The organism is Pseudomonas sp. MF5691, from assembly GCF_016405645.1.
In the GTDB taxonomy this organism is placed as follows: Bacteria; Pseudomonadota; Gammaproteobacteria; order Pseudomonadales; family Pseudomonadaceae; genus Aquipseudomonas; species Aquipseudomonas shahriarae.
In genome coordinates this window covers 55,312-112,982 of sequence record NZ_JAEKDC010000005.1, presented here as the reverse complement: position 1 = coordinate 112,982, position 57,671 = coordinate 55,312, and the positions used below count along the sequence as shown (strand labels likewise).

Below are 57,671 nucleotides of genomic sequence, written 5' to 3'. Positions count from 1 at the left end.
TTGATAAAGAACTCGGCAAACCGCGGGATCACCCCGCCCACGATATACACCCCACCCCGGGCGCCGGTGGTCAGCACGTTATTGCCGGCCACGCGGCCCAGCCAGATGCTGAACTGGTCGAGGACCTCCATCGCCACCGGATCGCCAGCCAACCCTGCCGCAGTAATCGCCTCCGGGGTTTCCAATACCGCCGGATGGCCGTCCACCGCGCAGATCGCCCGGTACAGGCGTGGCAGACCGCTACCGCTCAGGGCGGTCTCGGCGCTGACATGCCCGATCTCGTTGTAGATGTGTTGCCACAACTGGGTTTCCCGTGGGCTGCTCAGGGGCAGGTCGACATGCCCGCCCTCGCCCGGCAACGCGGCCCAGCGGCCGGCGCCCAGGTCCAGCAAGGTGCCCACGCCCAGCCCTGTGCCTGGGCCGATCACCACGGCCGGGCGCCACGGCTCCGGGGTGCCGGCGCAGACCACGCGGTACTCATCGGGTTGCAGGAGGGTCATGCCCAGGGCCATGGCCGAGAAGTCATTGACCAGCAGCAGCTCGTCCACTTGCAGGGCCTTGCAGAACGCGGTCTTGCTCAGGCGCCAATGGTTGTTGGTGAACTTGAACTCATCACCACTTACCGGCCCGGCCACCGACAGGCACACCGCGCCGATGGAACCCGGCGCCAGGCCTTCCTCGGCGAGGTAGACCTTGATCGCCTCTTCAGGGCTGGCGTGATCCGCCGTGGCCAGCACCCGGATCGAATGCAGTGCCTGGTCCCGCCATAACGCAAACCGGGCGTTGGTACCGCCGATGTCACCAACCAGCGCAAGTTTCACTTAAGTGTCTCCAGGGCAGAGGTAAAGGCGCTGGCGCCCTGCTCTGCGGAGCTTGCGGCCAGGCGCATAAATGCAAACAGCTCGCGACCGGCCCCCACGTTATTGCCCAACAGGCCCGTGGCAGGCGCGCGCGCTGCAAATTCTTCGGCGTCCACCTTAAGCTCGAGGGTGCCTTTGACGCCATCGACGCGAATGATATCGCCATCCTTGACCCGCGCCAGCGCCCCACCGCACTGGGCTTCGGGGCTGACGTGAATCGCGGCGGGAATCTTACCCGAGGCGCCGGACATGCGCCCGTCTGTCACCAATGCGACTTTGAAACCCCGGTCCTGCAACACACCAAGGAACGGCGTCATCTTGTGCAATTCCGGCATGCCATTGGAGCGCGGCCCCTGGAAGCGCATCACCGCGACAAAATCCTTCTCCAACTGGCCGGCCTTGAACGCGTCCGCCAGGTCCTGCTGGTCCTGGAACACCACGGCCGGCGCTTCGACGATTTGATGCTCGAGGGCCACGGCCGAGACTTTCATCACCCCACGGCCGAGGTTGCCTTCCATCACTCGCAAGCCACCCTCCGGGGAGAAGGCACGGGCCACCGGGCGCAGGATGCTTTCGTCGAGGCTTTCGATCGGGCCTTCACGCCAGACCAGTTCGCCATCCACCAGGAATGGCTCCTGGGTGTAGCGGCTCAGGCCATGGCCGGCCACGGTGTTGACGTCTTCGTGGAGCAGGCCGGCTTCCAGCAACTCGCGGATCAGGAACGACATGCCGCCCGCCGCCTGGAAGTGGTTGATGTCAGCTTTACCGTTCGGGTAGACGTGGGACAGGGTCGGCACCACTTCCGAGAGGTCGGCCATGTCCTGCCAGGTGAGGATGATGCCCGCGGCCATGGCGATGGCCGGCATATGCAGGGTGTGGTTGGTCGAGCCGCCGGTGGCGTTGAGAGCGACGATGGAGTTGACCAGGGATTTTTCGTCGACGATCTCGCCGATCGGTGTGAAGTTGCCATTGGCCTTGGTCAGGCGCGTGACCTGGTGCGCAGCCTCGCGGGTCAGTGCATCGCGCAGCGGTGTGTACGGGTTGACGAACGAAGCGCCCGGCAAGTGCAGGCCCATCACTTCCATCAGCAACTGGTTGGTGTTGGCGGTGCCGTAGAAGGTGCAGGTGCCGGGGCTGTGGTAGGACTTCATCTCCGATTCCAGCAGCTCTTCGCGGCTGGCCTTGCCTTCGGCATAGCGCTGGCGCACATCGGCCTTCTGTTTGTTGGAGATCCCCGAGGGCATCGGCCCGCCGGGCACGAAGATCATCGGCAGATGGCCATAACGCAGGGCGCCCATCATCAGGCCCGGGACGATCTTGTCGCAGATCCCCAGCATCAGCGCGGCGTCGAACATGTTGTGGGACAGCGCTACCGCCGTGGACATGGCAATCACTTCGCGGCTGAGCAGGCTCAGCTCCATGCCCGGCTCGCCCTGGGTCACACCGTCGCACATGGCCGGGGTGCCGCCGGCGAACTGGCCGACCGAGCCGACTTCGCGCAGGGCTTTTTTGATCTGTTCCGGGAAATGTTCGTACGGCTGGTGCGCCGAGAGCATGTCGTTATATGACGAAACAATTGCCACGTTGGCGGCATTCATCATCCGCAGGCTGTTTTTATCTTCAGTGCCGCACCCGGCCACGCCGTGGGCAAAGTTGGCGCATTGCAGCTTGCCGCGCATCGGCCCGTCGCTGGCCGCGCCGCGAATCAGCGCAAGGTACGCCTCACGGGTTGCCCGGCTGCGGGCGATAAGGCGTTCGGTGACCTCAAGTACGCGGGGATGCATGTGTAGAACTCCAGGCTAACGGATGTGGCGACCTGAGTGTCTATGCTGATCAAACGCCCACCGCTCATGGGATGGCAGGGAGTCGTTTGGATCATCGGACCAGTTGATTCAGGTCACTCGTTGTAGATTGAACAAAATATTGCCACTAAAAAGGCTTGTTTTCTATTTTTATGCGAATAATCTTGTAATTCTTACAACAAATCGACGACAGGCGCTTTCAAATGACTCTTCGGATTGCAATCAATGGTTTTGGCCGTATTGGCCGCAACGTCCTGCGTGCACTTTATACCCAAGGTTACCGCCAGGATTTGCAGATCGTCGCCATCAATGATCTGGGCGACAGTTCGATCAATGCCCACCTGCTCAAATACGACACCGTCCATGGCACTTTCGATGCAGAGGTTGCTCACGATCAGGAAAGCCTGACCGTCAATGGCGACCGGATCGCCGTGAGTGCCATTCGCAACCCCGCCGACCTGCCGTGGGCTGCGCACAAGATCGACGTGGTGTTCGAATGCACCGGTCTGTTCACCGACCGTGACAAGGCTGCTGCCCATATTAGCGCCGGCGCGCGCAAGGTCATCATCTCGGCCCCGGCCAAGGGCGCGGATGCCACCGTGGTCTACGGGGTCAACCATGACATCTTGCGTCAATCCCACCAGATCATCTCCAACGCCTCCTGCACCACCAACTGCCTGGCGCCGGTGGCCCAGGTGCTGCACCGCGAATTGGGTATCGAAAGCGGCCTGATGACCACCATCCACGCTTACACCAACGACCAGAACCTGACCGACGTCTACCACACCGACCCGTACCGCGCCCGCTCGGCCACGCAGAACATGATCCCGAGCAAGACCGGTGCAGCCGAAGCGGTGGGCCTGGTCCTGCCGGAACTGGCGGGTAAGCTGACGGGCATGGCGGTGCGCGTGCCGGTGATCAACGTGTCGCTGGTGGACCTGACCGTGCAACTGAAAAAAGAAGCCACGGCCGATGAGGTCAACGCGCTGCTCAAAGAAGCCAGCCAACACTCGAAAATCCTCGGCTACAACACCCTGCCGCTGGTTTCCAGTGACTTCAACCATAACCCGCTGTCGTCGATCTTCGACGCCAACCACACCAAGTCCAGTGGCAAGCTGCTCAAGGTACTGGCGTGGTACGACAACGAATGGGGCTTCTCCAACCGTATGCTGGATAACTGCCTGGCGCTGTGTAACGCCGAATAACCCCCCCTGTGGGAGCGGGCTTGCTCGCGAATGCGGTGGGTCAGTAATGAATGTATTGACTGACCCACCGCATTCGCGAGCAAGCCCGCTCCCACATTTGTCTTGCGTGGGTTCAGAGAAATAGCCACTTGCCATTTGCGTTGATGATAAGCATTATCATTAACTGCCAATTGGTCCGGTATCACTGTGAGCCTATCTCGCTTCAATCAAGTCTTCCTCACCCAACGGGTGGTGCTACTGCGCACCTTGCAGCGGATGGTGAATAACCACAGCACCGCCGAGGACCTGTTGCAGGAAACCTACCTGCGCGTCACCCGGGCGCTCAGCGAGCGACCGATTGATCACCTCGAACCTTTCGTGTTCCAGACCGCACGCAACCTGGCCCTCGACCATCTGCGCGCGCGTCGGATCCAGTCCCGCACCTTGCAGGAAGATGTCCCATTGGATGTCCTGCAAAGCGTCGCCTCCCCGGTCACGACGCCCGAAGATGCCGCCCACGCCGAGCAATTGCTGGAGCACCTGAGTGTCAGCCTCGGACAGTTGAGCGCCCGCCAGCAGCAGATTTTTATCCTCAGCCGCCTGCACGGCTGCAGCTATCAGGAGATTGCCGACCAGTTGCAGGTGTCCTTGAGCACCGTGCAAAAGGAACTGAAATTGATCATGGCCATCTGCATAGGTGTGGCCGAACGACTCGATCACCCTTAAGCTTTGTCGGGACAAGCCGACAGAAATGTCGCAAAAATACGCAAGACACTGAATAAAACGTGGCGAAGACCCGAGGAACACCGTGACGGACCCGAACAAACTGCGCCCCCATGAGCTGGCTCATGAGGTGTTGCAACATGCGGCCATGGACCAAGCCCTCGACTGGCTGATCGCTTTGCAATGCCCGCAGCCAGGCCAGCAGGCCGAGTTCCAGGCCTGGCTCACCGCCGACCCGAGTCACGCCCAAGCCTTTGCCAAAGCCCAGGCCGCCTGGGGCGGTGCGCCGGTACACAGCGCCGCCGTGGCCCTCAATGCACCGCGCAAGCCCAGCGCCTGGCGGCGCATCAAGCCGCACTGGAAGCCCTTGGCCACGGCGGCGGTGTTGCTGCTCGGGCTGTTCAGCTTCAGCAACCTGCCGGTGCGCCTGCAGGCCGACCATTTGACCGTGGTCGGCGAGCGCCAGCGCCTGCAGCTGGATGACGGCTCCAAGGTGCTGCTCAATACCAATTCGGCGTTTTCCAGCACCATCGACGAACATCAGCGCATCGCCCGCCTGTACCAGGGCGAGGCGTTTTTCGAAGTCGCGGCCAACCGTGGCCTGCCCCTGCAAATCGACGCCGGCCCAGTGCGCGCCAGTGTCAGCGATACGGCATTCGCTGTGCGTTATCTCAACGGTGAGGCCCAGGTTCAGGTGCAACGCGGAGACGTTGACCTGAGTACCCCCTTCGGCAACAACCGGGTGCGCCTGAGTGCCGGCGAAAGCATCCGCGTCGGCCCCGAGGGCTTCGGCCAACCCTCCAAACTCGATGCGACCAAGGAGCTGGCGTGGGTCCAGGGCCGACTGGTCTTTGAAAACTGCCCGATGAGTGAAGTGCTGGCAGAGCTGCGGCGCTATTACCCGGGCTGGATCGTCAACACCAACGAGCAACTGGCCAGCGTCGCGGTGACCGGTAATTACCGCCTGGACCAGCCCCTGGACGTGGTGCGCTCCCTGGCGCATATCACCTCGGCCAGGCTCTCGGAGTTCCCCGCGCTAGTCATTCTCAATTGAGAATAATTATTTTTACTCGATAACCTCTGCTGGTACGTCTCGTCTTAGCCAATGCAACTGATTCCTATTTGATTCAGGCTCGCAACTATAAGACTCGTACCTCGGAGCGCTCTCGATGTCCTCTCGTTTCAACCGCCGGTCCTCTTCGCCCACGCTTTGCCTGCTGGCCGCCGCGATCCTGTTGGCAGGCAGCCCGGTCCTGACGGCCGCTGCCGCCGAACCCGCTGCGCGCAGCCACGCCAATTACACCTTCAGCATCGAGCAGCAATCCCTGGTGTCGGCGCTCAACGCCTTTACCGCCGTCACCGGCTGGCAGATCGGCCTGCCCGCCGAACTGGGCCAAGGGGTTTCATCCCCCGGTGCACGGGGCTCACTGACACCGGAAAAGGCCCTGGATCGGCTGTTGGTGGGGACCAACCTGAACTACCGCAAACTGGGTAACAACAACATCGTCCTGGAAAAGCGCACGGCGGGCAGTGCTATCACCCTGCAGCAAATGACCATCAGCGCCACCCGTCAGGAACAAGCGGTAGACAGCGTGCCCAGCACCGTCACCGTGCATGAGCGCGAGGAGCTGGACCGCCAGAACGTCAACACCATCCGCGAACTGGTGCGCTACGAACCGGGCGTCTCGGTCGGTGGCGCGGGCACCCGCTCCGGTAACTCCGGCTACAACATTCGCGGGATCGACGGCGACCGCATCCTCACCCAGGTCGACGGTGTAGAGGTGCCGGACAACTTCTTCAACGGCCCGTACGCCAAGACCCGACGCAACTATGTCGACCCAGAAATCGTCAAGCGCGTGGAAATCATCCGTGGCCCGGCCTCGGCCCTGTACGGCAGCAGCGCCATCGGCGGCGCCGTCAGCTACTTCACCCTCGATCCGGATGACATCATCAAGCCCGGCCAGGATGTGGGCGCGCGCCTGAAGACCGGCTACAGCTCGGCGGACGAAAGCTGGCTGACCTCCGGCACCGTCGCCGGCCGGGTGCAGGACTTCGACGGTTTGCTGCACCTGAGCCAGCGCAACGGCCACGAGATGGAGTCTCATAACGGCAACAACGCCACCGGCCTGGCCCGCACCGGCGCCAACCCGGAAGACGTGCGCACTACCAACGTGCTGGCCAAGCTGGGCTGGAACTACGGCGAAGACAACCGCCTGGGCCTGACCTACGAGAAGTACAAGGACGACCGCGACATCAACCAGAAAAGTGCGGTGGGCGGGATCTTCCTCGAGGGCCAGGGCACGAACATGTACCGTGACCGCCGCGGTAACGACACCATCACCCGCGAACGCTTTGGCCTGGAGAACAAGTTTTCACTCGACTCGCCGATTGCCGATCACATCAAGACCAGCCTCAACTACCAGATCGCCAAGACCGACCAGGCCACCAGCGAAATCTATCAGGCCGGCCGCCGCGTGCTGCGTACCCGCGACACCCTCTACGAAGAAAAGCAGTGGGTGTTCGACGCGCAGTTGGACAAGGCCTTCGTCATCGGCGATACCGATCACCTGCTGACCTACGGCACCACGATCAAGCAGCAGAAAGTCACCGGTTCGCGCGAAGGTGCGGCGACCTGCCTGGCTGTAGGCGCGGGCTGCACTGCCATCGGCGCACCGAGCCCAACCCCTGCCGACAGCGTGAAAAAAGCCAGCGATTTCCCCGATCCGACCATCAACAGCTACGCGCTGTTTGCCCAGGATCAGATCAGCTGGAATGACTGGACCTTCCTGCCCAGCCTGCGCTACGACTACATCCAGCTCAAACCCAAACTGACCGAAGCGTTCCTCAATACCACCGACCCGGACCGCAAGTACCCCCACGACGACTCGAACAAAACCTGGCATCGCTTCTCGCCAAAACTGGGCGTGACCTACGCACTGACCGAGCAGTACACCTGGTTTGGCCAGTACGCCGAAGGTTTCCGCACGCCATCAGCCAAAGCGCTGTATGGCCGTTTTGAAAACCTGGAAGAAAACTATGTCGTCGAGCCCAACTCGAACCTCAAGCCGGAAACCAGCAAAAGCTACGAAACCGGAATCCGTGGCAACTTCGACTCAGGCAATTTCGACGTCGCGGTGTTCTATAACAAGTACCGTGACTTCATTGACGAGGACAACGCCGCGCTGAGCCCAACCGGTACCATCTTCCAGCCCGGCAACATCAAGCGCGCCACCATCAAGGGCATGGAGGTCAAAGGGCGTTTGAACCTGGACGCCTTCGGCGCACCGCAAGGCCTGTACAGCAAAGGCGCGATTGCCTACGCCCATGGCCGCAACGACGAAACCGGCCAGCCGCTGAACAGCGTCAACCCGCTCAAGGGTGTATTCGGCCTGGGCTACGACCAGGACACCTACGGTGCGCTGGTCAGTTGGACCCTGGTCAAGAAACAGAACCGGGTGGACAGCGCCACGTTCTTTACCCCGACCGGCATCAAGGCCAACGGCCCGTTCAAGACCCCGGGCTTTGGCATCGTCGACCTGACCGGCTTCTACAAAGTCACCGACGAGCTGACCGTCAACGGCGGCCTGTACAACCTGACCGACAAGAAATACTGGAACTGGGATGACGTACGCAGCTACGACGGCGTGGGCGAAGCCGGCGTGACCTCGCCGGCCAGCCTGGACCGCCTGACCCAGCCAGGGCGTAACTTTGCGATCAACCTGATCTGGGATATCTGACCCACGCAACCCCGCCTCGCCGGTTTTATCGCCGGCCGGGGTGAGGATTTTTTACTGTGACGCGTCTTCTTGTTCGTCTAGTAATAACAGCCTGGCAACAAGGCGCTTTTCCTTCTCAAGGACATCCAATGACCGCTTCCACCACCACAGAACGCGCAAGCCTGCGCTCCCAGCGCCTGAACCAGATCACCCACGAGCCACACACCAAGCTCGACGCCCTGGTCAAGGCTCACGCCCCGTTTGAAACCCAGGCCAACTTCGCCCGTTTCGTGGTCGCGCAGTACCTGTTCCAGTCGGAACTGGTGGCGCTGTACAACGATCCCGAGCTGATCAAGCTGGTGCCCGACCTGGCCGAGCGCTGCCGCGCCGACGCCGCCAAGCTGGACCTGGCCGACCTGGAAACCGAAGTGCCTGCCCCCGTGGCCGGTGCCGTGCAGAACCCGAGCAAGGCCGAGGCCCTGGGCTGGCTGTTCGTCTCCGAAGGCTCCAAGCTGGGCGCGGCATTCCTGATCAAACGTGCCGTTGGCCTGGGCCTGAGCGAAACCTTCGGGGCCCGCCACCTTGGCGAGCCGGCCGGTGGCCGTGCCGAAGGTTGGAAGCGCTTCACCCGCACCCTCGATAGCCTGGAACTGAGCACCGAAGAAGAAGCGGCGGCGGAAAAAGGTGCAGTGGATGCCTTTGTACGCTTCACCGTGTTGCTGGAACAGGCGTACGCTAGCGCCCCAGAACTGGCCTGACCCGCTGCTGGCATGCAATGAATGTGGGAGCTGGCTTGCCTGCGATAGCATCGCCTCGGTCTAACTGATACACCGAAGCGTCTGCATCGCAGGCAAGCCAGCCCCCACATGTTGATCGCGCTCCATTTGCAGATTTTTCGAAACCCAGACAAATCGTACCTATGACAGCCCCCGCCCCCTCCTCCTCCAAGCTCGCCCGAATCCTGTTCGGCCTGCTGGCCTATGTCAGCCTGGGGATCGGCTTGATCGCGATTGTCATACCGGGCCTGCCCACCACCGAATTCATCCTGCTGGCCGCCTGGGCTGCCACCAAGAGCTCGCCGCGCCTGAGCGCGTGGCTGGAAAACCACCGGCTGTTCGGGCCGATCCTGTTCAACTGGCGCAACGGCAAGATCATCGCGCGCCGGGCCAAGGTCAGCGCCACCGTGAGCATGCTGCTGTGTGCCGGCCTGATGCTGGTGATGCTCGATCACGGGTGGCCGATCTACCTGGCGATCGCCGGCATGAGCCTGGGCAACCTGTGGATCTGGTCACGCCCCGAACGCCTGGCGCGAACCCCCGCCTGAGCGCCCTACCGCTCATCGCCTGTTCCTCATGAATTACCCGTCGGTGCCGATGTTCCGGGCATAGCGCCGAATGGACTTGGCCGTTGCCCTGCTTGCACACCAACAAGTCCAATCGCGAGTAAGCCCATGTTCGACACCCTCTCCATCCGCTTGAAAATCGTGCTGCTCTCCGGCCTCTGCCTGTTGGGGGTGATTGCGCTGATCGTCAGCCTGAACATCTACCAGACCAACCAGAACGACCAGTTGGTCAGCGCCTCAAGTTCGCAGATGCTCACCACCAGCGTGGAAAACCTGCTCCAGGCCAAGGCCGCCGAGCAGGCGGTGCAAGTACAGAAAGCCTTCGGCGAGAGCCTGTTGGTGGTCACCGCCCTCGCCGATCAGGTCAAGGACTTGCGCAACATGGCCGCCAAGCGTTCGCTGGAAGCAGGGGCCGTGCGCGAGGAGCTCAATCAGCAGATCAAGACCGCCTTCGAGCGCAACACCAAGGTGCTGGGGATCTGGTTGTCGTTTGAACCCAACGGCCTGGATGGCAAGGACAGCGAATTTATCGACGACAAGCTGCGCGCCTCCAACGAAGCCGGGCGTTTTTCCAGCTATTGGAGCCGGGCCGGCGGTGAAGGCCTGAACACGATCATGGTGGAAGCGGACCTGACCAAGACCACCCTCAATCTCAGCGGCACGCCCTACAACATCTGGTACACCTGCCCACGGGATACCCGCAGCGTTTGCCTGCTGGACCCGTACGCCGACGAAGTGGCCGGCAAGTCGATGCTGATGACCACCATCTCCCTGCCGCTGCTGGCCGACGGCAAGGTGATTGGGGTGATCGGCATCGACATTGCCTTGGACGCCCTGCAAGCGGCGGCCAATACTGCGCAAAAAGAGCTGTTCGACGGCGCCGGAATCATGGAAATCCTCTCCAGCAGTGGCCTGATCGCCGGCTACAGTGGCGAGCCGGACAAGGTCGGCAAGAGCATCGTCGATATGCTTGGCGGCGAAGGCAAAGAGATCGTGCAACTGCTGGCCAGTGAAACGCGCAAGGTCCGCGAGCAGGACGACACGATCCGCGCGGTATATCCGCTCAAGCCGATTGCCGGTGCCAAGCCCTGGGGCGTGTTGATCAAGCTGCCCAAGGACGTGCTGCTGGCCGATTCGGTCAAGTTGCAAGGCGTGCTCGACGACGCCCAAGCCCGCGGCACACTCCAGGCGTTGCTGGTGGGCGCCGTGGCTGGCCTGCTGGGCCTGCTGCTGATATGGCTGACCGCGACGGGGGTGACTCGCCCGATCAACAGCGTGGCGGCGATGCTCAAGGATATTGCCAGCGGCGACGGCGACCTGACCCAGCGCCTGACTTACACGAAAAAAGACGAACTGGGGGAGCTGGTCAGTTGGTTCAATCGCTTCCTCGACAAGCTGCAGCCGACCATCGCCCAGATCAAGCAGAGCATCACTGAAGCCCGTGGCACCGCGGATCAGTCCTCGGAAATCGCGCGCCAGACCAGCGAAGGCATGCAGGTGCAATTTCGCGAGATCGACCAGGTGGCCACCGCCTCCAACGAGATGAGCGCCACCGCCCATGAGGTGGCCAACAGCGCCTCAAATGCGGCCAGTGCAGCACGCGGCGCCGATCAATCGGCCCGTGAAGGCATGGCGATTATCGAGCGCAGTACCCGCGATATCACCACCCTCGCCGAAGAAGTCAGCAAGGCGGTGACCGAGGTCGAAGCCCTGGCGGTCAACAGTGAGCAGATCGGCTCGGTGCTGGAGGTGATCCGCAGCATTGCCGAGCAGACCAACCTGCTGGCGCTCAACGCGGCGATTGAAGCGGCACGCGCCGGGGAAAGCGGACGGGGTTTTGCGGTAGTGGCAGACGAAGTGCGCAACCTGGCGCGACGCACCCAGGACTCAGTGGAAGAAATCCGCCTGGTCATAGAACGTATCCAGAGCGCTACCCGTGGGGTAGTGACCACCATGCATTCGAGCCAGAGCCAGGCGCAGAACAACGCCGGGCAGATCCAGCAGGCGGTCCAGGCCCTGGGCAAGATCAGCGATGCGGTGACGGTGATCAGCGACATGAACCTGCAAATCGCCAGCGCTGCCGAAGAACAGAGCGCCGTGGCCGAAGAGGTCAACCGCAACGTTTCGGCGATCCGTACCGTGACCGAGACCTTGACCGGTCAGGCCACTGAATCGGCGGCGATCAGCAGCCAGTTGAATGCATTGGCCAACCAGCAGATGAAACTGATGGATCAGTTCCGGGTGTAGACCCAGGTCCGGAAAACGATGAAATACCCCATGTGGGAGCGGGCTTGCTCGCGATAGCGGTGGACCCGTCAATAAATCCGGCGACTGACACTGCGCTATCGCGGGCAAGCCCGCTCCCACATACAGCACCAGCAGATTTGCAGTGAGTCAAACACCGGTCCAGGCGCTGACAAACGCCGTGATGTCTTCTTTCGCCGCCGTCCGCGGCGGGTTTTGCGCAGTGCCCAAATAAAGGAAGCCAATCACTTCCTCACCCGCACTCAGCCCCAACCCCTTGGCCACATGCGCCGAATACGACAAATCCCCGGTCCGCCACACCGCACCAATGCCCTGGGCATACGCCGCCAGCAAAATACCGTGGGCCGCACAGGCCGCCGCCAGCAATTGCTCGGACTTGGGCACCTTGAAGTGCTCCTGCAGACGGGCAATCACCACCACCACCAACGGCGCACGCAACGGGCCATTCTGCGCCTTGTCGATCACCGCTTGCGGGGCCTCGGGGTCTTGCAGGCGGGCCGCTTCGGCCAGCAGGGTGCCCATTTGCTCGCGGGCTGCGCCTTCCACGGTGAGGAAGCGCCACGGCCGCAGTTGGCCGTGGTCCGGCGCACGCATGGCTGCCGCGAACAGCACTTCGCGCTGCTCGGCAGTAGGGGCCGGTTCCAGCAGGCGCGGTACGGAAACACGGTTGAGCAAAGCGTCGAGAGCCTGCATTGGCCACCTCCAAAAAAAATGTGCGGTCATTCTAGCGGGAATGCATCAGATTGGAGCAAACGATAATTGCTCTTATTCAATCCGCCCCGCCCTGTTAGACTTTGCCCCTGAATTTCATCCACCCTCGCCCGTCTTCCAGGATTCTTGATGCCCCGTTTGCTTCTTCGCCTGTCTGCACTCTTGATGGCCGTGAGTCTGAGTGCCTGCGATGACGCCCCGCCGCCGACGTTTACCCAGGCCGAGCCCGGTGAAGCCCGTTCGGGGGGCAGCACCACGGTGCGCAAGACCGACCAGAATGCCTTTTCGCTGCCGTCGGCCAACCTGGCACCAACCCGCCGCCTGGACTTCAGCGTCGGCAACAGTTTTTTCCGCAATCCATGGGTGATCGCCCCGGCCACCACCACCGCCCGCGACGGGCTGGGGCCGCTGTTCAACACCAATGCTTGCCAGAACTGCCATATCAAGGACGGGCGCGGCCATCCGCCCGCGCCTGAGGCCAACAATGCGGTGTCGATGCTGGTACGCCTGTCGATCCCGGATTCGCCGCCCTATGCCAAGGTCATCGAACAGTTGGGGATCGTGCCCGAGCCGGTGTATGGCGGGCAGTTGCAGGACATGGCCGTGCCCGGTGTCGTCCCGGAAGGCAAGGTGCGGGTCGACTACACACCGGTCAACGTCACGTTCAATGACGGTACGGTGGTGGAGTTGCGCAAGCCGAGCCTGCAGATCACCCAGCTCGGCTACGGGCCGATGCACCCGGATACGCGGTTTTCCGCCCGTGTAGCACCGCCGATGATCGGCCTGGGCCTGCTCGAAGCCATCAGCGACGCGGACATCCTGCAAAACGCCAGCAAACGCCCGGACAAAAACGGCGTGCTCGGCCGCCCGAACTGGGTCTGGGACGATGCCCAGCAAAAAACCGTGCTCGGGCGCTTTGGCTGGAAAGCCGGGCAGCCGAACCTCAATCAACAAAATGTTCACGCGTTCTCTGGTGATATGGGCCTGACCACCAGCCTGCGGCCCATGGACGACTGCACCGACGCACAGGTTGCCTGTAAGCAGGCGCCCAACGGCAACGGCGAAAATGGCGAGCAGGAAGTCAGCGATAACATCCTGCGCCTGGTGCTGTTCTACACCCGGAACCTGGCCGTGCCCGCCCGACGCGACGTCAACGCGCAACAAGTGCTGGACGGCAAGAACCTGTTCTTCCAGGCCGGTTGCCAGGCATGCCACACACCGAAGTTCACCACCGCCAGCAATGCCGCCGAACCGGAGCTGGCCAACCAGGTCATCCGACCGTACAGCGATTTGCTGCTGCACGACATGGGCGAGGGCCTGGCCGATAACCGCAGCGAGTTCAAGGCCGGTGGCCGCGACTGGCGCACGCCGCCGTTGTGGGGCATTGGCCTGACGCAAAACGTCAGTGGCCACACCCAGTTCCTGCATGACGGCCGTGCCCGCAACCTGCTCGAAGCCGTGCTGTGGCACGGCGGTGAGGCCCAGGCGGCGCAGCAACAGGTGTTGTCTTTTAATGCGCAGCAGCGAGCAGCATTGCTCGCGTTCCTGAATTCTCTATAAGCTTTGCCCCAATTATTGAAGGGAGCTCGACATGTTCCGTCCCAAGTTATTGTTCACCAGCCTGGCCGCCCTGGCCCTTGGCGCCTGCTCGCCGCAGGATCCGCAAGCGGTCACCTCGGCAGCCATCGCCAAGCAAGTGATCCTGCCGACCTACAGCCGCTGGGTCGAAGCTGACCGGCAGTTGGCCGTCAGCGCCCTGGCTTACTGCCAAGGCAAGGAATCCCTGGAGACCGCCCGCGCCGACTTCCTCCACGCGCAAAAAGCCTGGGCCGAGTTGCAACCGCTGCTGATCGGCCCGCTGGCTGAAGGCAATCGCGCCTGGCAGGTGCAGTTCTGGCCCGACAAGAAAAACCTCGTCGGCCGCCAGGTCGAGCAACTGGCCACCGCCCAGCCACAGATCGACGCCGCCGCCCTGGCCAAGTCCAGCGTGGTAGTGCAAGGCCTGTCGGCCTACGAATACATCCTGTATGACGCCAAGACCGACATCGCCAACGACGCCCAGAAAGCCCGCTACTGCCCGCTGCTGATGGCCATCGGCGAGCGCCAGAAGCAATTGGCCGAAGAGATTCTGGCCAGTTGGAACAGCACCGACGGCATGCTCGCGCAGATGACCAAGTTTCCTAACCAGCGCTACGCCGATTCCCACGAAGCCATCGCCGAACTGCTGCGCGTGCAGGTCACGGCCCTGGATACCCTGAAGAAAAAGCTCGGCACACCGATGGGTCGCCTGTCCAAGGGCATCCCGCAGCCATTCCAGGCCGATGCGTGGCGCAGCCAGTCGTCCCTGCAAGGCTTGCGAGCCAGCCTCGCGGCGGCCCAGACCGTGTGGGTCGGGGTCGACAACAAAGGCCTGCGCGGCCTGCTGCCTGCCGACCAGAAACCTCTGGCCGAAAAGATCGACGCCGCCTACGCCGCCGCCCTGAAGCTGTTCGACAGCAACCAGCGTTCGCTCAATGAACTGCTGGCCGACGACGCCGGGCGCGAGCAACTCAACGCTATCTACGACAGCCTCAACGTGGTCCACCGCCTGCATGAAGGCGAACTGGCCAAGGCGCTGGGCATCCAACTGGGCTTCAATGCCAACGACGGTGACTGATGATGCTCAGGCGACAGGCTTTGGCCATCGGCAGCGTGCTGCTCAGTGCAATCACCCTGGGCGGCTGGACGCTGTTCAAGCGCAAGGGCGACAGCCCGCTGTTGCTGTCGGCCCGGGATGATGCCGACGGCAAGCACTACGCCGTGGGCTATCGCCTGGACGGCAGCCAGGTGTTCGCCACCCAGGTTGGCCAGCGTTGCCACGACATCATCAACCACCCGAGCCTGCCCATCGCCTTGTTCGTGGCGCGCCGCCCCGGCACCGAGAGCTACCTGGTGGACCTGCGCGACGGCACGCTGCTGCAAACCGTGACGTCCCAGGCCAACCGGCACTTTTATGGGCATGCGGTCATTCACAAGAGCGGCGACTGGCTATACGCCACGGAAAACGACACCACCGACCCCGGTCGCGGCCTACTGGGCGTGTACAGGTTCGAAGGTGAGCGCCTGGTACACAGCGGGGAGATGTCCACCCACGGCATCGGCCCGCACCAGGTGTCGTGGATGCCCGATGGCGAGACTCTGATCGTGGCCAATGGTGGCATTCGCACCGAGGCCGAAAGCCGGGTCGAGATGAACCTCAACGCCATGGAGCCGAGCCTGGTGCTGATGCAGCGCGACGGCACCCTGCTGAGCAAGGAAACCCTGAGCCAGCCAATGAACAGCGTGCGCCATATGGGGATCGCCAGCGATGGCACGATCCTCACCGGGCAACAGTTTATGGGGCCTTCCCAGGAGCGTTCCGAACTGTTGGCGATCAAGCGTCCAGGGCAACCGTTCGTGGCGTTCCCGGTGGCCGATGAGCAATTGCAGGCCATGGGGCACTACACCGCCAGCGTGGCCGTACACAGCGAGTTGCGTCTGGTGGCACTGACCGCGCCACGGGGCAATCGCTTCTTTATCTGGGACATGGACAGTGGCGAACTGCGCCTGGACGGGCCGTTGCCTGACTGCGCCGGCGTCGGCGCAGTGGCCGACGGGTTTGTCGTGACCTCTGGCCAGGGTCGTTGCCGTTTCTACGATTGCCGGCAGCCCCAACTGGTGGCCAAGCCACTGGATCTGCCAGCTGGGTTCTGGGATAACCACCTGCATCTGATCTAAAGCCACTGTCGCGCTCCCGGGCCCACACCTGGGAGCCGACTCACCAGAAAAACCCTACGCAACCTGTGAAAAAACCCCGCCACGGGGACTACTCATCTCACAGACACGTCCGACTTTCCGCCTTATAGCACTCGCCTTTCTGATGAAGACTGCCTGGCTCATCGTGCCAGCGAGCGCCCCTGCGCGCGCCCTCCGCACCCTGTCACCTTCACAAGGAAGCAACTATGCCGGGCCGCCGGATGATTACCATGCTCAGCATCGTACTGCTGGTCGTGCTGATGCTCGCCAGCTATAAAGCGTTCTGGGTTTACCAACAGCTGCAGCTGCTGCATGCGCCAAAGCCGCCCGTCAGCGTGGCGGTGGCAACCGCCCTCGAACAACCCTGGCAGCGCCAGTTGCCCGCCGCTGGCACCCTCAAGGCATTGCAGGGCATCAACCTGAGTATCGAGGTGCCCGGCGTCGTCACCCAGTTGCACTTCGACTCCGGGCAAGTGGTCAAGCAAGGGCAAACCCTGCTGCAACTTGAGAATCAGGCCGAGCAGGCCGCGCTGGACGTCGCCCTGGCGGACCGCAGCCTGGCCCGGCAGAACTTCCAGCGCGGCCGCGAACTGGTGGCGATCAACGCCATCTCCCAAGAGGAGTTCGACCGACTGTCCGCCGAGTTCAACCGCAACAATGCCGTCGTTGCACAACGCCGCACGGCGCTGGACAAAAAACGCATCGTCGCCCCGTTCAACGGCACCCTTGGCATCCGCCAAGTCAACATCGGTGACTACCTGCAAAGCGCCACCGTGATCGCCAGCCTGCAGGACGCCAATAGCCTTTACGTCGATTTCCACATCCCCGAGCACGCCGTTCAACTGATCAAGATCGGCCAGTCCGTGCGCATTGAAGTCTCGGCACGCCCAGGACTTTCCAGTCTCGCCACCATTAGCGCCATCGACCCCATCGTCGACACCCACACGCGAAATGTGTTGGTACGCGCCACCCTGACTCATCCGCCCGCCGACCTGTTGCCGGGAATGTTCGCCCACTTGCAGGTGCTGCTGGCGAACCCGGGTTTGCATATCGTGATCGAGGAGAGCGCAATCGCCTACAGCCCCTATGGCCAGTATGTGTACGTCGTAGCCCCGCGCAAAAACAGCGAAGGCCGTGACGAGCTGGATGCCGAGGGCAAGCCGCTGCTGATCGCCGAACAACGCCTGGTCGAAACGGGCGAGCGACGCGACGGCACCATCGTAATTGCCAAAGGGCTGGCCAAGGGCGAACAGGTCGTTACTGCCGGCCAGATCAAATTGCAAAACGGTACCTCAGTGCGCATCAGCATCCACCGGAACCAAACTGATGAGCGTCCACTGGCGGCCCAACGGGAGAACGAAAAATGACGTTCACCGACCTGTTTATCCGCCGCCCCGTACTGGCCCTGGTGGTCAGCCTGTTGATCGTGTTGCTGGGCTGGCAGGCGTTTGGGCAATTACCATTGCGCCAATTCCCGCAGATGGAAAGTGCGCTGGTCACGGTGACCACGGTCTCTCCAGGCGCCAGTGCCGAGACCGTGCAGAGCTACATCACACAACCTCTGCAGAAAAGCCTGGCAAGCGCGCAAGGCATCGACTACATGCGCTCCACCAGCCGGCAGAATGTGTCGATTATTTCCATCTACGGGCGGGTCGGGGCCGACAGCGACCGGTTGTTCACCGAGCTGTTGGCCAAGACCAATGAAGTAAGGAACCAACTGCCCCGGGACATAGAGGATCCGGTGCTGAACAAGGTCGCGGCGGATAACACCGCGCTGATGTACCTGGGTTTTTCCAGCGACACCATGAACAATGCGCAAATCACCGACGTCCTGCTGCGTGTGATCCAGCCTCGCCTGGTGACTCTGCCGGGCATGGCCGAGGCCCAGATCATCGGCAACCAAAGCTTTGCCATGCGTATCTGGCTTGATCCGCTGAAACTCGCAGGCTTTGGTTTGAGCGCCAGCGATGTGACCCAGGCCATCAAGCGCTACAACGTACAGTCCATTGCCGGCGACGCCACAGGTGAATTAGTCGTTACCAGTGTCACGGCCAATACCGAACTGCAGTCGGTTGAAGGCTTCCGGACCATCACCTTGAAAACCAACGGCGACAGCCAGGTCCGCCTCGGGGATGTGGCGCGGGTGGAGCTGGGTGCGCAGAACTACGACAGCTTCAGTTCATTCAATGGCCTGCCCGCGACCTACATCAGCATCAAGCCGACCCCCGACGCCAACCCGCTGGAGCTGGGCAAGCGCGTACGCGAACTGATGCCCCTGCTGCAGGCGCAGTTACCGCCTCATCTGCAAGCCGATATCGCCTACGACTCGACGTTGTATATCAACGCCTCTATCGACCATGTGCTGTCGAGCCTGCTGGAAGCCATCCTGATTGTGGTGCTGGTGGTGTTCCTGTTTCTGGGCTCTTTGCGCGCCGTGGTGATTCCCGTCATCACCATTCCCCTGTCGCTGGTCGGCACGCTGTTCTTCATGCAACTGATGGGCTACTCGATCAACGTCCTGACGCTGCTGGCCATGGTCCTTGCCATTGGCCTGGTGGTGGATGACGCCATTGTGATGATGGAGAACATTCATCGGCATATCGAACGAGGCAAGTCGCCCCTTGAGGCCGCGATCAAAGGCGCGCGGGAGGTGTGCGTGCCGGTGATTTCGATGACCATTACCCTGGCCGCGGTGTATGCGCCCATCGGTTTCCTGCAGGGGTTGACCGGGGCGCTGTTCAAGGAGTTTGCCCTGACCCTGGCCGGGGCCGTGGTGATTTCCGGTATCGTTGCGCTGACCCTGTCACCGATGATGTGCGCCCTGTTATTGCGCCCTGAAGAACAGCCACGGGGCCTGTCCCTGGTCCTGGACCGGCTGTTCAACCATCTGAAGCAGCGTTACCAGCGCCGCCTGCATCAGATCATGGAGGCGCAGTCGGTGGTCATCGTGTTCGCCCTGCTGATCCTCGGCCTGATTCCCGCCATGCTCACCTTCACCCTCTCCGAGCTGGCCCCCGATGAGGACCAGGGCCTGATCTTTATCCTCGCCAGCGCACCGCAGCCGAGCAACCTGGCCTACCTCAACCGTTACACCCAGGACTTCATCGCGCTGTTCAAGACCCTGCCCGAGTACCAGGCCTCGTTCCAGATCAATGGCCTCGATGGCGTGCATTCGGGGGTGGGCGGTTTCCAACTGCGCCCGTGGGACCAGCGCGAGCGCACGCAGATGGAGGTGCTGGCGCCGCTGCGCAAAAAGCTCGACAGCATCCCCGGCCTGCAAGTATTTGCCTTTAACCTGCCGTCCTTGCCGGGTACGGGCGAAGGCCTGCCTTTTGGTTTTGTCATCAGTTCCCAGCAGGACCACAAGTCGATGCTGGCGGTGGCCGAGCGCGTCAAACAGCGGGCCATCGACTCCGGGAAGTTTGCCTACGTGGATATCGACCTGGCCTTCGACCGGCCCGAAGTAGTGATCGACATTGACCGGGCCAAGGCCGCGCAAATGGGCGTGTCCATGCAGGACCTGAGCCTTACCCTGGCGACCCTGCTGGCTGAAACGGAAATCAACCGCTTCAGGATTGATGGCAATCTGTACAAGGTCATTGCCCAGGTCGAGCGCACCTACCGCGACAACCCGGACTGGCTGAGTCACTACAACGTCAAAAATGCCAAGGGCCAATTACTGCCCCTGTCGACGTTGATCACCGTCTCCAGCCAACAGGTACGCCCGCGACAGTTGAACCAGTTCCAGCAGCTCAATTCGGTGCTGGTCTCGGCTTACCCGATTGTCGGTATGAGCAACGCCCTGGAGACCGTACAAGCCATCGCCCAGGAAGAGGCTCCGGCGGGCTACACCTTCGACTACAGCAACGCCACGCGCCAGTTTGTGCAGGAGGGCAATGCGCTGTGGGGTACGTTCGGCCTGGCGTTGGCGATCATCGGCCTGGTGCTGGCGGCCCAGTTTGAAAGCCTGCGTGACCCGCTGGTGATCCTGGTGACGGTGCCGCTGTCGATCTGCGGGGCATTGATTGCGCTGTTCCTCGGCTGGTCGACCCTGAACATTTACACACAAATCGGCCTGGTCACGCTGATCGGCCTGATCAGCAAGCACGGCATCCTGATCGTCGAGTTCGCCAACCAGTTGCGCAAGGAGCAGGGGCTGTCGGCGCGTGCCGCCATCGAAGAAGCCGCCGCGATCCGCTTGCGGCCGGTGCTGATGACCACCATCGCTACCGTGCTGGGGGTGATCCCGCTGGTGTTTTCCAGCGGTGCCGGCGCGGTCAGCCGGTTTGATATCGGCATGGTGATCGCCACCGGGATGTCGATCGGGACCTTGTTCACTTTGTTCGTCCTGCCGTCGGTGTATACGGCGCTGGCCAAGCGTGACATGCCCGCCCCCTGACCTCATATGGGAAAGGCCTGACACCCCTTTCCCTATTCCCCTACGCCTCAAAACCATTGCGCTTGAGCCTGCCCGCGAACGCTGAAATTTACCAGTTGGAATCCCCCCGAAACTCGGAGTAATGTGCCGAATCGTTCGTCTTCGTCTGCCTCAGTTTTTTCCAAGGAACCGGAATATGCTGCGTCGTCGCATGCTGATCATGTTGGCCGTTGTGCTGCTCATCGTCCTGCTGCTGGGGGGCTATAAAGCCTTTTCCATCTATCAGCAGATCCAGGTCTTTTCCGCGCCCAAACCGCCGATCAGCGTGGCGGTGGCCACCGCGGTCGAACAACCGTGGCAACAGCGCCTGCCGGCGGTGGGTACGCTCAAGGCCTTGCAGGGGGTGAACCTCGCCCTGGAGATTGCAGGCACGGTCAAGGACGTGCAGTTCGAGTCGGGGCAGAAGGTCAAGGCCGGGCAGCCGCTGGTGCAACTCGACAGTGCGGTGGAAGACGCCCTGCTGCAAACCGCCCAGGCCGACCTGGGTCTGGCCCAGCTCGATTACGGGCGCGGCAGCCAACTGGTGGGCAGCCAGGCGATCTCCAAGGGCGAGTTCGACCGGCTCTCGGCGCAACTGCAAAAAAACAAGGCCACGGTCAACCAGCTCAAAGCGTCCCTGGCCAAGAAACACATCGTCGCGCCGTTCAGCGGCACTATCGGCATTCGTCAGGTCGATGTGGGCGACTATCTGGCCAGCGGCACGGTGATTGCCACCTTGCAGGACCTGAGCAGCCTCTATGTGGACTTTTATGTGCCCGAGCAGTCGGTGCCCAAGCTGGCCGTGGGCCAGGGGGTACAGGTGCAAGTCTCGGCCTACCCGAAACTGACCTTCCCCGGCACCCTCAGTGCGATCAACCCGAAAGTCGAGAGCAGCACCCGTAACGTGCTGGTTCGAGCGACCCTGGCCAACCCGGACAATAAACTGCTACCGGGCATGTTCAGCAGCCTGCAAGTGCTGTTGCCCGACCCGCAAGCGCAGGTGGTGATACCGGAAAGTGCCATTACTTACACCCTCTACGGCAACTCAGCCTACGTGGTAACACAGAAAAAGACCGAGGACGGCAGCCTCGAAAAAGATGCCAACGGTCAACCGATCCTGATCGCCGAACGGCGCTTTATCGAAACCGGCGAACGGCGCGATGGCCTGGTGCTGATCACCAAAGGCCTGAGCAGTGGCGAGCAAGTGGTCAGCGCCGGGCAGATCAAGCTCGACACCGGTGCGCATATCGCCATCACTGCGGATAAAAACCTGCCGGCCGCCCCTGGCCAACCTCCGCGCAACGACGGTTCAAGGAACTGAGCCATGGCGTTTACCGACACGTTTATCCGCCGCCCGGTGCTGGCCATGGTGGTCAGCCTGCTGATCGTGCTCCTGGGTTTCCAGGCCTACAGCAAACTGCCACTGCGCCAATACCCATCCATGGAAAATGCCCTGATCACGGTGACTACCGCTTACCCCGGGGCCAATGCCGAGACGATCCAGGGCTACATCACCCAGCCGTTGCAGCAAAGCCTGGCAAGTGCCGAAGGTATCGACTACATGACCTCGGTCAGTCGCCAGAACTTCTCGGTGATTTCCATCTATGCGCGGATCGGCGCCAACAGCGACCGGCTGTTCACCGAGCTGCTGGCCAAGGCCAACGAGGTCAAGAACAAACTGCCCCAGGACGCCGAAGACCCGGTGTTGAGCAAGGAGGCCGCAGATGCCTCGGCGCTGATGTACATCAGCTTCTCCAGCCAGCAACTGAGCAACCCGCAGATCACCGACTACCTGTCGCGGGTGATCCAGCCCAAGCTGGCGACCCTGCCCGGCATGGCCGAAGCCGAGATCCTCGGCAACCAGGTATTTGCCATGCGCCTGTGGCTGGACCCGGTCAAGCTCGCGGGCTTTGGCCTGAGCGCCAGTGACGTCACCGACGCCGTGCGCCACTACAACTTCCTCTCCGCCGCCGGCGAAGTGAAGGGTGAGTATGTGGTCACCAGCATCAACGCCAACACCGATTTGAAGACCGCCGAGGCCTTCGCCGCCATCACCGTGAAGACCGATGGCGACAGCCGGGTGCTGCTGGGCGACGTGGCCCGGGTGGAAATGGGCGCGGAAAACTACAACGCCATCAGTTCCTTTGGCGGTACGCCTTCGGTGTACATCGGCATCAAGGCCACGCCCAGTGCCAACCCGCTGGATGTGATCAAAGAAGTACGCAAGCTGATGCCGGAGCTGGAATCCCAGTTGCCGCCCAATCTCAAGGCAGAAATCGCCTACGACGCCACGCTGTTTATCCAGGCGTCCATCAACGAAGTGGTCAAGACCCTGTTTGAAGCGGTGCTGATCGTGATCGTCGTGGTGTTCCTGTTTCTCGGGGCGCTGCGCTCGGTGGTGATCCCGGTGGTGACCATCCCGCTGTCGATGATTGGCGTGCTGTTTTTCATGCAACTGATGGGCTACTCCATCAACCTGCTGACACTGCTGGCGATGGTGCTGGCCATCGGCCTGGTGGTGGATGATGCCATTGTGGTGGTGGAGAACATCCACCGCCATATTGAAGAAGGCAAGACGCCACTGGACGCTGCGCTGGAAGGCGCGCGGGAGATTGCCGTGCCGGTGGTGTCGATGACCATCACCCTGGCGGCGGTGTATGCGCCCATCGGTTTCCTCGAGGGGCTGACCGGGGCGTTGTTCAAGGAGTTCGCCCTGACCCTGGCCGGTGCGGTGGTGATTTCCGGCATCGTCGCCCTGACCCTGTCACCGATGATGTGCGCCCTGCTGTTGCGCCACGACGAAAACCCCACGGGCCTGGCCCATCGCCTGGACCGCATCTTCGAAGGCCTCAAGCGCCGCTACCAGACAATGCTGCACGGCACATTGAACACCCGGCCGGTGGTGATCGTGTTTGCCCTGATCGTGCTGTGCCTGATCCCGGTTTTCCTCAAATTCACCCAGTCGCAACTGGCCCCGGATGAAGACCAGGGCATCATCTTTATGATGGCCAGCGCACCACAGCCGACCAACCTGGACTACCTGAACACCTACACCGACGAGTTCATCACGATCTTCAAGGACTTCCCGGAGTACTACTCCTCGTTCCAGATCAATGGGTTCAACGGGGTGCAATCGGGCATCGGCGGCTTCCTGCTCAAACCGTGGAACGAGCGCGACCGCACGCAGATGCAGATCCTGCCTGAGGTGCAGAAACGCCTGGAGCAGATCCCCGGCTTGCAGGTATTCGGCTTCAACCTGCCATCACTGCCCGGTACCGGCGAAGGCCTGCCCTTCGGTTTTGTGATCAACACACCCAATGACTATGAGTCGTTGCTGCAAGTGGCCGACCGCGTGAAGAAACGGGCCATGGAGTCGGGCAAGTTCGCCTTTGTCGATATCGACCTGGCATTCGACAAACCCGAGGTGGTGGTGGACATCGACCGCGCCAAGGCGGCGCAGATGGGGGTGTCGATGCAGGATCTGGGCAGCACACTGGCGACCTTGCTGGCGGAGGCGGAAATCAACCGGTTCACCATTGATGGGCGCAGCTACAAGGTCATCGCCCAGGTCGAGCGGGCCTACCGGGACAACCCCGAGTGGCTGAACAGTTACTACGTGAAAAACACCCAGGGCGAGTTGTTGCCGCTGTCGACCCTGATCAGCATCAGTGACCGCGCGCGCCCGCGCCAACTGAACCAGTTCCAGCAACTCAACTCGGCGCTGATCTCGGGCTTCCCGATTGTCAGCATGGGCGAGGCCATCGACACCGTGCGTCAGATCGCCATCGAAGAAACCCCGGCCGGCTACGCCTTCGACTACAGCGGCGCCTCACGCCAGTTCATCCAGGAAGGCAGCGCGCTGTGGGTCACCTTTGGCCTGGCGTTGGCCATCATCTTCCTGGTGCTGGCGGCACAGTTCGAAAGCTTCCGTGACCCGCTGGTGATCCTGGTGACGGTGCCGCTGTCGATCTGCGGCGCGTTGATCCCCTTGTTCCTGGGTTGGTCGAGCATGAACATCTACACCCAGGTGGGGTTGGTGACGTTGATCGGGCTGATCAGCAAGCACGGGATCCTGATCGTCGAGTTTGCCAACCAGTTGCGCAAGGACAAGGGCCTGACGCCCCGTGAAGCAGTGGAAGAAGCGGCGGCGATTCGCCTGCGCCCGGTGTTGATGACCACGGCAGCGATGGTGTTTGGCATGGTGCCGTTGATCTTTGCCACAGGGGCCGGGGCGGTCAGTCGGTTTGATATCGGGATGGTGATTGCTACGGGGATGTCTGTGGGTACGTTGTTTACGCTGTTTGTGTTGCCGTGTGTTTATACGTTGTTGGCTAAGCGTGAGGTCTTGGCGGCGGTGGATTGATTGAGTACCTATCCGTTTCTGCGGCCCCTGTGGGAGCTGTCTCGCCCTGCGAGGCTGCGATAGCGGTGTGTCAGACAACATAAAGGCTAGCAGTGCCGGCGCCATCGCTGGCAAGCCAGCTCCCACACCCACCAGGGAAAGCGGCTTCGCGCTCCGGTTCTACTGTGGCTCTGCTTTTGATCTTGATCTGAGGCGCCCCGCCAGGGCTGAGCGTATAGCCGCCATCCCAGACCAAGAACGCAGCAACACGCAAAAAACAAAAGGCCCCGCACTGCGGGGCCTTTTACAGGGGCGTCAATCTCTTCAACTCGCAGGCCTCATCCCTTGGGACATCCCAAACATAAACAGCAAAAGCTGATGATCAGGCTGCGTAACCCCCGTGGTCTTGGCGATCCGCGGCACCGGGCATTGCCCGCCGTTGTGCGCCGCGCTGAGGACTTCTGTGCGGGGCTGCTCCCAGGCAGCCAGGGCCAGGGAGGCGATGCCCAAGGCCCCCAACAGAAACAAACCTCGTGCTATTTCTAGCTTCATTAGGTTAAACCCTTGATAGCGCTGCCAAACGCCGCTTCGTAAAAGTAGCTGAGTTTTTGCCAGTCGGCGGCATTCCACGACGAATGGCGCCGCAACTGCTGCATGTCATGGTCAGCGGCCCGGCGGGCGGTCAAGCGTTGGCGACTCTTCTCGAGATCCAGCAGCGCCACTTCGACCGTCGCGCCCTCTGCCGCCCCGCTGACCCGCACAAAAATATGCTTGCTGTACAGGCAGCCATGCTGCCAGCGCCCCTTGTGCATGCGCGCCAGGGTTTGCGCCAACTCAGCTAGCAGGCGCTCATGCACCAGTTCCCCACATTGCGCACGGCCACCGGCGGCGTACCAGCTGTCGATATCCACAAAGCCATCCAAAGCCGCCGTCACCAGCAAAGCCTTCCACTGTTGGTCCGGATCACGACGGGCGCCACAGAACACCAGTTCCGGAACCCCCACATCGAGCAAGCGCAGGCCCCTGAGCGCATCGCGCTCGCGCAACACCGTGGGCCGCCCAAAAGGATGCAGCCAGCTGCGATAAGTGTGACCTGTCTGGCGCTTGCTGTAGAGCAAGCGCCCATTGGTGCCGATTACCCGCTGTACACCGCTTTCGCCCCCTCGACGCCGATTGGGCTCCTCGACCCACTCGCCCTGCTGCCGCCAGAAGTAATCGAAGCGCTCTTCGGGAGCTACGTGACTGCCTGCTACGTACTCAACTGCCATCCTGCTACCTCTTGCGCAATACATACACTCGCCACATGGCGTACAGCGGTATGAAGTCCAAATACTCCTGGACGCGGAAACCAGCTTGCTCAAACTCAGCTTCAACAGTAGCAGCCGGTAACACAAAACGATTTCGGTAACTCTCCTGCTCACTTTTGTTGCGGCGCTGCATTTCCAGGCGCTTGCGTTTCCAGGCCTTGAAGTTGCCATCCACCCACAACGAAATGATCACGCTATCGCGGGTAACCCTTTGAAATTCTTTCAATAACGCCAGCCGATGCGCCGGGTCGCCGATGTGGTGCAGCAGACGCATGCAGAAAATGCTGTCCACTGCGTTGTCTGGCAGGTCGATATCAAACGCTGATGTCTGCAAGGGCCGTACCCGCTTGAGCACATCCGCCGGTTGCGACGCAGTGGCGATGCTTAACATGGCCTCGGAATTGTCCGCGCCGATAATCACCCGGTTGGGCTTTTCTGCCAGCAGTGGCCAGAAGCGCCCGGCACCGCATGGCAAATCCAACACCAGACCAGGCTCACCGGCCATCGCCAGCGCACCGCGGGCCAATTGCTCATCCCGTTTGTGCGACAGCCGCCGCGCCAACTTGCCCTGATGTTTAAGCAGATATTGTTGAGCGTGCCGGTCGTCGTACTTGGCGGAAAATTCAAGTTTGATAGGGGTAGCCATCCACGGATCTCCTAGACTGATGCCTGCAACCTTAAGCAGTCGCACGTCATCCGCAGGTCAACCCTTTGTGAAAAAAACGTCCCGTCTAACCCTAAAGAATTACAAGGTTTTACAGGGAAAAAGCATGGCATGAAGCCATCTTCGCCGAACAGGCGGGAATCTGCCCCTTGGGAAGGGGCAGGAAAGGGCTCAGGATTTGACCTGGTTCAATTCAACATGGAAGCGACAACCACTGGGCTCCATGGTACTGAGGCTGACCACCCAGCCCTGGCTCTCGCAGATGCGCTGGACCAGTGACAAACCCAGGCCCAGGCCGTCACCGCGTTTTTCGTTACCGCGTACAAACGGCTCGAACATAGCCTCGCGCTTGTCTTCGGGAATCCCCACCCCGCTGTCTTCCACTACAAAGCCAGTAGGCTCCAGGGTCAGGCGGATAAACCCGTGTTCGGTGTAGTGCAGGGCGTTGCGCAGCAGGTTGCCCATGACCGCATGCAGGAAGGTGGCGTTGTAGCGGGTGTCGAGAGGGTTGCCCGGCAGGTAGAACAACTCGATGCCCTTGCGCTCGATAGGTTCGCGCCAGATCCCCAGCAAGCCCTCCGCAACCTCGGAGAGGCTGACCTGGGGCGACATCGTGGTGTCGTCATGCTGGGCTCTGGCCAGCATCAGGAAGGTCTGCACCAGCTCGCGCATTTCCTCGCAGGCCCGGGCGATACGCTCGACCTGTTTACGCCCCCGTGAATCAATCGCCGGGTTTTCCAGCAGCAGTTCGCAGGAACTGGCCAGCACCATCAAGGGCGTGCGCAGTTCATGGCTGACATCGCTGGTGAACAGGCGCTCACGGGTCAGGGCCTGGCGCAGACGGCCAAGGGTGGCGTCGAAGGCCACTGCCAGTTCGCCCACTTCGTCGGCCGCATAGTCCGGCGCCAGCGGCGGCGCCAGCCCCAGTAATTGGTCACGATGCCGCACCTGGCGCGCCAGGCGCACCACCGGTGCCATCACCTTACGGGCAAGGACCCAGCCGAGGAATACCGCCAGTGCCAGGCTGAGTACAAACCCTACCAGCACCACTGCAAACAACACGCGCTCGCGCTCTTCGAAATCGCTCTGGTCTTGCAGCAGGACATAACGCCGGCCGTCGACGATCTCGACCATGGCATGGTAGGAAAGCGCATCGCGAAATACTTCGTGAAAGCCGGCGTCCAGATGCCGCAAGTCCTTGGGCAGTTGGAAATCCCCGCGTCCGCCGCTGAAATAGAACAGCTGGTCCGGCTCGGGACGGTGGCGCCAGTCTTCGACACTGTCCATCAACAGCAGACGCTGCAGGTCGCCGCCCAGCCCCGCCGAAATCAGTTTTTCTTCCACCAGGTGCACCGTGGCGACGATGCCCATGGCGAAGGCCCCCGCCACCAGCGCGCTCATCAGCGCAAAGGCAATGATGATCCGCTGGGCAAGGCTTTGCTTAAACTCCATCACGACCCTCGGCCAAGCGATAACCCACGCCATGCACGGTTTGCAGCAAGGGTTTGGCAAATGGCTTGTCGATCACTTGGCGCAGTTGGTGGACATGGCTGCGCAGGCTGTCGCTGTCCGGGCAGTCATCGCCCCACAGGGCCTCTTCAAGCACTTCGCGGCGCAGGACATGCGGGCTTTTCTGCATCAACACCGCGAGCAGTTTCAGGCCGACAGGGTTGAGCTTGAGCAGGCGTCCTTCGCGGGTCACTTCCAGGGTGTCGAGGTCGTAGGACAGATCGCCGACTTGCAGCTCGCGCCGGCCGCCACCCTGGGCGCGACGCAGCACGGCTTCGATACGTGCGGCCAGTTCCGACAGGGCAAACGGCTTGAGCAGATAGTCATCGGCCCCCGACTTGAAGCCTTGCAGGCGGTCGTCCAATTGGTCGCGGGCGGTGAGCATGATCACCGGTGTGTCGCGGCGCGCGTCTTCACGCAGGCGTTTGCACAGGGTGTAGCCATCAATCCCAGGCAGCATGATATCGAGCACGATCAGGTCGTAATGCTCGGTGGCCGCCAGGTGCAGGCCAGACAAACCGTCCTGCGCACAGTCCACGGTATAGCCCTTGAGTCCGAGGTAATCCGCCAGGTTGGCCAGAATATCGCGGTTGTCTTCAACCAATAAAATTCGCATGGGCAGTGTCTCCGTACGCGGTAACAGCCGTGTTGGCTCGCGCAGCTTAAGGCCAAGTATGGCTTACCGCTAGGCCTGAACGGTCAACCGATTACTGTTTTCAATCGATAAAAAAGCCCCGCCTGATCACTCAGGCGGGGCTTTTATGCATCGGGGGTAAGGCTGGCTTACATCATGCCGCCCATGCCACCCATACCGCCCATGTCTGGCATACCGCCGCCAGCCGAGCCTTCTGCTTTCGGCTTGTCAGCGATTGCAGCTTCGGTGGTCAGGATCAGGCCACCGATGGAGGCTGCAGCCTGCAGCGCGGAACGAGTCACCTTGGTAGGGTCCAGGATGCCCATTTCGATCATGTCGCCGTAGACGCCAGTCGCAGCGTTGTAACCGTAGTTACCTTTGCCGTTCTTGACTTCGTTGACTACAACGCTTGGCTCGTCGCCGGAGTTGGCAGCGATCTGGCGCAGCGGTGCTTCAACAGCACGACGCAGCACAGCGATACCGACGTTCTGGTCAGCGTTGTCGCCGGTCAGGTTGGTCAGGGCTTCCAGAGCACGGATCAGCGCAACGCCACCGCCAGGTACCACGCCTTCTTCAACGGCCGCACGGGTTGCGTGCAGGGCGTCTTCAACGCGGGCTTTCTTCTCTTTCATTTCAACTTCGGAACCAGCGCCAACCTTGATCACTGCAACGCCGCCAGACAGCTTGGCCAGGCGCTCTTGCAGTTTTTCACGGTCGTAGTCCGAGGAAGTCTCGGCAACCTGGGCACGGATCTGGGTGATGCGCGCCTGGATGTCCTGCTCAACGCCAGCACCGTCAACGATGATGGTGTTTTCTTTGGAGATGGTCACGCGCTTGGCGCTACCCAGGTTTTCCAGGGTGGCGCTTTCCAGGCTCAGGCCGATCTCTTCGGAGATTACGGTACCGCCGGTCAGGACGGCGATGTCCTGCAGCATGGCCTTGCGACGATCGCCGAAGCCTGGAGCCTTGACGGCTGCGACTTTAACGATACCGCGCATGTTGTTCACAACCAGAGTCGCCAGGGCTTCGCCTTCAACGTCTTCGGAAACGATCAGCAGTGGACGGCCGGCTTTGGCAACGGCTTCCAGTACTGGCAGCATTTCGCGGATGTTCGAGATCTTTTTGTCGACCAGCAGGATCAGCGGGCTGTCCAGCTCGGCAACCATGGTCTCTGGTTTGTTGACGAAGTACGGGGACAGGTAGCCACGGTCGAACTGCATGCCTTCTACAACCGACAGTTCGTTTTCCAGGCCAGTGCCTTCTTCAACGGTGATCACGCCTTCTTTACCGACTTTTTCCATGGCTTCGGCAATGATGTCGCCGATGGAGCTGTCGGAGTTGGCAGAGATGGTACCTACCTGAGCGATAGCCTTGGTGTCAGCGCATGGCTTGGACAGGTTTTTCAGCTCAGCAACGATGGCGATGGTCGCCTTGTCGATGCCGCGCTTGAGGTCCATCGGGTTCATGCCGGCAGCGACGGCTTTGTAGCCTTCGTTGACGATGGCCTGAGCCAGAACGGTGGCGGTGGTGGTGCCGTCGCCGGCGTCATCGTTGGCACGGGAGGCAACGTCTTTGACCAGCTGCGCGCCCATGTTTTCGAAACGGTCTTCCAGTTCGATTTCTTTGGCGACCGAAACGCCGTCCTTGGTGATGGTCGGAGCGCCGAAGCTCTTCTCGATGATCACGTTACGGCCTTTCGGGCCCAGGGTCGCTTTTACTGCGTCAGCCAGGATGTTGACACCGGTGAGCATTTTCTTACGGGCGGAATCGCCGAATTTAACTTCTTTAGCAGCCATGATCGATATTCCTTAAATACTTTGTAGTAACGGGAAAATGAGCGGGGAATCAGCCTTCCAGTACAGCGAGAATCTCGTTCTCAGCCATAACCAGCAGGTCTTCGCCGTCGACTTTCACAGTGTTGCTGCCGGAGTAAGGACCGAATACAACCTTGTCACCGACTTTAACGGCCAGCGCACGCACTTCACCGTTTTCCAGAGTCTTGCCTGGGCCTGCAGCGACGATCACACCGTGGTTGGCTTTTTCAGCAGCCGAACCTGGCAGAACGATACCGCCAGCGGTTTTCTTTTCTTCTTCGCTGCGACGGATAACGACGCGGTCGTGCAGAGGACGAAGCTTGCTCATTGTCGATCTCTCCTAATTGTAAGTTTCATCGGCCGGTATCAGTACCGGCGGGTGGTATTCCGGCGGTGCCGGTCGCGGTTCGCCAAGCGAAACGCGGAAGTCTGTCTGGTGTCGCCACCAGAAACCTTGCGGTGACCGTTACATAAGGGCGTATATGCTTATTACAAGGGCCGCAGATGAAAATTTTTGTGTCAGCAGGGCACCCGAAGGTGCCCTGCCAGGGATGGCGTTACTTGGAGTCGCGGTGCTCGAACTCACCTTCGATCACATCACCTTCACGCCCCAACGGCTGGCGAGGTGCCGGGCCACCACGAGGCTGCAGGTCATCGGCAAACGCACGCTGGCGGATCGCCGCTTCTTCGGCACGCTGGCGCAGCTTGCCTGCCAGCAAGCGCCGGGTGAATGGCAGCAGCAGGATCAAACCCAGCACATCGCTGACAAAACCCGGCACGATCAACAGGCCACCGGCCAAAGCCATCATCAAGCCTTCAAGCATGGTCTGGGCCGGCAACTCGCCGCGATTCAGGCTTTCACGGGCACGCAGTGCTGTGGCCAGGCCGGCGATACGCAGCACGAACACGCCGAGCATCGAGCCGAGAATAATCAGCAGCAGCGCCGGGAAAAACCCTATAGCACCGCTGACCTTGACGAATACGAACAGCTCCAGCACCGGAAACAGCAGAAAGAGCAATAAAAAAGGGCGCATCAAATGGTTCCTCAACGCAAGAATGCCTTGCTACTAGACCCTAGATGACGTCGCCCTTTCGTGAATTCAAGCTTGCGAGGTGGCTTTTTTCGGCCAAGCCTCGGCGTGAGCCAGGAAAACCAAGGCCTCGCGCACTTGTGTCGGCGTGTTGCAAGTATCCGCAAAGGGCAACCAGTGCAGGCCCTGACCGATGCACAGGTGCATGCCTTCGCTGTCGATACCGGCCAGTTGCGCCGGCTCGGACGTCGGCAGGCCGGCCAGTTCGACATAGTGGGCGATGGCCTTGGTGTGATCGCTGTTCATGTGCTCGATCATGCTCAACTCGGCCTTGCCGGCGAACGGGTTGGCCAGGGTCAACTGATCGACCCAGTGGATCGCCCCAAAACCGCCGATGTAGCGATGCCGCACCGGCTTGAGCACCCAGAAATCGAAGTCATGGGCCTTGTGGTAGTTGGCCGAGTCCGGGAAATACCGGTAGTAGCGTTCGGCGGCGGCGGCAATGGCCGCCTCGTCCTCGAGCTTTTCGGCTTCGGCGAGATAGGTCAGGCGCCCGACAGCTTGCACATCATCAGCCTCGCGCTCGCCCACCAACAGCGAGCACTTGGGGTCTTTTTGCAGGTTGTGGGTGTGCTGGGCAATACGGCTGATCAGGATCAGCGGCCGGCCTTCGGCATCCAGGCAATAAGGCACCACCGAACCAAAGGGGAAGCCGGGCATGGCCTTGGAGTGGGTGGCCAGCGCCCCACGGTATTCCTTGAGCAGTAGTTCTCGTGCATTCTTGGCAACGTGGACGCTCAACTTATGACTCCTTCGATAAATTCCGTCAGAAAACGGACTGGGGCAACCGCTCAAATCTGCTCATAGGACATGCGAATGCATCTCAACGACAAAGTAATCATTATCACCGGCGGTTGCCAGGGCCTGGGCCGCTCCATGGCCGAGTATTTTGCAAGCAAAGGTGCCCATCTGGCACTGGTGGACCTCAATCAGGAAAAGCTCGATGCGGTCGTGGCTGCCTGCCAGTCCCATGGTGTCACCGCGCGCAGCTATCTGTGCAATGTGGCAGATGAAGACCAGGTGACTCATACCGTAGCGCAGATCGCCGAGGATTTCGGCGCGATCCACGGTTTGATCAACAACGCCGGGATCCTGCGTGATGGCCTGCTGCTCAAGGTCAAGGACGGCGAGATGACCAAGATGAGCCTGGCCCAGTGGCAGGCGGTGATCGACGTCAACCTGACCGGCGTGTTCCTCTGCACCCGCGAAGTGGCAGCAAAAATGGTGGAGCTGAACAACCAGGGCGCCATTATCAACATCTCGTCGATCTCCCGCGCGGGTAACGTGGGCCAGACCAACTATTCGGCGGCCAAGGCCGGCGTGGCCGCGGCGACGGTGACCTGGGCCAAGGAACTGGCGCGCTATGGCATTCGCGTGGCGGGTATTGCGCCGGGCTTTATCGAGACCGAGATGACACTGGGCATGAAGCCTGAAGCGCTGGAAAAGATGACTTCGGGGATCCCGCTCAAGCGCATGGGCCGCCCGGAAGAAATCGCCCATTCGGCGGCGTACATCTTCGAGAACGACTATTACACCGGGCGCATCCTGGAGTTGGATGGTGGGCTGCGGTTGTAACTGACACCGCGAAATCCCATGTAGGGCGGCTTGTGGGGGAGCTGGCTTGCCTGCGATAGCATCGCCTCGGTAATACTGAGAAACCGCGGTGGCGCTATCGCAGGCAAGCCAGCGCCTACATTCCAGTTACCAGGTCACGCCAAACCCTGCGGTGTAACGGGTCTTGCTCAGGTCGCTGTCCGAGCCGCCACTGATGATGTCGCGCTCGGCCTTGAGATTGAGCGAGGCCCATTCGGTGACTTTGTAGCGCAGGCCCATTTCGGCATCGAGGGCGTAGTCGGCCGGACCGGCCAGGGGTTTGCCCACTTCGCCGTTGGTGAAGAACTCCACGGTCTTGCCGATCAGGTAGCGGTTGTAGTCCCACTTCATGGCCAGGGAATAGAAGTTGTCCTTGCCGCCGTCCTGGTACTCATAGTCAGTGCGGTTGAGCAGCGAGCCCAGGGAGAACGCTCCCAGTTCATCGTCCCAGAACTGATAACCCGGACCGGTACCGACGGTGCGCTGGCGACGCAGGTCTTCAACCTTGTCGTGCTTGTAGGTCAAGCGCCCCTGCCAGAACCACTGGTCGGTAATAAAGCGGTCCAGCGCGTACTCGGCGCTCCAGTTGTCGGTGGTGACCACATCGTTCTGGAATTCGCGGTTGTATTCGCCTTCGGCAATATGCCGCCACTTGCCGTGACGGGCGGTGGTCTTGAAGTCGATGTCGTAGTCGTCGGTGTCTTTTTCCGCACGCTTGTAGTCCAGCGCCACGTCGACATTGCCCTTCCACACCAGATCCTCGATCACCGGCTTTGGCTTGATGATCTGCTGGATGCTGGCCAACTCCACCGTCTTGGGAGCCTCGCCGTTGGCCAGGATCACCTTGCCGTCCTCGGCCGGGTGCAGGGACTTGGCCTTCTCGCCGGTGTAGGCGTCTTGCTTGACCAGCAGTTCCTGGTCGCTTTCCAGGGTTTTCACCTGTTTCCAGTCCACCGGGATCGCCCCGGCGTATTCAGTCTGGATCAACAGCTTGCCGCCGTCGAAAACCTTGATCTTGCCGGTCAGGCGATCACCGTTTTTCAACCAGATGGTATCGGCCAGCACAGGGGTAGAGGCAGTAAAAACAGCGAGGCACAGCAGGGTTCTGGACAACATAAGCGTTTACGGGGCTCAAGTTTGGCGAAAAAAGGGGCATTATCGGCGTAGCTGAAGTCTTAGCAAGGACTGACTCAAGGTTTTCTATTGAGTTCAATTCTCAACGCCATCTTTACAGATGTTTCTTACATAGAAACGACTGATTTCAACCGAGCCAGCCAGAACAGTGAACGAGCCCGCCGAAACGCCGCAAACCCCGTCCGAAATGCGCCGTACTGCGCTGTACCTGACCTTGGCCCAAGTGCCCGAAGGCTGCGTGGTGAGTTATGGCGAACTGGCGCACCTGGCTGGACTGGGGCGTGCCGCACGCTTCGTAGGCCGCACCCTGAGCCAGCTACCAGAGGGTTCGAAATTGCCCTGGCACCGGGTGGTCGCCGCCGGCGGTCGGATAAGTCTGCCGGCGGGCAGCGCTTCAGGTGATGAACAACGTGCGCGTTTGCGCAGCGAAGGTGTCAGTATCCTGAACAATCGCGTTGATATTCAGCGCCATGGCTGGCGCCCGGTAGAGCACAGCGGTTAGAGTGCGCGCTTTGTTTCCGTAAATCTGAGGCAGACTCCAGCCCATGCCCCGTAAAACCTGGCGCGCCGCGCTCGCTGCCTATGCCAGCCCCTCGACGTTAGTGCTGTTATTGCTCGGCTTTGCCGCCGGTCTGCCTTACATGTTGGTGTTCTCGACGCTCTCAGTCTGGTTGCGCGAAGCCGGTGTGGCACGCGAGACCATTGGCTATGCGAGCCTGATCGGCCTGGCATATGCGTTCAAGTGGGTCTGGTCACCCCTGCTGGACCAATGGCGCCTGCCGCTATTGGGCAAGTTGGGTCGTCGTCGTTCCTGGTTGGTGCTGTCCCAATCCCTGGTAATTCTCGGCTTGATCGGTATGGGCTTCTGCGACCCGCAGAAACACCTGTCCTGGCTGATCGCCATTGCCGTTATCGTCGCATTCGCCTCCGCAACCCAAGACATCGCAGTTGACGCCTATCGCCTGGAAATCGCCGATGACAGCCGCCAGGCCGCGCTGGCCGCCAGCTATATGTCCGGCTACCGCATCGCCGCCCTGCTGGCCACGGCGGGCGCGCTGTTCTTTGCCGAAGGCTTTGGTTCCACCGGCTTCAACTATAAGCATTCGGCGTGGACCGGCACCTACGTGCTGTTCGGCGTGTTGATGATCCCTGCCCTGCTCACCAGCTTTTTCATGCGTGAACCCGACGTGCCCCTGCGCACCCAGTTGCAGGCCGGGCGCTACACGTTTGCCCACCAACTGATGTCGGTGTTTGTGCTGATCGTCCTGCTGGTGTCGGTCCCGGCGATGTTCACCCAGTTGTACAACACCGATTTCGCCAGCGTACTGTTCGAAGGCGTAAGCCTGCTCGACCTGCTGCTGGAAGACCGCGCCTTCCTGCGCGCCATCCTCTATATCACCCTCACCGCCCTGTGCCTCTCGGCCATGGGCCGTCGAGGCCTGGCGCCGGTGCTGACGCCGGTCAACGACTTTATCCTGCGCTACCGCTGGCAGGCCCTGTTGCTGCTGGGGCTGATCGCCACCTACCGCATGTCGGACACGGTGATGGGCGTGATGGCCAACGTGTTCTATATCGACCAGGGGTTCACCAAGGACCAGATCGCCAGTGTCAGCAAGATCTTCGGCCTGATCATGACCCTGGTCGGCGCCGGCATGGGTGGCCTGTTGATCGTGCGATTCGGCATCCTGCCGATCCTGTTTATCGGTGGTATCACCTCGGCCGGCACCAACTTGCTGTTCCTGATGCTCGCCGACATGGGCGCCGACCTGCAGATGCTGATCTTCACCATTTCCCTGGACAACTTCAGCTCGGGCCTGGCGACCTCGGCGTTCGTCGCCTACCTGTCGAGCCTGACCAACCTGAAGTTCTCCGCCACCCAATACGCCCTGCTCAGCTCGATCATGTTGCTGTTGCCACGACTGATCGGTGGTTACTCGGGGGTCATGGTGGAAAAGTTCGGCTATCACAACTTCTTCCTGATCACCGCGATGCTCGGTGTGCCGACACTGCTGCTGATTGCCTTGCACTGGTACCAGGAAAGCCGGCGGATCCGTTTGAACCCGCCCGAAGAAGGCTGATACCTGTGGGGGTTGGCCCGCTCCCACGTGAAGCCAGCGCCCCACAGAAATCCAGTCACCACCTGATGCCTGTACTCTGGCGGCGACCGCCCGTACAATCCCAGGTCACTTCAAGTCCAAGCAACCGACAACGGCCTACCATGCGCACCAGTCAATATTTGCTCGCCACACAGAAAGAAACGCCTTCCGACGCGGTCGTGATCAGCCACCAGCTGATGCTGCGCGCCGGTATGATCCGCAAACTGGCCTCTGGCCTGTACACCTGGCTGCCCATGGGCTTGAAGGTGATGCGCAAGGTCGAAGCGATCGTTCGCGAAGAAATGAACGCCGCCGGCTCTCTGGAAGTATTGATGCCGAGCACTCAGCCGGCTGAACTGTGGCAGGAATCCGGGCGCTGGGAAGAGTACGGCCCTGAGTTGCTGCGCTTCAAGGATCGTCATGGCCGCGACTTCTGCGCAGGCCCGACCCATGAAGAAGTGATCACCGACCTGATGCGCAACGAGTTGAGCAGCTACAAACAGCTGCCCCTCAACCTGTATCAGATCCAGACCAAGTTCCGTGACGAAATCCGCCCACGCTTCGGCTTGATGCGTGGCCGCGAGTTCATCATGAAGGACGCCTATTCGTTCCACGCCGATCAGCCTTCGCTGCAGGTCACCTATGACCGCATGCATCAGGCCTATTGCAACGTGTTCACCCGCCTGGGCCTGAAATTCCGCCCGGTCGAAGCGGACAACGGTTCCATCGGCGGCGCGGGCTCCCATGAGTTCCACGTGCTGGCAGAGTCCGGCGAAGACGATATCGTCTTCAGCGACGGCTCCGACTACGCAGCCAACATCGAGAAAGCCGAAGCGGTGCCGCGGGAAACTTCCCGTCCTGCGCCGGCTGAAGAACTGCGCCTGGTCGATACCCCAGACACCAAGACCATTGCGGCCCTGGTCGAAAAATTCAATCTGCCGATTGAAAAGACCATCAAGACCCTGATCGTGCATGCCGAGGAAGAAGGCAAGTTGATCGCTCTGGTGATCCGTGGCGACCACGAACTCAACGAAATCAAGGCTGCCCAGCAACCTGGCGTCGCCAGCCCGCTGGTCATGGCCTCGGACGCCGAACTGCGTGACGCCATTGGCGCCGGCGCCGGCTCCCTGGGCCCACTGAACCTGCCATTGCCGATCATCATCGACCGCTCGGTCGAGCTGATGAGCGACTTCGGTATCGGTGCCAACATCGATGACAAGCACTACTTCGGCGTCAACTGGGAGCGTGACCTGCCGGTTCCAACCGTGGCCGACCTGCGCAACGTGGTGGCCGGTGATCCAAGCCCGGACGGCAAGGGCACCCTGGAAATCAAGCGCGGTATCGAAGTGGGGCACATCTTCCAACTGGGCAACAAGTACAGCAAGGCGATGAAGTGCGAAGTGCTGGGCGAAAACGGCAAGCCGGTGACCCTGGAAATGGGCTGCTATGGCATTGGCGTTTCCCGCGTGGTGGCCGCTGCCATCGAGCAGAACCATGACGACAAAGGCATTATCTGGAGCGACACCCTGGCGCCGTTCCAGATCGCCCTGGTACCGCTGCGCTACGAAACCGAGCAGGTTCGCGAAGCCACCGACAAACTGTATGCCGAACTGACGGCCGCCGGTTTCGAAGTGCTGCTGGATGATCGCGACAAGAAGACCAGCCCGGGCATCAAGTTTGCCGACATGGAACTGATTGGCATCCCTCACCGGATCGTGGTCAGTGACCGCGGCCTGGCCGATGGCAATCTGGAATACAAGAGCCGGACCGAAGCCGAAGCCCAACCGTTGCCGGTGGCTGACGTGCTGCCCTTCCTTCAGGCGCGTATTCGTCGCTGAAAACCAGATCAAGAGAAGTCATGTTCAAGCGAAACACCAAAGCCCTGGGGGGCGCCGCCTTGTGCGGCGCCCTGCTGGTCAGCGGCTGCGCCAATCACATGTCGCAGCGTAGCGAGCACGAGGAACGGATCGAGCGCAAATTGCTCGACCACAGCCTGCAGATTGATGTCGGCGAACCCAAAGTACTTGAGCTGCCGCAACGCCGCGTGCGTATTCATGAACAGCGGACTTTCGAAGTCACTGAGTTTGAAGTCACGCGCCACTATGATCGCTACACGCCCTACCAGCCCTGGCGCGAACTCTATGAGATCCCGCTGGGTGCCGTGGCAGTGGTCGCGGGCGCCGGGGCCAATGTGGCGAACATCTTTGCCCTGGGCAACCTGCCCGACAGCATGACCCATGACTGGATCAGCTACGGCGTGGCCGGGCTCAACCCGTTCATGAACGTGCAGTCACACGGCCGGGCGCAGCAGAACCTGGCAGGCATCGACGAAATCCAGCGTGACCGCCGCCTGGAATACACCAGCCTGCCGTGGAGCGAGCGACCGGTGCAGGTCAAGGCCGGCAAGCAGACCCACGAGATGACTACCGACCGCAATGGCGTCCTGCGCCTGAACCTGCTGGACAGCCCGTTTGCCGAGCAGGACCTGAGCCAGGTCCGCACCTTGCGGATCAGCATTGAAGATGCCCAGGACGACGTGCACTCGGACTCATCCCTGGCCATCAGCACCACTTTGCGCGGCAAGCTGCTGGAAGCCCATGCCTTGATCTACGACGACCTGGAGGATGACGAAGTCAGCCAATGGGTGCATCGGGTCAAGCGCTTGTCGGAGCTGGGCCTGGAAGAAGAAGCCAGCGAACTGGAACAGAGCCTGATTGAACTGACGCGCAATGATCCGGAGTTGCAGCAGGAATTTCTCAAGGCGCTGACCCAGGATGGCGGCCGTCTGGTGGCTGACCCGGGTACCCGCTGAGGCAGCACTCAATGTAGGAGCGGGCTTGTGTGGGAGCGGGCTTGCCCGCGATAGCGGAGTGTCAGGTTAGATTTATTCGACTGACCCACTGCCATCGCGGGCAAGCCCGCTCCCACATAAGGCCCACCTTCAGCCGTCTACCAGGACAGCTCCAGCTGTTCATTGCCCATGCTCAAATCGAGCAAGCGCACACCAATCCCCAGCAATCGCACCGGCTTACCCCCGCGATTGAACGCCTGGGTCAGCAACTGCCGGTAACTCTCCAGGTCCCGCCCTGCCCCCGCCTGTTCCAGGGTGGTCTGGGTAAAATCATGGAACTTCACTTTGACAAAGGGTTTACCCGGCCGATAACTGCTGTCGATACGCTGCATGCGCCCGGCCAGGGTCTCCATCAGCTCAGGGAGTTTTTCCAGGCAACTGGGCAGGTCCGGTAGATCGACATCGTAGGTATTCTCTACGCTGATGGATTGCCGGCGGCTGTCGTTATGCACCGCCCGGTCATCAATCCCACGCGCCAAACTCCATAACCGCTCACCGAAACTGCCGAATTCCCGCACCAGCGCCAACTTGTTCCACTCGCGCAGTTGCAGGCAGTCCTCTATTCCCAGCCGCGCCAGTTTTTCAGCAGTGACCTTGCCGACGCCATGCAACTTGCTCACGGGCAGCGCCGAAACAAAGTCCTCCACCTGATCCGGGGTGATCACAAACAGTCCATTGGGCTTTTTCCAGTCGCTGGCGATCTTGGCCAGGAACTTGTTCGGCGCCACCCCCGCAGAAACCGTGATATGCAACTGATTGGAGACCCGCCGACGGATATCCTGGGCAATACGCGTGGCGCTGCCGCCGAAATGCGCGCAATCGGAAACATCCAGATAGGCTTCGTCCAGCGACAACGGCTCGATCAGATCGGTGTAGTCACGGAAAATCGTGTGGATTTCTTTCGATGCTTCTTTATAGGCATCCATACGCGGCTTGACGATGGTCAGGTCGGGGCACAGTTTCAACGCATGGCGCGAGGACATGGCCGACCGCACGCCGTAGGCCCGCGCCTCGTAATTGCAGGTGGCGATCACCCCGCGCCGGTCCGCCGAGCCACCTACCGCCAGGGGCTTTTGCGCCAGGCTCGGGTTATCCCGCATTTCGATGGCAGCGTAGAAGCAGTCACAGTCGACGTGGATGATTTTGCGCTGCGTCATATAAAGAGAGGCGTGATCAGGACATAAAGTGGACGGATCGCCAGTATCGCATTCACACCTGTATATAGCACCAGTACTTTGAATCATCTGACAAAGCGGTAGGAAAAAGCCCGGATGAATTTATTTTCTCAATCGAAGAACACGCTCCAATAGAGCTGGAAGCCACGGTCTGACTGGCCGCAAACCCTTCCAGCAGTTGATTTGGAGAGCTAAGCGATTGAAGCACAAGCGCTTTTCTTTGAATCCGTGGTTGACACAGTGTCATTCCTCTGTAGAATGCCGACACACAGACGCGGGATGGAGCAGTCTGGTAGCTCGTCGGGCTCATAACCCGAAGGTCGTCGGTTCAAATCCGGCTCCCGCAACCAAACATCAAGAAAGGCTACTCGAAAGAGTGGCCTTTTTTGTGCGCGCAGGTTTTTGCCCTGCCGCCTGATGCAATATGCCGACGTAGTGAAAAGTCGTGCTCAATCGAGCACTTAGGCTAATTTGCAGTTATTTGGCCCTTTATGCCATTAACGGTTGACACCTCGTCGTTGCGCTGTAGAATGCCGCCCACAGACGCGGGATGGAGCAGTCTGGTAGCTCGTCGGGCTCATAACCCGAAGGTCGTCGGTTCAAATCCGGCTCCCGCAACCAAACATCAAGAAAGGCTACTCGAAAGAGTGGCCTTTTTTGTGTCTGACTGAAAAGTTCTTTTGAAACAATGGCATGGCATCTTTCAGGAAACCGCTCATGGGTTTCGGACTCCATCCAATTGCAGGCCATGCTCGAGTGCCGAGCACACCCTTGCGCGACCAATGGACGCTGTCGCCGGCCCCGGTGATCCGCGTTACTATTTGTAATTATTTTGTACATAGGGATTGGTAACTTGGCTGGATACCCCCATCCTGTCGCGCACAATCCACGAGGTGATTGATGCGCGCCAATTCGTCTGAACCACAAGACACTGTCACAGCCACACAACCGATCACCCCCACCCGTCTGCGCTGGCTGGATCGGTTGAGCAAGTATCGTCAACCCATTGGGCTGGCAGTCACTTTGCTGCTGTTTACCATTGCCTTGATCGCTTGCCGCCACTTGCTCCTGGAGCTGGATCTTTACGCCCTCCACGACTCGATCCTGGAGGTGCCGCAGCCCGCCTTGCTGGGCGCCTTCGCCGCCGCGATCGCCGGTTTCATCATTCTATTGGGCTACGAATTTTCCGGCGCACGCTACGCCGGGGTAAAACTGCCGGCCAAGACTTTGGCCTATGGCGGCTTTACCGCGTTCGCCATTGGCAATGCGATTGGCCTGTCGATGCTGTCCGGCGGCTCGGTGCGCTACCGCTTATATGCACGGCATGGCATCGGGGCTTCGGAAGTTGCCCGGATGACGGTGTTTGCCAGCCTGGCCCTGGGCTGCGCCCTACCGCCGCTCGCAGCCCTGGCCACCCTGAGCAACCTGCCCGCCGCCTCCAATGCCCTGCACTTGCCCGCAACGTTGCTCGGCGCAATCGCCGGTGCGGTGCTATTACTCTCGGTCGTACTGTGTATCGGGATTTATCGCCGTCGAACGCCAGAACAACCCTACCCCGACAACCTGCTAGTCAGAGTCGGCCGCCGCACCTTGCGCCTGCCAGGGCGCCGACTGACCTTCCTGCAATTGATCATCACCGCCCTGGACGTCGCCGCTGCCGCTACCGTGCTTTATCTGCTGCTGCCAGAAGCGCCGCCATTCGGTCCGTTCCTGCTGGTTTACCTGCTGGCGCTTGCCGCCGGTGTCCTGAGCCATGTACCAGGCGGCGTCGGGGTATTCGAAGCGATCCTGCTGGCCGCATTTGCCGACACGCTCGGCGCCGCGCCGCTGGCCGCCGCACTGCTGCTGTACCGCATGATCTACGTGGTGCTGCCGCTGTTGATCGCATGCATCTTCCTACTGATCAGCGAGGCTCAGCGTCTGTTCCAGACCCAGCAGAGCCTGCGGGTGGCCTCGGGCCTCGCGGCACCGGTGTTGGCCGTGCTGGTTTTTTTGTCCGGGGTGGTGCTGCTGTTCTCCGGCGCCACCCCGGAAATCGACTCACGCCTGGAAAACATCGGCTTCCTGATTCCCCACCGCCTGATTGACGCCTCGCACTTTGGCGCCAGCCTGATCGGCGTGCTGTGCCTGTTGCTGGCCCAGGGCCTGCGTCGACGCCTGTCGGCAGCCTGGATGCTGACCATGGTGCTGCTGCTGGTGGGCGCCCTGCTCTCACTGCTCAAAGGCTTCGACTGGGAAGAAGCCAGCCTGATGACCACCACCGCCGTGCTGCTGGCGATCTTCCGGCGCTCGTTCTACCGCGCCAGCCGCCTGACCGAGTTGCCGTTCTCGCCGCTGTATCTGGTGGCCAGCGTCTGCGTGCTCGGTGCGTCGATCTGGCTGCTGCTGTTTGCCTATCAGGATGTGCCTTATAGCCATCAACTGTGGTGGCAGTTCACCCTCGACGCCAACGCCCCGCGTGGCCTGCGCTCGCTGCTGGGCGCCGCAATCCTGTTGGTGATTGTCTCGCTGACCTGGCTGTTGCGCACCGCACGCCCGGTGATCCACCTGCCGAGCGCCGATGAGCTGGAGCGGGCCACCAAGATCCTGATGGCCTCGTCGCAACCCGACGGCGGCCTGGCCCTGACCGGCGACAAGGCCCTACTGTTCCACCCCAACGACGAAGCCTTCCTGATGTATGCCCGCCGTGGCCGTAGCCTGGTGGCGCTGTACGACCCGATCGGCCCGACCCAGCCAAGGGCCGAGATGATCTGGCAGTTCCGCGACCTGTGCGATATCCATCACGCCCGCCCGGTGTTCTACCAGGTGCGCGCAGAGAACCTGCCCTTCTATATGGATATCGGCCTGACGGCGATCAAGCTGGGCGAAGAAGCCCGGGTCGATCTCAAGCGCTTTGACCTGGAAGCCAAGGGCAAGGAGATGAAGGACCTGCGCTACACCTGGAACCGCGGGACGCGGGACGGCCTGTCTCTGGAAATCTTCGAGCCGGGGCAGGCGCCCATGGACGCGCTGAAAGTCATTTCCGATGCCTGGCTGACCGGCAAGAACGTGCGGGAAAAGGGCTTCTCCCTCGGCCGTTTCAGCGATGAATACCTCAAGCATTTTCGCATCGCGGTGATTCGCTTCGAGGGGCAGCCGGTGGCCTTCGCCAACCTGCTGGAGACCTACAGCCATGACCTGGCCAGCCTGGACCTGATGCGCGCGCACCCCGACGCACCAAAGCTGACCATGGAGTTCATGATGGTCGGCTTGATCCAGCATTATAAAAGCCACAACTATGCACGCTTCAGCCTCGGCATGGTGCCGTTGTCGGGCCTGCAACCGCGTCGTGGCGCACCGCTGACCCAGCGCCTGGGCTCGATGGTATTCCGCCGTGGCGAGCAACTGTATAACTTCCAAGGTTTGCGCCGCTTCAAAGACAAGTTCCAGCCTGACTGGGAACCTCGCTACATGGCCGTGCCCGCAGGACTTGATCCGCTGGTGGCACTGGCCGATACCGCCGCCCTGATCGCAGGCGGCTTGACTGGATTGGTGAAACGCTGATGATTCGACGCTCCTGGCGGTATGTATTGGCAGGTCTGGTGGTGCTGGCCCTGATCCTCGGTGGCGGCTACTGGTACTGGAATCGCCCTGCCCCCCAACCGACCCTGGAACAGTTGCCCCAGGCCGACGGCTCGAGCATGACCCGCGTAACACCGGGTACCCCCACCAAGGCCCGCGTAGCGGTCGCCGTGATGGCCGACGCCAGCCTGACCGATAATCAACTGATTGCCTTGAGCCAGGGCGGCAGCGCGCAGATCGTGCAAGTGATCCTGCCCAAGGAAGACTGCAAACTGCAGGAACAAGCCCTGCAAGCGGCGCTGGGCCAACTCAAGGGCCCGGCCACCCTGGTCAGCGGCATCGGCCCTGGCGCCGGCCTGGCCTGGCGCTGGCTGGCGACGCAGAACGACGACAAGGCCAACGCCATCTCGGTGGGCTTTGCCCTGGTCCAGGAAGGTTGCACGGACCCACTGCCCAAGACCGCCGCCCACGGCAACTGGCTGGTGGCCTGGAACGACAACCCCGACGACGAAAGCGCCAGTTTCGTACGCGACACCCCGCGTGCCACCACCAGCATCAGCGACTACGACATCAACTACCCGCAAGTGCTGAACAATGAACTGCGCAAGCAACTGGTGGGCTCGGACAATGGCGGCCTGGCGATCCCGGTGGTCGAAGTACCGGCCGGCCAGGCCAAGGACACCGTGACCCTGTTCCTCTCCGGCGACGGCGGCTGGCGCGACCTGGACCGCGACGTGGCCGGCGAGATGGCGAAGATCGGCTACCCGGTGGTCGGCGTCGACACCCTGCGCTACTACTGGCAGCACAAAAGCCCGGAACAGAGCGCCAAAGACCTGACCGAACTGATGCAGCACTACCGGCAGAAATGGGGCACCAAACGCTTTGTGCTGACGGGTTACTCGTTCGGTGCCGATGTACTGCCAGCTATCTACAACCGCCTGCCGGAAGCCGAACAGCAGCGGGTCGACGCCATTATCCTGCTGGCCTTTGCCCGCACCGGCAGCTTCGAGATCGAAGTGGAAGGCTGGCTGGGCAACGCCGGCAAGGAAGCCGCCACCGGCCCGGAAATGGCCAAGCTGCCAGCGGCCAAAGTGGTGTGCATCTACGGTGAGGAAGAAGTCGATGAGAGCGGCTGCACCGACAAGACCGCCGTGGGCGAAGCCATGAAGCTACCGGGCGGCCATCACTTCGACGAGAACTACCCGGCATTGGCCAAGCGCCTGGTGGATATCATCGAGAAGCGTCAGGTCAAGGCAGAGTAACGTCTGCTCCTACCGTAGATCCCATTGCAGGTTAATCGCCGTACAACAAAAAGCCCTCGCTGCCTCACGGTAACGAGGGCTTTTTAGTGGGCCTCAGCGCACCGCTGCCGACGGTCCGGAAAGATCCCACACATCATCCTGCGCGTGACTGGCCTCCCAGGCTCGCACCTTGCGCCGCGCTTCATCAAACAGACGCACGTAGTTGCCGTGACTGATTTTTTCCGCGACATCAGGTGGCAGTCGACTGAACAGCGGTCGGATCAACTCGGGAAGCGCCAGGTATTGCTCGACCGTGAGGCGCTGGCCAGGTACCACCTTGTCCGGCAACTCTAGCGTGTTCTTGCTGAACATCACGGTATCGGAGCCCCATAACACCCGGCTGCTGTACTGATTGAAAAAGCCGATCCACTCATTGACGGGCGGCATGCCAGGTCCGGGGTGAATAATATTTTTCTGGACCAGATCCCAGGAAATATCCACTACCCATGCCGGGCAGCTGTCGAGAATACGAGCAACGGTCTTCAAGTGGGTGGACGTCGGTTTTACATAGCGCCCCAGCCCGGTGTGCGCCCAGATCACCGAAGCACTGGGGGCCGCGCTGCACAAATGCTTGAGGGCCGCCTCATAGGTCCGGCCAGGGAAGACATCCTCCACCGTACCGTCGTAGTTGACTTCGGTCTGGTACAAGTCGTTGTGTAGCGTCACGACCAGACCGGTCTCTTCGGCCACCTTCAGCAGATCTACCAGGGACTGGGCATACAGCGACATCGTGCCTTTCTTATCGAGGTCAGCGGGTAGCGGCACGGTGGCAGTGCTGCGGATGGTCTCGCCGGCGATCTTGCGTGACACCAACTCCTTGTGCACCGTGAACTCACCGATACCGGCAAACGCCCCCGGAAAGGTCAGCAGCACCCGCTTGATGTGCTGGGCCCCATACCGGTCCATGGGGTTGAAGCCGGTAATCATAAGGTCCAGCCGCCCCTGATCCGCCGCTGACAACTGCAGGTACTCCCTGGCATACATCGCGTCCGCGAAGGCGTAATAGTACAAGTCCGCCTTGGGGCCGATGTAGTAGTTGGCGCCATACAAACGACCGGAAGGGTCCATCACCTGATAGTGTTCAAAACTGTCCCAGCGCTGCTGCAACGGCAGCGGCATCACCACCGAACGGACCACACTGGCCGATAAATAGTCTGACAGTAGGGTTTTCAACGAAACGCCCTGATAGGCGTAATTGGAAGGGTGGAAGTGAGCGTCGGCAAAGGGCAAAGCCTGGGGGACGACGGGCGGTATATCAATGCTGCTGGACGAACAACCTACAACTAAAAGCGTGATGCCTGACACCAATCCTGAGAGCGTGCGCTTCATCTTTGGCTTTCCCTAGTAAGTGGATCCTCATGGGCCAGACGACAAACTTGGATAAAAAGACGTTAGCACACCCCCCAGGCTTTAAAAGGCGATGATTCAACCAAGGATCGACAGGCCAAAAAAAACCGCGATGGCATACAGCCCATCGCGGTTCTGTTTTCAACACGGCCTACATTTCTACCTGGGTGCCCAACTCAATCACCCGGTTCACCGGCAGCTTGAAGAAGCGCAGGTTGCCGTTGGCGTTCTTCAGCATGAAAGCAAACAACCCTTCGCGCCAGCGCGCCATGCCTTCGAGCTTGGAGGCGATGACCGTCTCGCGGCTGAGGAAGTAGGTGGTGCGCATAGGGCTGAAGTCCAGGTCGTCCAGATGGCACAGCTTCAGGGCTTCGGGCACGTCCGGCTCATCGGTAAAGCCAAAGTGCAGGATCACGCGGAAGAAACCGTCGCCATAGGAATCCACCTCGAAGCGGCGCTGGGCCGGGACGCGCGGGATATCTTCATAGACCACCGTCAGCAGCACCACCTGCTCGTGCAGCACCTGGTTATGCAACAGGTTATGCAGCAAGGCGTGGGGCACCGCGTCCGGACGGGCGGTGAGGAACACCGCCGTGCCCTGCACGCGATGGGGCGGCTGGACGCGGATGCTGCTGATAAAGATCGGCAGCGGCAGCCCGCCCTCGTCCAGGCGCTCTACCAGTAATTGCTTGCCGCGCTTCCAGGTGGTCATCAGCACAAACAGCACGATCCCCGCCAATACCGGGAACGCACCGCCCTGCACTACCTTCGGCACGTTGGCCGCAAAGAACAGGCCATCCACCAGCAAAAAGCCCAGCAACACCGGGACTGCCAGGACCGGCGGCCATTTCCACAGCAGCAGCATCACCGCGGAGACGAGGATCGTGGTCATCAGCATGGTTCCGGTCACGGCCACCCCGTAGGCCGAGGCCAGGGCGCCCGAAGACTCGAAGCCCAGCACCAGCAGGATCACGCCAACCATCAGCGACCAGTTCACCGCGCCAATGTAGATCTGGCCTTGCTCGGCGCTGGAGGTGTGCTGGATATGCATGCGCGGGATGTAACCAAGCTGGATTGCCTGGCGCGTCAACGAGAACGCACCGGAAATCACCGCCTGGGAAGCAATCACCGTGGCCAGGGTGGACAAGCCCACCAGCGGCAGCAGTGCCCAGCTTGGCGCCAGCAGGTAGAACGGGTTGCGCGCGGCCTCGGGGTCACCCAGCAGCATCGCGCCCTGGCCAAAATAGTTGAGCACCAGGGCCGGCAGCACCAGGATAAACCAGGCGCGGGCAATGGGTTTGCGGCCGAAATGGCCCATGTCGGCATACAGCGCTTCGGCACCGGTCAAGGCCAGCACCACGGCGCCGAGGATCGCCACGCCGATACCCGGGTGGACCATGAAGAAGCGCACGCCCCACATCGGGTTCATCGCGTTGAGCACTTCAGGGTGCTGGACGATGCCATAGATACCCAGGCCACCCAGCACCAAAAACCAGGTGACCATCACCGGCCCGAACAGCTTGCCGATGCGGTCGGTGCCATGTTTCTGGATCAGGAACAGCCCCACCAGCACCACCAGCGCCACGGGCACGACCCAATGCTTCAGGCCGTCGAACGCCAGTTCCAGGCCCTCGATGGCCGACAACACGGAAATCGCCGGGGTGATCATGCTGTCGCCATAGAACAACGCCGCACCGCACAGGCCGCACACCACCAGGAAACTGCGCAGCCGCGGGTGATTGCCCGCCGCCCGTCGGGCCAGCGCCGTCAGAGCCATGATGCCGCCCTCGCCCTGGTTGTCGGCGCGCAGCACGAACAACATGTACTTGATGGACACCACCCAGATCAGCGACCAGAAAATCAGCGCCAGGATCCCCAGCACGCCGTCATGATTGACCTGGACCCCGTAATTGCCGGAAAACACCTCTTTAAGGGTGTAGAGCGGGCTGGTGCCGATATCGCCATAAACCACCCCGACCGCGGCCACCAACATGCCGATTGGCTTTGCGCTGGAGTGCCCGGCACCTGCCGCCTGACTATTTACCTGACCCATCAACCACTCCCGCCCTTTTGACCTGAGGTCTTCTATAAGCAGCACAGCTATACACTTAAGCCCAACGCCAAGCTATACACAGCGTGTACTGCTGTACTTCTAGTAACAGATTATTTGTTGACTACCGATCTACCTCGATGCAACGGCGCGCAGCATAACGCAGCACTCGTCGTATTTCCCTGCATAAAGCTGGTCAAGCGCGTTTCCCGTCGCTAGAATTGCGCACTTTTTGATCAGAGGCACATCAAGTGCCCATCCGTTGCCCTGTCGTGCCCGACTGGCGGCGTCATTCAATACCGAGGTTAGACATGTCCACCACCATCGCAAAAGCCAACCCAAAGGTTGGCTTTGTTTCCCTGGGTTGCCCGAAGGCTCTGGTCGACTCCGAGCGCATCCTCACGCAACTGCGCATGGAAGGCTACGACGTTGTGTCCACCTACCAGGACGCTGACGTGGTGGTGGTCAACACCTGTGGCTTCATTGACTCGGCCAAGGCAGAGTCCCTGGAAGTGATCGGCGAAGCCATCAAGGAAAACGGCAAGGTCATCGTCACCGGCTGCATGGGCGTGGAAGAAGGCAATATCCGCAACGTGCACCCAAGCGTGCTGGCGGTGACCGGTCCGCAGCAGTACGAGCAGGTGGTCAACGCCGTGCACGATGTGGTGCCGCCGCGCCAGGACCACAACCCGCTGATCGACCTGGTGCCACCCCAGGGCATCAAGCTGACCCCGCGTCACTATGCGTACCTGAAGATTTCCGAAGGCTGCAACCACAGTTGCAGCTTCTGCATCATCCCGTCGATGCGCGGCAAGCTGGTCAGCCGCCCGGTGGGCGATGTACTGGACGAGGCCCAGCGTCTGGTCAAGTCCGGGGTCAAAGAGCTGCTGGTGATCTCCCAGGACACCAGTGCCTACGGCGTCGACGTGAAGTACCGCACCGGTTTCTGGAACGGCGCGCCGGTGAAAACCCGCATGACCGAACTGTGCGAAGCCCTGAGCAGCCTGGGTGTGTGGGTGCGCCTGCACTACGTGTACCCGTACCCGCACGTCGACGAACTGATCCCGTTGATGGCCGCCGGCAAGATCCTGCCGTACCTGGACATCCCGTTCCAGCACGCCAGCCCCAAAGTGCTCAAGGCCATGAAACGCCCGGCCTTCGAAGACAAGACCCTGGCGCGGATCAAGAACTGGCGCGAGATCTGCCCGGACCTGATCATCCGCTCGACCTTTATCGTGGGCTTCCCCGGCGAAACCGAAGAAGACTTCCAGTACCTGCTGGACTGGCTCACCGAAGCCCAACTGGACCGCGTCGGCTGCTTCCAGTACTCGCCGGTGGAAGGCGCCCCGGCCAACCTGCTGGACCTGGCGGTGGTGCCGGATGACGTCAAGCAGGACCGTTGGGAGCGTTTCATGGCCCATCAACAAGCCATCAGCTCGGCCCGCCTGCAACTGCGCATCGGCAAGGAAATCGAAGTGCTGATCGACGAAGTGGACGAGCAAGGCGCGGTCGGCCGCTGCTTCTTCGACGCGCCGGAAATCGACGGTAATGTATTTATCGACGATGCCAGCGGCCTCAAGCCCGGCGACAAGGTCTGGTGCACGGTCACCGACGCCGACGAGTACGACCTCTGGGCGCAAAAACGCGACTAAGCGGTAAAAAATTGAAAAAGCCCTGCTTCTGGACAAGATGCGGGGCTTTTTTAGGTCTATCGTTTGCCCCATCACCGCCAACAAGCAGCAAGGAGCAGCGGGCATGGGCCAGCACTCGGTTATCCACACCCCGAAAACCAGCGACTACCCGGAATTGACCCGGATCTGGGAGGCCTCGGTGCGAGCCACCCATGACTTCCTGCCGGATAGCTACATCGAGCGCCTGAGACACCTGGTGCTGACGCGCTACCTGGATGCCGTGATGTTGATCTGCACCAAGGACGCGCGCCAACGGATCACCGGATTTGCCGGCGTTGCGGCGGGCAAGGTGGAAATGCTGTTTATCGACCCGCACTACCGGGGCCAGGGCCTGGGGCAGCAGTTGCTGCAGTATGCGGTTACGTCGATGAATGCCGATGAACTGGACGTCAACGAACAAAACCCCCAGGCCCTGGGCTTCTACCTCAAGCAGGGTTTTGAAGTGATCGGGCGCACCGAGCATGACGGCATGGGCCAGCCCTATCCGTTGCTGCATATGCGTTTGCGCCAGGTGCAGCAAACACGCAGCGGCTGACACAGCCCAAATCAAATGTTGGCGCTGGCTTGCCTGCGCCCACAAAAAGCAACTGCGGCGAAATGGGGCCGGGATTAACCGGCTCCAGGCAGGTACAATAGCTGCCCCCTTTTGTTACGGCCCTTGTCATGACTGACCCCATACGCCTCTCCAAACGCCTTATCGAACTGGTCGGTTGCTCCCGTCGGGAGGCCGAGCTGTTCATCGAAGGCGGCTGGGTCTCGGTAGATGGCGAAGTGATTGATGAGCCACAGTTCAAGGTCACGACACAAAAAGTCGAACTTGATCCCGAGGCCAAGGCCACGGCTCCAGAGCCTGTGACTATCCTGTTTCATGCACCGGTTGGTGTGGATGTCGACAGCGCGATGCAGTCCCTGAGCGCCGAAACCCTGTCTGAAGAGCACCGCTTCAGCAAGCGCCCGCTCAAGGGCCACTTCCTGCGCCTGACCGCCAGCGCCGACCTGCAGGCCAAGGCCAGCGGCCTGTTGGTGTTTACCCAGGACTGGAAAATCCTGCGCAAGCTGACGGCCGATGCCGCCAAGATCGAGCAGGAGTATGTGGTTGAGGTCTCCGGCGACGTGGCAGAGCACGGCCTGAACCGCCTCGCCCATGGCCTGATGTACAAAGGCAAGGAATTGCCGGCGGTCAAAGCCAGCTGGCAGAACGAGAACCGCCTGCGCTTTGCCCTGAAAAACCCGCAGCCCGGCATCATCGCCCTGTTCTGCGAAGCCATTGGCCTGAAGGTTGTGGCCATTCGCCGCATCCGCATTGGCGGCGTGTCCATCGGCAAGGTGCCGGTCGGCCAATGGCGCTACATGTCCGGCAAGGAAAAGTTCTAAGCCACCCTATTTCTCGAGATCGCCCGCCCGGGCGATGTCTACAGTCGAATACCAGGATTGCCCACCATGATTCACAACGACGTACTGCGCAGCGTGCGCTACATGCTCGACATCAGCGACAACAAGATGGTCGAGATCATCAAGATCGGCGGTATGGAAGTGTCCAAGGACGACCTGCTGACCTACCTCAAGAAAGACGAGGAAGAAGGCTTCGTGTTCTGCCCCGACGAAGTCATGGCGCACTTCCTCGATGGCCTGGTGATCTTCAAGCGCGGCAAGGACGAAAGCCGTCCCCCGCAGCCGATCGAAACCCCGGTGACCAACAACATCATCCTCAAGAAGCTGCGCGTGGCCTTCGAGCTCAAGGAAGACGACATGCACGCCATCCTCAAGGCGGCCGAGTTCCCGGTGTCCAAGCCGGAATTGAGCGCACTGTTCCGCAAGTTCGGCCACACCAACTATCGCCCGTGTGGCGACCAGTTGCTGCGTAACTTCCTCAAGGGCCTGACCCTGCGGGTTCGCGCGTAAGCCATGAACTACAACGTCTCACCCGTAGGTTTCGTGCGCTCCTGCTTCAAGGAGAAGTTCGCCATCCCGCGCCAACCCCAACTGGCGCCCGCCGCCAGGGGCGTGCTGGAGCTGGTGGCGCCGTTCGACCAGGGTGAGGCCGTACAGGGCCTGGAGCAGGTCAGCCATGTGTGGCTGCTGTTCCTGTTTCATCAGGCCCTGGAAGACAAGCCGCGCTTGAAAGTGCGCCCGCCGCGCCTGGGTGGCAACACGTCCATGGGCGTATTTGCCACCCGCGCGACCCATCGCCCCAATGGCATCGGCCAGTCGGTGGTGAAGCTGGACAAGGTGGAGCCGGGCCGGCTGTGGATTTCCGGGATCGACTTGCTCGATGGCACGCCGGTCTTGGATATCAAGCCGTATGTGCCTTATGCCGACATCATCGACACGGCCACCAACCGCATCGCAAGCAGCGCGCCACAGCTGATTCCCGTGCAGTGGCTGAAGACCGCGCTGCACCAGGCACAAGGCCACGCCCAGCGCCTTGGCGAGCCGTTGGTGGAGCTGATTGAGCAGTGCCTGGCACAGGACCCCCGGCCGGCGTATCAGACGCCAGGGCCGGAGCGCGAGTATGGTGTGCGGTTCTGGGATGTGGACGTGCGTTGGCACTATCCCGAGGCTGGGGTGATTTGCGTGCTTGAAGTGGTTGCGGCCGAATAAACGCCAAAAACAAATATGGGAGCTGGCCAGCTCCCACGCCGGCCAGCTCCCATATTTTTATAGTCGCGCTTACTTCTCGACGAACGCACGCTCGATCAAGTAGTCACCCGGCTCACGCATGCGTGGCGAAACCTTAAGGCCGAAGCTGTTCAGCACTTCGCTGGTCTCGTCGAGCATGCTCGGGCTACCGCACAGCATGGCGCGGTCGTCTTCAGGATTGATCGGCGGCAGGCCGATATCACTGAACAGCTTACCGCTGCGCATCAGGTCGGTGAGGCGGCCTTCGTTTTCGAACGGCTCACGGGTCACGGTCGGGTAGTAGATCAACTTTTCACGCAGCGCCTCGCCGAAGAACTCGTTCTGCGGCAGGTGCTCGGTGATGAACTCGCGGTAGGCGACTTCGTTGACGTAACGCACGCCGTGGCACAGGATCACTTTTTCGAAGCGCTCGTAGGTTTCCGGGTCCTGGATCACGCTCATAAAGGGCGCGAGGCCCGTACCGGTGCTGAGCAGGTACAGGTGTTTGCCCGGCTTCAAATCGTCCAGCACCAGGGTGCCCGTCGGTTTTTTGCTGATGATGATCTCGTCGCCTTCCTTCAAGTGCTGCAATTGGGAAGTCAGCGGGCCATCCGGAACCTTGATGCTGAAGAACTCCAGATGCTCTTCCCAGTTCGGGCTGGCGATGGAGTAAGCGCGCATGAGCGGGCGGCCATTGGGCTGTTGCAGGCCGATCATCACGAACTGACCGTTCTCAAAGCGCAGGCCCGGGTCGCGGGTGCACTTGAAGCTGAACAGAGTGTCGTTCCAGTGATGAACACTGAGGACACGCTCGTGGTTCATGTTGCTCATGTACGGGGAACTCCTGGAAATGGGTCAGCGCCAAAAATGATAGGTGCGCAATTGCACAGTATTCTAATGGCGGCGACAATATCTGTTAACTGGATTATTAAGATAAGGGTTATCGGTTATATAGATATGCGATTTACTCTCCGTCAACTGCAAGTCTTCGTCGCCGTCGCCCAGCAGGAAAGCGTGTCTCGCGCTGCTGGCCTTCTGGCCTTATCTCAATCCGCCGCCAGCACCTCGATCACCGAGCTGGAGCGCCAATCCAGCTGCCAATTGTTCGACCGCGCCGGTAAACGCCTGAGCCTCAATGCCCTGGGTCATCAATTGCTGCCCCAGGCGGTGGCGCTGCTGGACCAGGCCAAGGAAATCGAAGACCTGCTCAACGGCAAGTCCGGCTTCGGCTCCCTGGCGGTCGGCGCCACCCTGACCATCGGCAATTACCTGGCGACGCTGCTGATCGGCAGCTTCATGCAGCAGCATCCCGAGAGCCAGGTGAAGCTGCATGTACAGAACACTGCACATATCGTGCATCAGGTCGCGCATTACGAAATTGATCTGGGTCTAATCGAGGGTGACTGCAGTCACCCGGACATCGAGGTGCAAACCTGGGTCGAGGATGAACTGGTGGTGTTCTGCGCGCCCCAGCACCCCCTGGCCCTGCGCGGGCAGGCGACCATGGAGCAGTTGACCCATGAAGCCTGGATCCTGCGGGAACAGGGCTCAGGGACGCGCCTGACGTTTGATCAGGCTATGCGCCATCATCGCAGCGCGCTGAATATTCGCCTGGAGCTGGAGCACACCGAGGCGATCAAGCGCGCAGTGGAGTCGGGATTGGGGATTGGTTGCATTTCCCGGCTGGCACTACGGGATGCGTTCCGGCGCGGCAGCCTGGTGCCGGTGGAGACCCCGGACCTGGACCTGGCCCGGCAGTTCTACTTTATCTGGCATAAACAGAAGTACCAGACCTCGGCCATGCGCGAATTTCTCGAGCTGTGCCGCGCCTTTACCGCCGGGGTACAGCGCAGTGACGAGATCGTGCTGCCGAATATCGCCTAGATCAGGATGACTGCCCACACCACGGTGATCATGGTCAGCGCCACGAATTGCGCGGCGCTGCCCATGTCCTTGGCGTTTTTCGACAGCGGGTGGCGATCCAGGGAAATCCGATCAATCGCCGCCTCCACGGCCGAGTTGAGCAACTCGACAATCAGCGCCAGCAGGCACACGGCAATCAACAGTGCGCGCTCTACGCGGCTGACCGTGAGGAAGAAGCTCACCGGAATCAGGATCACGTTGAGCAGGACCAACTGGCGAAAGGCCGCCTCGCCGGTGAAAGCCGCACGCAAACCATCCAGGGAATAGCCCCCGGCGTTGAAGATACGTTTGATACCGGTTTGACCCTTGAACGGCGACATAGGCAGGCAACTGAGCAAAAAATGATGGAAGGAAGCTAGAGCACGTCAAGTCAAAAAAGCGTGAACAGCACCGCTCTATTAATGGGAAATTGACTCAAGCTGTTGCAAGAGCAGCGCCGCCTGGGTGCGGGTGCGCACGCCCAGCTTACGGAAAATCGCGGTGACGTGCGCCTTGATGGTCGCCTCGGATACGCTCAGCTCATAGGCGATCTGCTTGTTCAGCAAGCCTTCGCAGACCATGGTCAGCACACGAAACTGCTGGGGCGTCAGGCTGGCGAGCCCTTCCTGGGCGGCCTTGGCTTCGGCAGACACGTTGATTTCTTCAAATGCCTGGGGCGGCCATGAGACATCACCGTCCAGCACCGTACGTACCGCAGCTCGAATCTGCTCCATGGAACTGGACTTGGGGATAAAGCCACTGGCCCCGAACTCACGAGAGCGCACTACCACGTCGGCCTCTTCCTGGGCCGACACCATCACCACCGGAATCTGCGGATATTGCCCGCGCAACAGTACCAGGCCGGAAAACCCGTAGGCGCCGGGCATGTTCAGGTCCAGCAGCACCAGATCCCAATCAGTCTTGTCAGTGAGCTGGGTTTCCAGTTCAGCGATGCTGCCCACTTCAACCAGGCGTACATCCACGCCCAGCTCCAGCGTAACCGCCTGGTGCAGCGCGCTACGGAACAGCGGATGGTCATCGGCAATCAGGATTTCGTATGTGGCCATTTATTAAATGATCCTGTTTTTTATGGGAGTACCGATGGGTTCGGTGCTCACCAACGTACGAGGTGCCAGCCAGCGGCTGTCACGAACAGTTACGCTTGATGGCATTTTAGCCGGCTCAGGCGATGCAGTGCCATCATGCAAATGTCATCTGGCCGCGAAGTCCTACAGATAAGGTGCAAGACGGGTATGGACACTGTCCGTCGGATCCAGCGCCAACTGGAACTTGGCCGCCAGGTAATGGGTACTGAAAACATCCAGGTAGGCGTCCAGCACTTCGCTAGCCTGCTGGTCCTCGGCCAATTCCAGGCACAAGGCAGCCACTTCGGCAGTGCAGAAATGGTCATCGCGCTTGGAGCGGCGCAACTTGTAGCGCGATAACTGCTCCGGTTCCAGGCTCAGTACCGGCAGGTGCTCCAGATACGGGCTCTTGCGGAACATCTTGCGCGCTTCGCTCCAGGTGCCGTCCAGCAGGATAAACAATGGACGCTTGCCATCCGCCACCTTGACCTCGCTGACCACCCGCTGCGGCGCTACAAACTCGCCGGGGAAGACGATATAGGGCTGCCATTGCGGGTCGGCCAGCAGCGCCAGCAGCTCAGGTTCGACGGCCGTGCGCGCCCAGGGAAAAGCACTTGTATCGTCGATTACATCCGCTATCAACCAACCGGTATTACTCGGTTTCATCGGTTCCACGTCATGCATCAACAGGCACATGGCCGACCTGGCCTGAACCTTGGGGCGCCACGCACACAAGCAGTATTCGGGGATGACCCGGCATCTGGGGCAACGTTCGGCACGCGAGCCGCGTGCGACAAAAGGGCTGACGGCACGGGCCAGGCGTTGGGTACGCAGACGGAAGACCGCATGACTCATAGCGGGTGCCGTTGTGAAACGATGAAAATCGACACGGGCAAAACTCGGGGCAGCAAAAGTGCCGGCAGTTTACCAGAGCCGCCCAACCAATACGCCTGGCCGTCGCGGCGACAGGTCACCTATAATCCCGCGCCACTGAACGCATAGCGCAGTGACGGGTCTATGGACCAGTAACCGAATCAGGAGAGTTTCATGCTGCGTCTTATGTTGCGTCTTGCCGCCCCGACCGTCGCCCTGGCGCTGGTATTACCCGTAG

At 60.9% G+C, this 57,671-nt stretch carries 48 protein-coding genes and 2 tRNA genes (2 of these 50 only partly in view); 30 read left to right on the top strand and 20 right to left on the bottom strand.

All coding sequences use genetic code 11. The features are described from left to right. Both JFT44_RS09685 and edd read right to left on the bottom strand, forming a co-directional pair. On the bottom strand, positions 1-821 hold the 5' portion of the coding sequence (locus JFT44_RS09685) for a glucokinase (RefSeq protein WP_198830597.1). It extends 136 nt beyond the left edge of the window; only the first 821 of its 957 coding nucleotides appear in the window; the start codon lies at positions 819-821; the stop codon falls past the left edge of the window. Continuing rightward, positions 818-2,644, bottom strand: a complete 1,827-nt coding sequence (edd, locus tag JFT44_RS09680) for a phosphogluconate dehydratase (protein ID WP_057439389.1) — start codon at positions 2,642-2,644, stop codon at positions 818-820. Before edd ends, JFT44_RS09685 begins: the two co-directional genes overlap by 4 nt. Before the next feature lie 221 nt (positions 2,645-2,865). Here edd and gap point away from each other — a divergent pair, with 221 nt between their 5' ends. From gap to JFT44_RS09645, 7 genes are all read left to right on the top strand, one after another. Then, positions 2,866-3,867: a type I glyceraldehyde-3-phosphate dehydrogenase gene (gene gap, locus JFT44_RS09675; RefSeq protein WP_029295415.1), complete on the top strand. Its 1,002-nt coding sequence runs from the start codon at positions 2,866-2,868 to the stop codon at positions 3,865-3,867. A gap of 186 nt (positions 3,868-4,053) precedes the next feature. Next, positions 4,054-4,572, top strand: a complete 519-nt coding sequence (locus tag JFT44_RS09670) for an RNA polymerase sigma factor (protein WP_057439388.1) — start codon at positions 4,054-4,056, stop codon at positions 4,570-4,572. Positions 4,573-4,654: 82 nt separating this feature from the next. Continuing rightward, the gene (locus JFT44_RS09665) at positions 4,655-5,623 is read left to right on the top strand and encodes a FecR domain-containing protein (RefSeq protein WP_057958658.1); all 969 of its coding nucleotides are present in this window, start codon (positions 4,655-4,657) and stop codon (positions 5,621-5,623) included. A gap of 115 nt (positions 5,624-5,738) precedes the next feature. Next, positions 5,739-8,306, top strand: coding sequence for a TonB-dependent receptor (locus tag JFT44_RS09660; protein WP_198830596.1), 2,568 nt, complete (start codon positions 5,739-5,741; stop codon positions 8,304-8,306). Positions 8,307-8,434: 128 nt separating this feature from the next. Beyond that, positions 8,435-9,043: a biliverdin-producing heme oxygenase gene (locus JFT44_RS09655; RefSeq protein ID WP_198830595.1), complete on the top strand. Its 609-nt coding sequence runs from the start codon at positions 8,435-8,437 to the stop codon at positions 9,041-9,043. A gap of 161 nt (positions 9,044-9,204) precedes the next feature. Further along, entirely contained in the window at positions 9,205-9,609 is a 405-nt protein-coding gene (locus JFT44_RS09650; RefSeq protein WP_057439386.1) for a YbaN family protein, read from the top strand. Between the two features lie 126 nt (positions 9,610-9,735). Further along, complete coding sequence (locus tag JFT44_RS09645; protein ID WP_115128849.1) at positions 9,736-11,874, top strand: methyl-accepting chemotaxis protein; 2,139 nt, start codon at positions 9,736-9,738, stop codon at positions 11,872-11,874. Positions 11,875-12,021: 147 nt separating this feature from the next. Here the strand turns inward: JFT44_RS09645 and JFT44_RS09640 are convergent, their stop codons facing one another. Beyond that, a complete protein-coding gene (locus tag JFT44_RS09640; RefSeq protein WP_057958653.1) occupies positions 12,022-12,585 on the bottom strand; it encodes a nitroreductase family protein in 564 nt (187 codons plus the stop codon). Positions 12,586-12,732: 147 nt separating this feature from the next. Between JFT44_RS09640 and JFT44_RS09635 the strand changes: the two genes are divergently transcribed. The 7 genes from JFT44_RS09635 to JFT44_RS09605 all read left to right on the top strand — a co-directional run bounded on the left by JFT44_RS09635 (position 12,733) and on the right by JFT44_RS09605 (position 25,157). Beyond that, the gene (locus tag JFT44_RS09635; protein ID WP_057958652.1) at positions 12,733-14,163 is read left to right on the top strand and encodes a di-heme oxidoredictase family protein; all 1,431 of its coding nucleotides are present in this window, start codon (positions 12,733-12,735) and stop codon (positions 14,161-14,163) included. Positions 14,164-14,194: 31 nt separating this feature from the next. Next, positions 14,195-15,259, top strand: coding sequence for an imelysin family protein (locus tag JFT44_RS09630; protein WP_057439384.1), 1,065 nt, complete (start codon positions 14,195-14,197; stop codon positions 15,257-15,259). Between the two features lie 2 nt (positions 15,260-15,261). Next, positions 15,262-16,359, top strand: coding sequence for a DUF1513 domain-containing protein (locus tag JFT44_RS09625; RefSeq protein WP_057958650.1), 1,098 nt, complete (start codon positions 15,262-15,264; stop codon positions 16,357-16,359). A 224-nt stretch (positions 16,360-16,583) separates the two neighbouring features. Beyond that, entirely contained in the window at positions 16,584-17,744 is a 1,161-nt protein-coding gene (locus JFT44_RS09620) for an efflux RND transporter periplasmic adaptor subunit (RefSeq protein ID WP_198830594.1), read from the top strand. After that, the gene (locus JFT44_RS09615) at positions 17,741-20,776 is read left to right on the top strand and encodes a multidrug efflux RND transporter permease subunit (RefSeq protein ID WP_198830593.1); all 3,036 of its coding nucleotides are present in this window, start codon (positions 17,741-17,743) and stop codon (positions 20,774-20,776) included. The genes JFT44_RS09620 and JFT44_RS09615 overlap by 4 nt, the downstream gene beginning before the upstream one ends. A 175-nt stretch (positions 20,777-20,951) precedes the next feature. Continuing rightward, positions 20,952-22,115: an efflux RND transporter periplasmic adaptor subunit gene (locus tag JFT44_RS09610; RefSeq protein ID WP_057958647.1), complete on the top strand. Its 1,164-nt coding sequence runs from the start codon at positions 20,952-20,954 to the stop codon at positions 22,113-22,115. Positions 22,116-22,118: 3 nt separating this feature from the next. Beyond that, entirely contained in the window at positions 22,119-25,157 is a 3,039-nt protein-coding gene (locus JFT44_RS09605) for a multidrug efflux RND transporter permease subunit (protein WP_057439381.1), read from the top strand. Between the two features lie 303 nt (positions 25,158-25,460). Here the strand turns inward: JFT44_RS09605 and JFT44_RS28625 are convergent, their stop codons facing one another. The 9 genes from JFT44_RS28625 to JFT44_RS09565 form a co-directional block, all read right to left on the bottom strand. Then, positions 25,461-25,688, bottom strand: a complete 228-nt coding sequence (locus JFT44_RS28625) for a hypothetical protein (protein ID WP_057958645.1) — start codon at positions 25,686-25,688, stop codon at positions 25,461-25,463. Continuing rightward, positions 25,688-26,404: a lipopolysaccharide kinase InaA family protein gene (locus JFT44_RS09600; protein WP_057444707.1), complete on the bottom strand. Its 717-nt coding sequence runs from the start codon at positions 26,402-26,404 to the stop codon at positions 25,688-25,690. Before JFT44_RS09600 ends, JFT44_RS28625 begins: the two co-directional genes overlap by 1 nt. 4 nt (positions 26,405-26,408) lie before the next feature. Beyond that, positions 26,409-27,089: a class I SAM-dependent methyltransferase gene (locus tag JFT44_RS09595; RefSeq protein WP_057439380.1), complete on the bottom strand. Its 681-nt coding sequence runs from the start codon at positions 27,087-27,089 to the stop codon at positions 26,409-26,411. Between the two features lie 189 nt (positions 27,090-27,278). Continuing rightward, the gene (locus tag JFT44_RS09590) at positions 27,279-28,559 is read right to left on the bottom strand and encodes a HAMP domain-containing sensor histidine kinase (RefSeq protein WP_057439379.1); all 1,281 of its coding nucleotides are present in this window, start codon (positions 28,557-28,559) and stop codon (positions 27,279-27,281) included. After that, a complete protein-coding gene (colR, locus tag JFT44_RS09585) occupies positions 28,549-29,232 on the bottom strand; it encodes a two-component system response regulator ColR (RefSeq protein WP_029295378.1) in 684 nt (227 codons plus the stop codon). Before colR ends, JFT44_RS09590 begins: the two co-directional genes overlap by 11 nt. A gap of 167 nt (positions 29,233-29,399) precedes the next feature. Then, positions 29,400-31,046 (bottom strand): chaperonin GroEL, encoded by a 1,647-nt coding sequence (groL, locus tag JFT44_RS09580; protein ID WP_057439378.1) that lies wholly within the window; start codon positions 31,044-31,046, stop codon positions 29,400-29,402. 49 nt (positions 31,047-31,095) lie between these two features. Further along, positions 31,096-31,392 carry a co-chaperone GroES gene (gene groES, locus JFT44_RS09575; RefSeq protein WP_017846112.1) on the bottom strand — a complete coding sequence of 99 codons (297 nt, stop codon included), beginning with the start codon at positions 31,390-31,392 and terminating at the stop codon, positions 31,096-31,098. Between the two features lie 229 nt (positions 31,393-31,621). Continuing rightward, positions 31,622-32,098: an FxsA family protein gene (locus JFT44_RS09570; protein WP_057439377.1), complete on the bottom strand. Its 477-nt coding sequence runs from the start codon at positions 32,096-32,098 to the stop codon at positions 31,622-31,624. A gap of 66 nt (positions 32,099-32,164) precedes the next feature. Continuing rightward, complete coding sequence (locus JFT44_RS09565) at positions 32,165-32,896, bottom strand: HugZ family protein (RefSeq protein ID WP_198830592.1); 732 nt, start codon at positions 32,894-32,896, stop codon at positions 32,165-32,167. Positions 32,897-32,971: 75 nt separating this feature from the next. On the opposite strand from JFT44_RS09565, the gene JFT44_RS09560 reads away from it, so the two are divergent. Then, positions 32,972-33,730, top strand: a complete 759-nt coding sequence (locus tag JFT44_RS09560) for an SDR family oxidoreductase (protein WP_198830591.1) — start codon at positions 32,972-32,974, stop codon at positions 33,728-33,730. 126 nt (positions 33,731-33,856) lie between these two features. Here JFT44_RS09560 and JFT44_RS09555 read toward each other — a convergent pair whose 3' ends face one another. Beyond that, on the bottom strand, positions 33,857-34,864 hold the full coding sequence (locus JFT44_RS09555) for a DUF481 domain-containing protein (RefSeq protein ID WP_198830590.1): 1,008 nt from the start codon (positions 34,862-34,864) through the stop codon (positions 33,857-33,859). 205 nt (positions 34,865-35,069) lie between these two features. Here JFT44_RS09555 and JFT44_RS09550 point away from each other — a divergent pair, with 205 nt between their 5' ends. The 4 genes from JFT44_RS09550 to JFT44_RS09535 all read left to right on the top strand — a co-directional run bounded on the left by JFT44_RS09550 (position 35,070) and on the right by JFT44_RS09535 (position 39,790). Further along, entirely contained in the window at positions 35,070-35,384 is a 315-nt protein-coding gene (locus tag JFT44_RS09550) for an MGMT family protein (protein WP_178111897.1), read from the top strand. Positions 35,385-35,427: 43 nt separating this feature from the next. Next, entirely contained in the window at positions 35,428-36,960 is a 1,533-nt protein-coding gene (locus JFT44_RS09545) for an AmpG family muropeptide MFS transporter (RefSeq protein ID WP_057958638.1), read from the top strand. Between the two features lie 140 nt (positions 36,961-37,100). Then, on the top strand, positions 37,101-38,816 hold the full coding sequence (locus JFT44_RS09540) for a proline--tRNA ligase (protein WP_057439372.1): 1,716 nt from the start codon (positions 37,101-37,103) through the stop codon (positions 38,814-38,816). 20 nt (positions 38,817-38,836) lie between these two features. Next, positions 38,837-39,790, top strand: a complete 954-nt coding sequence (locus JFT44_RS09535) for a hypothetical protein (protein WP_057958637.1) — start codon at positions 38,837-38,839, stop codon at positions 39,788-39,790. 137 nt (positions 39,791-39,927) lie between these two features. Here JFT44_RS09535 and dinB read toward each other — a convergent pair whose 3' ends face one another. Next, positions 39,928-40,986 (bottom strand): DNA polymerase IV, encoded by a 1,059-nt coding sequence (gene dinB, locus JFT44_RS09530; protein WP_057439370.1) that lies wholly within the window; start codon positions 40,984-40,986, stop codon positions 39,928-39,930. A 291-nt stretch (positions 40,987-41,277) separates the two neighbouring features. On the opposite strand from dinB, the gene JFT44_RS09525 reads away from it, so the two are divergent. From JFT44_RS09525 to JFT44_RS09510, 4 genes are all read left to right on the top strand, one after another. After that, positions 41,278-41,354: transfer RNA gene (locus JFT44_RS09525), tRNA-Met, on the top strand. 194 nt (positions 41,355-41,548) lie between these two features. Continuing rightward, positions 41,549-41,625, top strand: a tRNA-Met gene (locus JFT44_RS09520). Positions 41,626-41,904: 279 nt separating this feature from the next. After that, the gene (gene mprF, locus JFT44_RS09515) at positions 41,905-44,547 is read left to right on the top strand and encodes a bifunctional lysylphosphatidylglycerol flippase/synthetase MprF (protein ID WP_057958635.1); all 2,643 of its coding nucleotides are present in this window, start codon (positions 41,905-41,907) and stop codon (positions 44,545-44,547) included. Continuing rightward, entirely contained in the window at positions 44,547-45,827 is a 1,281-nt protein-coding gene (locus tag JFT44_RS09510; protein ID WP_057958634.1) for a virulence factor family protein, read from the top strand. The genes mprF and JFT44_RS09510 overlap by 1 nt, the downstream gene beginning before the upstream one ends. A gap of 93 nt (positions 45,828-45,920) precedes the next feature. Here the strand turns inward: JFT44_RS09510 and JFT44_RS09505 are convergent, their stop codons facing one another. Both JFT44_RS09505 and JFT44_RS09500 read right to left on the bottom strand, forming a co-directional pair. Continuing rightward, positions 45,921-47,039 (bottom strand): amidohydrolase family protein, encoded by a 1,119-nt coding sequence (locus tag JFT44_RS09505; protein ID WP_198830589.1) that lies wholly within the window; start codon positions 47,037-47,039, stop codon positions 45,921-45,923. 325 nt (positions 47,040-47,364) lie between these two features. Further along, complete coding sequence (locus tag JFT44_RS09500) at positions 47,365-49,266, bottom strand: potassium transporter Kup (RefSeq protein ID WP_057958632.1); 1,902 nt, start codon at positions 49,264-49,266, stop codon at positions 47,365-47,367. 308 nt (positions 49,267-49,574) lie between these two features. Between JFT44_RS09500 and rimO the strand changes: the two genes are divergently transcribed. The 5 genes from rimO to tsaA all read left to right on the top strand — a co-directional run bounded on the left by rimO (position 49,575) and on the right by tsaA (position 53,555). Next, positions 49,575-50,915 carry a 30S ribosomal protein S12 methylthiotransferase RimO gene (gene rimO / locus JFT44_RS09495; protein WP_057439367.1) on the top strand — a complete coding sequence of 447 codons (1,341 nt, stop codon included), beginning with the start codon at positions 49,575-49,577 and terminating at the stop codon, positions 50,913-50,915. A 103-nt stretch (positions 50,916-51,018) separates the two neighbouring features. Next, entirely contained in the window at positions 51,019-51,489 is a 471-nt protein-coding gene (locus JFT44_RS09490) for a GNAT family N-acetyltransferase (RefSeq protein ID WP_057439366.1), read from the top strand. Positions 51,490-51,617: 128 nt separating this feature from the next. Next, complete coding sequence (locus JFT44_RS09485; RefSeq protein WP_057439365.1) at positions 51,618-52,328, top strand: rRNA pseudouridine synthase; 711 nt, start codon at positions 51,618-51,620, stop codon at positions 52,326-52,328. A gap of 66 nt (positions 52,329-52,394) precedes the next feature. After that, positions 52,395-52,856 (top strand): DUF1456 family protein, encoded by a 462-nt coding sequence (locus JFT44_RS09480; RefSeq protein WP_057439364.1) that lies wholly within the window; start codon positions 52,395-52,397, stop codon positions 52,854-52,856. A gap of 3 nt (positions 52,857-52,859) precedes the next feature. Beyond that, on the top strand, positions 52,860-53,555 hold the full coding sequence (gene tsaA / locus JFT44_RS09475) for a tRNA (N6-threonylcarbamoyladenosine(37)-N6)-methyltransferase TrmO (protein ID WP_057439363.1): 696 nt from the start codon (positions 52,860-52,862) through the stop codon (positions 53,553-53,555). Positions 53,556-53,624: 69 nt separating this feature from the next. Here tsaA and fpr read toward each other — a convergent pair whose 3' ends face one another. After that, positions 53,625-54,404, bottom strand: a complete 780-nt coding sequence (gene fpr, locus JFT44_RS09470; RefSeq protein ID WP_003172178.1) for a ferredoxin-NADP reductase — start codon at positions 54,402-54,404, stop codon at positions 53,625-53,627. Between the two features lie 126 nt (positions 54,405-54,530). Between fpr and JFT44_RS09465 the strand changes: the two genes are divergently transcribed. After that, positions 54,531-55,457 carry a LysR family transcriptional regulator gene (locus JFT44_RS09465; protein ID WP_032858383.1) on the top strand — a complete coding sequence of 309 codons (927 nt, stop codon included), beginning with the start codon at positions 54,531-54,533 and terminating at the stop codon, positions 55,455-55,457. On the opposite strand, the gene JFT44_RS09460 is transcribed toward JFT44_RS09465, so the two are convergent. The 3 genes from JFT44_RS09460 to JFT44_RS09450 all read right to left on the bottom strand — a co-directional run bounded on the left by JFT44_RS09460 (position 55,454) and on the right by JFT44_RS09450 (position 57,415). Then, positions 55,454-55,822 carry a diacylglycerol kinase gene (locus tag JFT44_RS09460; protein WP_170060130.1) on the bottom strand — a complete coding sequence of 123 codons (369 nt, stop codon included), beginning with the start codon at positions 55,820-55,822 and terminating at the stop codon, positions 55,454-55,456. The two genes, JFT44_RS09465 and JFT44_RS09460, sit on opposite strands and share 4 nt — an antisense overlap. Before the next feature lie 72 nt (positions 55,823-55,894). Further along, positions 55,895-56,542: a response regulator transcription factor ErdR gene (erdR, locus tag JFT44_RS09455; protein ID WP_057439361.1), complete on the bottom strand. Its 648-nt coding sequence runs from the start codon at positions 56,540-56,542 to the stop codon at positions 55,895-55,897. 162 nt (positions 56,543-56,704) lie between these two features. Continuing rightward, complete coding sequence (locus JFT44_RS09450; RefSeq protein ID WP_057439360.1) at positions 56,705-57,415, bottom strand: tRNA-uridine aminocarboxypropyltransferase; 711 nt, start codon at positions 57,413-57,415, stop codon at positions 56,705-56,707. 192 nt (positions 57,416-57,607) lie between these two features. On the opposite strand from JFT44_RS09450, the gene JFT44_RS09445 reads away from it, so the two are divergent. Continuing rightward, a protein-coding gene (locus tag JFT44_RS09445; RefSeq protein ID WP_198830588.1) for a PA3611 family quorum-sensing-regulated virulence factor crosses the window boundary here: on the top strand, positions 57,608-57,671 show its 5' end (the start). 371 nt of this gene lie beyond the right edge of the window; only the first 64 of its 435 coding nucleotides appear in the window; the start codon lies at positions 57,608-57,610; its stop codon lies off the right edge, out of view.

Excerpts from the sequence above, each read along its gene's own strand:
- JFT44_RS09490 (WP_057439366.1), top strand. The coding sequence starts at position 51,019 with ATGGGCCAGCACTCGGTTATCCACACCCCGAAAACCAGCGACTACCCG.
- JFT44_RS09635 (WP_057958652.1), top strand. The coding sequence starts at position 12,733 with ATGCCCCGTTTGCTTCTTCGCCTGTCTGCACTCTTGATGGCCGTGAGT.
- JFT44_RS09660 (WP_198830596.1), top strand. The coding sequence starts at position 5,739 with ATGTCCTCTCGTTTCAACCGCCGGTCCTCTTCGCCCACGCTTTGCCTG.
- gap (WP_029295415.1), top strand. The coding sequence starts at position 2,866 with ATGACTCTTCGGATTGCAATCAATGGTTTTGGCCGTATTGGCCGCAAC.
- JFT44_RS09450 (WP_057439360.1), bottom strand. The coding sequence starts at position 57,415 with ATGAGTCATGCGGTCTTCCGTCTGCGTACCCAACGCCTGGCCCGTGCC.
- JFT44_RS09480 (WP_057439364.1), top strand. The coding sequence starts at position 52,395 with ATGATTCACAACGACGTACTGCGCAGCGTGCGCTACATGCTCGACATC.
- JFT44_RS09555 (WP_198830590.1), bottom strand. The coding sequence starts at position 34,864 with ATGTTGTCCAGAACCCTGCTGTGCCTCGCTGTTTTTACTGCCTCTACC.
- JFT44_RS09485 (WP_057439365.1), top strand. The coding sequence starts at position 51,618 with ATGACTGACCCCATACGCCTCTCCAAACGCCTTATCGAACTGGTCGGT.
- JFT44_RS09590 (WP_057439379.1), bottom strand. The coding sequence starts at position 28,559 with ATGGAGTTTAAGCAAAGCCTTGCCCAGCGGATCATCATTGCCTTTGCG.
- JFT44_RS09645 (WP_115128849.1), top strand. The coding sequence starts at position 9,736 with ATGTTCGACACCCTCTCCATCCGCTTGAAAATCGTGCTGCTCTCCGGC.
- JFT44_RS09560 (WP_198830591.1), top strand. The coding sequence starts at position 32,972 with ATGCATCTCAACGACAAAGTAATCATTATCACCGGCGGTTGCCAGGGC.
- dinB (WP_057439370.1), bottom strand. The coding sequence starts at position 40,986 with ATGACGCAGCGCAAAATCATCCACGTCGACTGTGACTGCTTCTACGCT.
- JFT44_RS09545 (WP_057958638.1), top strand. The coding sequence starts at position 35,428 with ATGCCCCGTAAAACCTGGCGCGCCGCGCTCGCTGCCTATGCCAGCCCC.
- colR (WP_029295378.1), bottom strand. The coding sequence starts at position 29,232 with ATGCGAATTTTATTGGTTGAAGACAACCGCGATATTCTGGCCAACCTG.
- groES (WP_017846112.1), bottom strand. The coding sequence starts at position 31,392 with ATGAGCAAGCTTCGTCCTCTGCACGACCGCGTCGTTATCCGTCGCAGC.
- JFT44_RS09655 (WP_198830595.1), top strand. The coding sequence starts at position 8,435 with ATGACCGCTTCCACCACCACAGAACGCGCAAGCCTGCGCTCCCAGCGC.
- rimO (WP_057439367.1), top strand. The coding sequence starts at position 49,575 with ATGTCCACCACCATCGCAAAAGCCAACCCAAAGGTTGGCTTTGTTTCC.
- JFT44_RS09595 (WP_057439380.1), bottom strand. The coding sequence starts at position 27,089 with ATGGCTACCCCTATCAAACTTGAATTTTCCGCCAAGTACGACGACCGG.
- JFT44_RS09650 (WP_057439386.1), top strand. The coding sequence starts at position 9,205 with ATGACAGCCCCCGCCCCCTCCTCCTCCAAGCTCGCCCGAATCCTGTTC.
- JFT44_RS09540 (WP_057439372.1), top strand. The coding sequence starts at position 37,101 with ATGCGCACCAGTCAATATTTGCTCGCCACACAGAAAGAAACGCCTTCC.
- tsaA (WP_057439363.1), top strand. The coding sequence starts at position 52,860 with ATGAACTACAACGTCTCACCCGTAGGTTTCGTGCGCTCCTGCTTCAAG.
- JFT44_RS09570 (WP_057439377.1), bottom strand. The coding sequence starts at position 32,098 with ATGCGCCCTTTTTTATTGCTCTTTCTGCTGTTTCCGGTGCTGGAGCTG.
- JFT44_RS09620 (WP_198830594.1), top strand. The coding sequence starts at position 16,584 with ATGCCGGGCCGCCGGATGATTACCATGCTCAGCATCGTACTGCTGGTC.
- JFT44_RS09550 (WP_178111897.1), top strand. The coding sequence starts at position 35,070 with ATGCGCCGTACTGCGCTGTACCTGACCTTGGCCCAAGTGCCCGAAGGC.
- JFT44_RS09625 (WP_057958650.1), top strand. The coding sequence starts at position 15,262 with ATGCTCAGGCGACAGGCTTTGGCCATCGGCAGCGTGCTGCTCAGTGCA.
- JFT44_RS09615 (WP_198830593.1), top strand. The coding sequence starts at position 17,741 with ATGACGTTCACCGACCTGTTTATCCGCCGCCCCGTACTGGCCCTGGTG.
- JFT44_RS09600 (WP_057444707.1), bottom strand. The coding sequence starts at position 26,404 with ATGGCAGTTGAGTACGTAGCAGGCAGTCACGTAGCTCCCGAAGAGCGC.
- JFT44_RS09465 (WP_032858383.1), top strand. The coding sequence starts at position 54,531 with ATGCGATTTACTCTCCGTCAACTGCAAGTCTTCGTCGCCGTCGCCCAG.
- erdR (WP_057439361.1), bottom strand. The coding sequence starts at position 56,542 with ATGGCCACATACGAAATCCTGATTGCCGATGACCATCCGCTGTTCCGT.
- JFT44_RS09535 (WP_057958637.1), top strand. The coding sequence starts at position 38,837 with ATGTTCAAGCGAAACACCAAAGCCCTGGGGGGCGCCGCCTTGTGCGGC.
- groL (WP_057439378.1), bottom strand. The coding sequence starts at position 31,046 with ATGGCTGCTAAAGAAGTTAAATTCGGCGATTCCGCCCGTAAGAAAATG.
- JFT44_RS09605 (WP_057439381.1), top strand. The coding sequence starts at position 22,119 with ATGGCGTTTACCGACACGTTTATCCGCCGCCCGGTGCTGGCCATGGTG.
- JFT44_RS09610 (WP_057958647.1), top strand. The coding sequence starts at position 20,952 with ATGCTGCGTCGTCGCATGCTGATCATGTTGGCCGTTGTGCTGCTCATC.
- edd (WP_057439389.1), bottom strand. The coding sequence starts at position 2,644 with ATGCATCCCCGCGTACTTGAGGTCACCGAACGCCTTATCGCCCGCAGC.
- JFT44_RS09510 (WP_057958634.1), top strand. The coding sequence starts at position 44,547 with ATGATTCGACGCTCCTGGCGGTATGTATTGGCAGGTCTGGTGGTGCTG.
- fpr (WP_003172178.1), bottom strand. The coding sequence starts at position 54,404 with ATGAGCAACATGAACCACGAGCGTGTCCTCAGTGTTCATCACTGGAAC.
- JFT44_RS28625 (WP_057958645.1), bottom strand. The coding sequence starts at position 25,688 with ATGAAGCTAGAAATAGCACGAGGTTTGTTTCTGTTGGGGGCCTTGGGC.
- JFT44_RS09500 (WP_057958632.1), bottom strand. The coding sequence starts at position 49,266 with ATGGGTCAGGTAAATAGTCAGGCGGCAGGTGCCGGGCACTCCAGCGCA.
- JFT44_RS09630 (WP_057439384.1), top strand. The coding sequence starts at position 14,195 with ATGTTCCGTCCCAAGTTATTGTTCACCAGCCTGGCCGCCCTGGCCCTT.
- JFT44_RS09640 (WP_057958653.1), bottom strand. The coding sequence starts at position 12,585 with ATGCAGGCTCTCGACGCTTTGCTCAACCGTGTTTCCGTACCGCGCCTG.
- mprF (WP_057958635.1), top strand. The coding sequence starts at position 41,905 with ATGCGCGCCAATTCGTCTGAACCACAAGACACTGTCACAGCCACACAA.